Origin of the sequence: Ruania zhangjianzhongii (assembly GCF_008000995.1) — a bacterium.
Classification (GTDB): domain Bacteria; phylum Actinomycetota; class Actinomycetes; order Actinomycetales; family Beutenbergiaceae; genus Ruania; species Ruania zhangjianzhongii.
Genome location: NZ_CP042828.1, coordinates 1,943,733 through 2,000,408 on the forward strand (window position 1 = coordinate 1,943,733; position 56,676 = coordinate 2,000,408).

Consider the following 56,676-nt stretch of genomic DNA (forward strand, 5'->3'; position numbering starts at 1 on the left):
ATTCGGGTGGCGTCCCAGCCGAGCAGCTTGGGCACGGTGGCGATGTTCTCCGCGATGGTCATGTGCGGGAACAGGCCGATCTGCTGGATCACGTAGCCGATCCGGCGGCGCAGCCGGTCGGCGTTCGTGGTGGTGACGTCCTCGCCGCCGAGCAGGATCCGCCCAGCCGTGGGTTCGATGATCCGGTTGATCATCTTCATCGTGGTGGTCTTTCCGCAGCCGGAGGGTCCGACGAGCACCACGATTTCGCCACGGTGGATATCCAGGTCGAGGGCATCGACGGCGTTGCGCTGCTGCCCGGGGTAGCGCTTGGTGAGGCCTTCCAGGCGGATCATCACGTCATCGCCGGCGGCGGGTGTCTGCGTCATCGGATTCCTTGGGACGTGGTGAGGCGGCGGGCGGTGTAGAACAGCAGGTCGAAAAGGACCGCGAGGATGATCACGCCGAGCGTGCCGGCGAGCACCAGGTGCACCGCGACCGGGGTGCCCACCCGGGCCAGGCCGGTGAAGATGAGGTTGCCGTAGCCGGGGCCGTTGACGATGGCGCCGATGGCGCAGATGCCCAGCAGCACCAGAGTGGTCACGCGGATTCCGGTGATGATCACCGGCCAGGCCAGGGGGAGCTCGATCTGCCGCAGCCGCTGCCACCGGGTCAGGCCCATGCCCTTCGCGGACTCGATCACCGCCGGGTCCACACTGTTCAGGCCGGTGACCGTGTTCCGCACGATCGGCATCAGCCCGTACATCGTCAGGGCCACGATCACCGGCCGGGCGCCCAGCCCGAGCGGGCCGAGCAGCAGGATGAACAGGGCGAACGAGGGCACGGTGAGCATCGCACCGGTAGTGGCCAGGACCAGGTCCCGGGCGCGCTGGCGCTGGTAGGTGAGCACGCCGAGGGCGATCCCGAGCACGGAGGCGAAGAGCACGGAGATGGCCACCACACCGGCGTGCCCCAGGCCGAGCTCGAGCATGTCGTCGCTGCGGTTGACCAGGAAGTCGAGAAACTCCATCGTGTCCTCCTTCCGGGGTGGGTCGTCCTGGGCTCCTACAGGTGAGTGGGCATGCGCCGCGAGTCTAGTGGCTGACCCGTGCTGCCACCGTTCGAGCGTATTGCTCGGCGTGGGCGTAGGCGTCCCGAGCCAGTGCCCGCCACAGCTGCACCGCCAGCCTGGGCCGGGCCTGCTCCAGGGTCTCGATCGTCTCCGCGTCCAGCAGCATCAGCTCGACCGGGCCATCGGCCTTCGCGGTGGTCTCCTGTCGGTCCTCCTCACCCAGGGCGAGGTCGCCGAACGTCATCCCTGCGGTGAGGGTGGCCACCGGTACTCGGTTCCCGCCGGCGTCGGTAGCGATGGTCAGGATCCGCCCGGTCAGGATGAAGAACACCCCGCCGAAGCGTTGCCCGACCCGGCGGATCACGTCACCGTCGGCGTAGCTGCGCAGGTGCATCAGCGCGGTCAGGGCGGTGATGTCCTCGGCCTCCAGCAGGGACAGGGCGGGTGAGTCCATCACCGGTACCCGAGCCCGCTGAGAGTCGGGAGTGCCGTACCGGAGGAGGAGCTGGTTCTCGCAGTGCGCGATCGCCAGCTCCCGGGAGTCGAAGGTTGCCACGGTCTCGGCGGACAGGGCGGGGGTGAGCAGCTCGTCCGGGTCCACGAGGATCAGTCGCCGCCCCTCTGCGGCGAACTGCTCGGCGATCCTTCTCAGCATGTCCAGCGCCACCCGGCTCACCTCGTCCAGGCGGTGCACATCGAGAACAACGAACTCGACGTCGTCAGCCAGGCCACTGAGCTCGCGCACCACGGACTCGGTGCCGGCGAAGTACAGGTCCCCGGCCAGCTCGATCACCACGGCGCGATGACCGTGTTCGGCGAGGATCTCGCTCGCCTCTTCGGTGCGGCGCGTCTTGGAGGGTTCGCGGTCGATGGTGTGGTGGGAGCGGATCGCGGAGCGCCCGGCCCGGGCGGCGCGGACGAAGTGCATCTCCATGTCCCGGGACACCCGCCGGCAGGTGGCCACACCGCGCACACTGTTGCCGTGCGGGTCCAGCGGCGGGGAGTACACCGCCAGCCCGGCCTGGCCCGGGAGCACGGCGATCACCCCGCCACCGACCCCGGACTTGGCCGGCATCCCCACGTTCGAGACCCAGTCGCCGGCATCGTCGTACATGCCAGCGGTCATCATCACCGACAGCACCCGCTCGACGGCCTCGATGCTCAGTGCTTCGGCCCCGGTCTCCGGGTTGGTGCCACCGTTGGCGAGGGTCGCGGCGATCATCGCCAGATCACGGCAGGTGACCTGGACGGTGCACTGGCGCAGGTAGGTCTCCAGAGCGGCAGTGGGGCGGCTCTCGATGATGCCCACCGAGCTGAGCAGGTAGGCCAGGGCGTGGTTGCGGTCGCTGTTGCGCAGCTCGGACTGATAGGCGCGGGTGCTGCGGCGCAACCGGCGCCCGGCGAACGCCGCGTAGGTCTCGTCGATGCGCTGGATCGCTGATCGCCCGCCGGAGCCCTTGATCATCGAGACCACGGCCAGCGCCCCGGCGTTGATCATCGCGTTCGCCGGTCGTCCGGTCTCCGGGTCGAGGGAGATCTCGTTGAACGGGTCGCCCGAGGGTTCGACGTCGATCTTTGCGTCCACGGACTCGATGCCGAGGTCGGCCAGCACCAGACCGTAGCTCAGCGGTTTGGACAAGGACTGGAGGGAGAACTCCTTGCTGGTGGTGCCCACCTGGTAGACGTAGCCGTCCACGGTGGCCAGGGCGATGCCGAAGTCGTCCGGGTCCACCGCACCGCGGGCCCCGATGCGATAGGGCGTACCCTCGCGCAGCTGCGCGATCTGGTCGTGCAGCTGGTGCAGGTAGGCGGTGATCGGAGACTCCATGAGGTGAGCCTAATCACCTCAGTGGCTCTCTACAGGCGGGTGTGCGCGCCGATGCCGTGGTAGGTGCGGTCGTGGTAGACCAGCGGCCGCTCGGCCCGGTCGATCTGGGCTTCCAGAGCGTGCAACGTGACCAGGTGGCTCTCCCCAGTGCGGACCCGATCGACCACCCGCGCGCGCAGCCACGCGGCGGCATCGGTCAGCAGCGGTTCCCCGCCGGGTAGCCGCTCGGCAGCCACCCCGGCGAACCGGTCCGTGCCGCGCCGGGCGAACTGGGCGGACAGGTGCGCACTGGCCGCATCCAAGAAGTGCACCAGCACGGTGTCCGCCTGCCGCAGCGCCTGCCAGGACGAGGAGCTCGAGGCGATGGCGAACGCGAGCATCGGGGGAGTGGCCGAGACTGAGATCACGCTGGTCGCAGTGAACCCGACGGGGCCGTGCTCCGCGGCCAGCGTGATCACCGCGACGCCGGCCGGGTGCTGGCGGAATACGCGCTTGAAGTCCTCACCGGCCAGCTGGTCGCCCGGTGCGCCGGCAGTCTCGGGCGCTGTGCCACCCCGGGCACTGTCGGACTCACTCAGTGCACTCACACCGCCACGCTAACCCGGGCCCGGCGGGCCTTGGCACGGGTGGTGGCGCATCTCACTTCGTGGGCGCGGATCGACACCTACTGATTGTTGACACGTCATCCATCGTGTCCGTAGAGTGTTGGTGTAGGTCTTGAGCGTCAATCAGATGGCCCCGGCCGGTTGACCGGCAACCCTCCACATGCGGTGGGGTGCCCCGGGTGACGACCTGGCCCCGTTCCTCTCCGGCGGGGCAAGCGCAGCACCGCCAGCGTTGCGGTACGAGTAGAAGGAACAGCACAGCCATCATGAACCAGGCCCAGCAATACGTGCCCGTCCTGCACGCCGCTACCTGCCTCATGTGCTGTTGCTCCATGCCGGCCTGAGCCGAACCTCATCCGGTGCCCCGGGCGTCTCGCCCCTCGGCCCCACCCCTGGTTCGCGCGTCGCACAAGGCTGACGGAGTGACACCGTCGGCGTGCCTCAGCGCAGCTGGGCCTTCCGCTCCTCTGGTTGCAAGGAACTCCCATGGCTTTCACGCGCTCACACCTGTCCGAGACCCGCACCGACTCCGTCGCTACGGAACCGGCGCCCGCCGCCCAGCCTCGAGCCGCTCGGCTCGCCCGCTCGCGCCAGCAGACCTCGCTGATCGCGCTCGACCTGTCCGGTGCCGGTGCGCCGCGGGAATGGCGCCGTGCCGCCGACTCCGACGCCGAGTCCTTCATCATGGGCCGGTTGGCCGGTCTAGCTTCGTTGGCCGATAACGGCGGCGTGGACCTGATCACCCTGGACGAGACCTTCCACGCTGCCGGTCTGCGCCGTCGCGATGACTGGCTCGACGGTGCGGTGGCCGCCTCCCGACTGTCCCGGCACACCACCGCAGCCACCCTGGTGGCTGCGGTGCCGCTCGGGCGTTCTCGCGCCGATCACGTGGCCGGGGCGATCGCCAGCGTGCACCGGGCCAGTGCCGGCCGTGCCGGGTGGCAGCTGGAGACCGGCGGGGGGCTCGCCCCCCGCGCGGTGGATTCGGTGATCAGTGCCTGGGGGGAGCGTTCGGCCCGCCCGCAGGTGGTGGTTCCGGTGCGAGATGCCGTCGACGGCGAGCTGGCGGCCGCCCGAGCAGATGTCGCCCGGCTCTCTGTGGCCACGTTCGAGGAGGCGCACGCCGCACGGACTGCGATCCGTCAGGCGGCCGCAGACTGGGGCCGGGACCCCGATGAGATCCGGGTTCTGGTGGACGTGCAGACCGTGGTCTCTGCCGACCGGCCGAGCGCGCGAGCCCGGTGGGACCTGCTCACCTCGTTGGAGACGCTGCCGCGGGCGGTCCCACTGCGTTCGCTGGGCACTGCTGCGGACCTGGCCGACCTGTGGAGCTCCTGGGTGCACCGCGGCGGCGCCGACGGGTTCACCGTGATCCCAGCCTCGGTGCCCACCGATGTGGCCGCGCTGGTGCACGAGGTGGTTCCGGCCCTGCAGGCGCGGGGGCTGCGCAAACCGCGCCGAGCGGCGGTGGACCGCCCGGCGACCACCCGCCGCACCGCCGCCCGGGCGACGGCGCGCGCCCGGGTCTGAAGCCGGCCCCGGGGGCCCGGTCTCCGGCGGTGCGCAAGCCGGCCTGAGACGGCCCGGCGGTCGAGGCGATCCGCGGCCTATCCTGGGAGGATGAGCGTGCAGACCGATCAGCGCCCGGGCACCGACGAGGGCGAGGAGCAACAGGCCCAGGCCGGCGTGCAGGAACTGGCTGTCCAGGCTCGGGCCGCCGCCCGTGCACTGCGCAGCGCCACCACTGCCACCAAGAACACCGCGCTGGAACGGATCGCCGACGCGCTCGTGGCCGCGGCACCGCAGATCATCGCCGCGAACGCGATCGACACCCAGCGTGAGTCCGACGCCGGGATGAGCCCGGGCCTGGTGGACCGGCTCCGGCTGGACGAGGCCCGCATCGCCGGTATCGCCCAGGCCGTGCGCGAGCTCGCCGCACTCCCGGACCCGGTCGGGGAGGTGGTCCGCGGCCAAAGTCTGCCGAACGGCCTGACCGTGCGCCAGACCCGGGTACCGATGGGTGTGGTCGGGATGATCTACGAGGCTCGCCCGAACGTGACCGTGGATGCCGCGGGACTGGCGTTGAAGAGCGGTAACGCCGTGCTGCTGCGGGGTGGATCGGCGGCGCAGGAGTCAAACGCCGTGATCGTGGCAGTGCTCCGCGAGGCGCTGGAATCCACCGGTCTGCCCGCCGCTGCGGTGGCGACCGTCGATCCCTACGGGCGCGCTGGCGCGCGGGCGCTGATGCGCGCTCGCGGACTGGTGGATGTGCTCGTTCCACGTGGCGGGTCCGGGCTGATCCAGACCGTGGTGCGGGAGTCGATGGTGCCCGTGATCGAGACAGGGGTGGGCAACTGCCACCTGTACGTGGATGCCGCTGCGGACCTGGAGCAGGCCTTGCCGATCCTGATCAACGCAAAGACGCAGCGGGTCGGCGTCTGCAACACCATCGAGACCCTGTTGGTGCACGAGCAGGTGGCGGCCGAGTTCCTGCCCTCTGCATTGGCCGCGTTGACCGCCGCGGGGGTGCACATCCACGGCGATGAGGCGACCGCAGCGCTCCTTCGGGCCGATGCCACGTTCTCTCCGGCTACCGACGAGGACTGGGGCACCGAGTACCTCAGCCTGGATCTGGCGGTACGCGTGGTGCCAGACCTGGACGAGGCGCTGGAGCACATCCGCACCTGGTCCTCCGGGCACACCGAGGCGATCTGCACCACCGACCTGCGCGCGGTGCAGCGGTTCACCACCGAGCTGGACTCTGCCGCCCTGATGGTGAACGCCTCCACACGATTCACCGACGGCGGCCAGCTCGGCCTGGGCGCCGAGCTCGGCATCTCCACGCAGAAGCTGCATGCTCGGGGCCCGATGGGTCTGGCCGAGCTGACCACCACCACCTGGATCGTGCAGGGCGACGGGCACGTGCGCCCCTGATCGCTCATTCGCCGACGGCTGCCGACGATCTTCGAGCCCAGGCGATCGCTTGAGTACCGATTTGCAGGTGGAGTACCGGAAATTCGGTACTCCACCTGCAAATCGGTACTCAAGCGGTTCGGGGTTGGACTGCCCGGCTGCGCGAGTCGGCTCCGGCAGGGAGACTGGGCAGCAGCAGACCATCGCCGACAGGGAGGGGACTCGCCGATGGCACGACCGGTCCGGTCCGCCAGGCAGCGCAGACTGCCCACCCCGCCGGCGCTGGTGCTGCTTCTCGGACTGCTGTGGGCGCTTGCTGGATGTTCCTCGCCCGGCACAGAGGGGGAGAGCGCCTCTTCTGGCACCGAGCAGACCACCGGCGCGGAGCAGACCACCGGAACCGATGCGGCCACTGGCAGCGATCAGGACGAGCTGAGCATCGCGGTGGTGGGTGACTCGATCACGCAGGCCTCGGCCACAACGTTCGCCCCAGGTGAACTGAGCGAGGACTCCTGGGTGAGTTACGCCGTCGGCGATCCGATCGAGCTGGCCGGCGGCTGGGCGCGCTGGGGCGCGACGACGGCCGAGATGGCCGCCCATGCCGGCCCGGTGGACGCGGACGTCCTGGTGATCCTGGCCGGCACCAACGACCTGGCGGTGGGTACGGAGACCGGCCAGGTCGCCGCCGATCTGCAGCGGATCGCGGACACGGTGGGTGCCGACCAGGTGCTGCTGTGCGGTGTGCCGCCGATCGATGCCCGGCCGGAGGTGGTGCCGCCGTTCAACGAATTCCTGACCGAGACGGCTGAGGCGAACGGCTGGGCCTGGGTGGACCCGGCGGCGGGCATCCGCACCGACGGGACGTTCGCACCGGGGATGAGTGTGGACGGCGTCCACCCCACCCAGGCGGGTGCCACCCAGATCGGCACTGAGGTGCGGGAAGTGTTGCTGGCCGAGTTCGGTTCGCCGGGCTGAGCAGCCCAGTGACCGATCCGCGGATGTGTGCGTGGCCACGCCGCTGGTGCCCGGCGGACATGCGACACTAGGAGGGGTGCACTGCCGGTGACCAGCATGGTCGCAGCGGTGCTCAGGCAGACTAGACAGATGGACATGAGAGGACGACGCCGATGAGCAGCTCCTTGCTGACCGTTGCCGCCGAGAGCGGCGAGCATGCTGCGCAGGGACTTTCGCCGATCGGGTTCGGTGTGGTGACGTTCGCGATCCTGGTGTCCCTGCTGTTGGCGACGCTGGCGCTGCGGAGCTTGAGCACACGGCACCGCAAGCGCTGAGATGGCCGGGAGACTGAGCCGGCTCAGTTGGTCACTTCCGCCACTCTCCGCAATGAGGTCACGCGATGATCAGTTCTGAGCGCACGCCCACCCGGGTGGGCATCATGGGCGGTACCTTCGATCCGATCCACCACGGCCACCTGGTGGCTGCGAGTGAGGTGGCGGACGAGTTCGACCTGGATGAGGTGGTGTTCGTGCCGACCGGTGCGCAGCCATTCAAGCTGGATCGGCCGGTGACCCTGGCCGAGCACCGCTATCTGATGGCTGTGGTCGCCACGGCATCGAATCCACGGTTCGGGGTGTCCCGCGTGGACATCGACCGGCCCGGCGTGACCTACACGATCGATACGCTGCGGGACCTGCAGGGGGAGTACCCGAACGCCGAGTTGTTCTTCATCACCGGGGCGGACGCCCTCGGGCAGATCCTGTCCTGGAAGGACGTGGACGAGCTGTGGCAGCTGGCGCACTTCGTCGGCGTGACCCGGCCCGGGCACCGGCTGGACACCGAGAACCTGCCCAGCGGGGAGTACTCGCTGCATGAGATCCCGGCGATGGCGATCTCCTCCACCGACTGCCGGGAGCGGGTGCGCGCCGGTAAACCGGTGTGGTACCTGGTACCGGACGGTGTGGTGCAGTACATCGGCAAGCACGGGTTGTACAAGGACCCGGCGACCTTCCACCAAGGTCCCAAGGAGGTGCAGGTGTGACACAGCAGCCACCGACGCCGCCGAGCGGGGAGCGACGTCGCCGGCGGGATGCTGAGCGCAAGGCCGCGCAGGCAACCGGAGAACATGAGCTGAACCAGCCGATGTCGCGGCGGGAACGGCGAGCCCTCGACGAGGCGCTGGCCAGTGGCGCGCTCGAGCTGACCCCGGACGGCGAGTACGCGCCTACCGGTGAGCTGCCGGTGACCACGACCGGGCAGCACGTGCTCTCCGGGTTGGACAGCGGGCGCTCCGCTGACTCGGCCAGCTCCGGCGCGGAAGCGAGTGTTGTCGAGGCCAGCGAGGCGTCGGCGCAGCCCGCGGGCGATGCTGAGCCCCCGCGGGTGGCTGAGCCCTCACCGGCGGCCGAAGTGCCGGAGCGGCACAGCTGGCGCGATACCGCGCAGGAGGTGGACGCGTTGCGTCCGCCGCCCACGATGGACAAGATGCCCGACGGCGGAGCCTCCGGGGATGGGGATACCTTGCCCGGCGCTGGGGGTGCTGCTGGTAGCGCCGCTTCTGCTCGTAGCGCAGGTTCTGCCGATAGCTCCGGCTCAGGGGCGTCTGAGCAGGCTGGTGCGTCGGCTGGTTCTGCAGAATCCGCTGACGATCCGGCCGATGCCGATGCCGATGCCGATGCCGATGCCGATTCTGACACCGACACCGACTCCGACACCGACACCGGCATCGGGCAGGTCTCCCGTCGTTCGCTGCGCGCGCGGCAGGCGGACACCGGTGCCAGCGCCCCGGAGCGGCCCAGCGAGCGCACGGCGACCGGCCGCCGCCCGGCGATCCGCCCGCCGGCCAGCGCGCAAGGCACCCGCACAGTGGACGCCACCGGGGAGCTGACCTCGATCCAACGCGCTATCCGGGACATCAACGCTGCACCGGAGGAACTGGGTCACCTCCCGGCGGTGGAGAACGTGGCCGCAGACGAGGCGCCCGCTGACTCCGATGACGTCGTGGCTGCTAGCCCGGTGTCGGCTGGGAGTCCTCAGACGCCCGTGGCCGCTTCCGGTGAGACCTCGAGCGGGGCCAGTCCCGCGGAACCGGAGGAGACCGCTTCCGCTGAAGCGTCGAGCGGGGCCAGTCGCGCGGAGCCGGAGGGGACCGCTTCCGCTGAAACCTCGAGCGCCGACAGCCCGGTCACGAGCGCCACCTCCGCCGGTTCGTCCGATGAGGACGACGCGGACGACGCGGACGCCGAGGACGAGGAGGAAGTCGACGACTCGTTCGACATGAGCCCGCGCTGGCCCAGCCTCGCCGCGGTGGCCGCTGCTGAGGGTGCCACCACCGAGAGCTCCGCCGGAGAGGATGTCGCACCTGAGCCGGCCGCCGACGCAAGTGACGATCCGGCCGCCGATGATCCGGCTGCCGCCGGTGCGAGTCCGGCGGAGGCCAGGGTCGCTCAGAGCTCAGGGAGTTCCCCGGAGCAGACCGAGAGTGCGGAGGATGCCGCCGCCGACGAGTCGGACGATGCCGAGGAGGACGCCGACGACGAGCGGCACACGCCGCGCGTGCTCCAGGTGTTGTACTGGTTGGTTCTCGTGCTCGCTGGCCTGGTGCTCGGCCTGCTGGTCTGGCGGATGGCGACCGGGGACCTGTTCGGCGATGACGATGCCCTCGCGCTCGCCGGCACCCTCCTGCCGCTGCGTCAGTAGACTGCTGTTCGACCGACCCCAAGGAGACCTGTGCCCGCCGATGACCGTTCCCGTCACCTGGCCGTGGTGGCCGCTCGTGCCGCCGCCGACCTGAAGGCCCGGGAGGTGATCGCCCTCGACGTGTCCGAACGGCTCGTGCTCACCGATGTGTTCGTGGTGACCTCCGGCTCCACCGAACGTCAGGTACGCGCGATCGTGGACACCGTCGAGGAAGCGATGCACGCCGAAGGCGTCAAAGCCCTCCGCCGCGAAGGTGTGACCGAAGGGCGTTGGGTGCTGCTGGACTACGGCGACATCGTGGTACACGTCCAGCACGACGAGGACCGCGTGTTCTACGCACTGGAACGGCTGTGGAAGGACTGCCCGGTGGTGGAACTCCCGGAGGATGCCCGCGGCGCAAGCGGGGAGAGCGGCGAGAGTACGGCCGAGGCGTGAGCGCCTCGACGGTACTGCTGTGGCGGCACGGGCAGACCGACTACAACGCCGGCGGCAAGCTGCAAGGGCAGGTGGACATCGCTCTGAACGAGATCGGACGCGCGCAGGCCGCCGCCGCGGCCGAGGTGCTGATGAGGGTACAGCCGGTACGTATCGTCAGCTCGGACCTGAGCCGGGCGCACGCTACCGCCCAGTCGCTGGCCGAGCGGGTCGGTATTGACGTGCACCTGGACGAGCGGCTGCGCGAGCGCGGGTTCGGGGAGTGGGAAGGCCTCACGCATCCGGAAATCGCCGAGCGGTGGCCGGAGCAGTTCCAGGTCTGGACCGGTGGCGGTCACCCGGACGGGGTCGGCGCCGAGACCCGCGGTGGCACGGGGCAGCGACTCGCCGCGGCAGTGCGCGAGCAGGCCGCAGCCATGGACGGCGGTGTGTTGGTGGTCACGTCCCACGGAGCGGCGATCAGCTCGGGCATCACTAGCCTGCTCGGTCTGGATGCCGAGGATTGGCGCGGAATCACGGGCCTGGGCAACTGTCACTGGTCCGTCCTGCGGGAGAATCCGGGGTCTGAACCGGACTGGCGCCTGACGGCGCACAACGTTGGGCTGGAAGGTCCTGATTTCACACACGGGCCGAGCATCCGCTAACCTGTATCCGGCCCGCGAGGGTCGCCCGACTCGGGGCTATGGCGCAGTTGGTAGCGCGCTTCCATGGCATGGAAGAGGTCGGGGGTTCGAATCCCCCTAGCTCCACGTTTGTGAAGTCTCGGGACATCGTTCGCTGGTGTCTCGGGACATGGTTCACGTGGCAGGGCCCTGGTTTTTTCCGGGGTCCTGTTTCTTTTTCTGGTAGCCGCGGGTGAGGTCGATGGTGAACTCGGCCAGGGTGGTGTTGGTCTCGAGGTCGGCGACGAGGACGTTGTCGTGGTCGATGAGGAGTCGGACGGCGCGGCCGTTGTGGGCTCGTCCGAGGCCGAGGTGGCGCATCTTGCCGGCGTGGCGCAGGGAGATCTTGCCGTGTTGGTCGACGCGGTCGGTGCGCACGGTGTATCCACCGGGGCCGAGTGGGGTGTGGGAGCGGCTTTAGGGGTGGCGGCGTAGGCCTCGGTTGGGGTCTGGCGGTTCAGCGCCCGGTGGGGTCGTGCGGTGTTGTACCAGGTGTGGAAGGTGTGGAGTTGGCTTTGCAGGGCTGGGATGTCGGGTGCTGGGGGTTGGGCGCTTAGCCAGCGTTTGAGGGTCTGGTGGAAGCGTTCGATCTTGCCCTGGGTCTGGGGGTGGTTCGGGGCGCCGTTGAGCTGGCGGACGCCGTGGTCTTGCAGGGTGCGTTCGAAGGAGTTGAGGGTCTTGATGGTGCGCCGGCCCTGGGCGAAGCGGGTGGTGAAGACCATGCCGTTGTCGGTGAGCATCGCGGCGGGGGCGCCGTAGGTGTTGGTCAGGTCGAGGAAGGTCGCGGTGACCAGGGGGCCGGTGACGGGGGTGAGTGCGCGGGTGGTGAGTAGGAGGCGGGAGTGGTCATCGAGGAAGTTGAGGATCTCGGTGTCGGTGCCGTCGGCGAGGGGCCAGTGGGTGAAGTCTGCTTGCCACATTTGGTTGGGCTGGTCGGCGGCGAACATGTGCCAGGAGGAGCGGGGGCGTTTGCGGGGTTGGGGGGTGACCAGGGCATGGTCGCTCAGGATGCGGTGGATGGTGGCGCGTGATGGGCAGGGTAGTCCTTCGCGTTCTAGGCGCATGGAGATCGTCATCGCGCCGGCGTCCTGGCCGGTGGTGGACAGTTCATGGCGCAGTTCCACGATGCGGGCCAGGACGTGGGCGGGTGTGGCGTGAGGGCTGTGGTGGGGCCTGCGGGAGCCGGGGTCGAGGGCGTCCAGGCCTCCTTCGCGGTAGCGGGCCAGGAGGATCTGCACCCAGCGACGGGAGACGCCGTAGCGGCGTGCAACCTCGGCAGGTCGTAGCCCGCTGTCGATGATGGACAGCACGATCACGCGGTTCTTCGCCATCGCTCATTGTGTGAACGATGTCCCGAGACATCACCAGACCCCGGCCGCGAAGGATGTCGCGAGACAGATGCGAACTATGTCGTGAGACCAGACACCCCTAGCTCCACGTTTGTGAAGTCTCGGGACATGGTTCACGTGGCAGGGCCCTGGTTTTTTCCGGGGTCCTGTTTCTTTTTCTGGTAGCCGCGGGTGAGGTCGATGGTGAACTCGGCCAGGGTGGTGTTGGTGTCGAGGTCGGCGACGAGGACGTTGTCGTGGTCGACGAGCAGGAGCAGCCGGGCCTCACCATCGAGACCCGGCAGGGCCGGTCGATATGAGTCAGCAGAGGCCTCAGATCAAGGACGCAAGCATTGCAACTAGCACCAGGAGAAGTAAGCCCACGTAGGTCCACGCGTGTGCTCCGTCACGGATGCGGGGTGGTCGACGACGCAAGGCCACAATGACAGGAACGGCGCCAAGAAGGAGAAGCGCCGCAGCGCCGAGGTCTACGATCCCGACCGCGAACACGGCTCCGTGGATGTCCGCTGTGTGTTGGGCGGCGAGGAATACGAGACTGGCCGGAACGCTGATCGTGAGTGTAAGCGGATTCGCCAGTGCTGTGGCCTGTCCCATAGGGAGGCCGGAGCGGCGTAGAACCGGGACGGTCATGACGGATCCGCCGACTCCGAGGAATGCGGCAACGGCTCCGATCGGTGTGCCTAGTACGGTCGGGATCGCGATCCGTGTGGAGGCGCCTTTCGCGTGGCCGGCGGGGCGGAGGAACCCCGGTCGAGCGAGGACATCAACGATGGTGAGCGTGAGGTAGAGAACGAAACCCCATGAGGTGATCTCAGCGGGGACGGCCAGCGCGAGTATCGCGCCGAGTAGTCCGCCGAGAGCGAGCAGGAAAAGGAGAGGTAACCGGCCGCGCAATCGTGCGAGTGTCGAACGGTGCGTGGACGAGGTGGCCACGGACGCGTTGATCACCATAACGACTGCCGAAGTCGCCACCGCGACTGTGCCCGCTGCGCCACCGGCCGCGGCATCAGCCCACACGATGACAGGTACGGTGACGAACCCGCCTCCGAAGCCGAACAGCACGGTCGTCAAGCCGGTCAGGATGCCGATGAGAATGAGCGCGAGGACTGTCACTCACCCCATTCCAGCCCGCCCCGCGCCTACAGGCATTCGACTGCCGGGCAGATATCATCGAGTTTCAGCCAGTAGTCTGTTGATGTGCGGAATGTGAAGCTCGCAGAGGTGGATGCTCTACCGGCCGCAGTGCTGCCGATCGCGACTGTCTATCCACCGGACCACCTGCTGATTTGGCATGAGCACCGCCGCGCGCAGTTCCTCTGCGCGGCGACCGGGACGATGCAGGTTGAGACCGATGAAGGCGCTTGGACGGTGCCGACCGAGCGCGCAGTACTGATCCCGCCACACACGCGACACCAGGTGCAGATGCTCGGTGTGGAGACCAACAGCCTCTATATCGACCCCGCAGCTGTCCCCGAGTGGCCGAACGCCTGTCGCGTGGTCGAGGTCGGAGCTTTACTACATGAACTGCTGCGGACTGCAGTCGACATCGACCCTCGAGGCGAGATCGGCGAGCGCGACAGCACGGTGCTCACTCTGATCCTGCACGAATTGTCCCGACTCGCCGAAGTTCCCCTGCACGTGCCGATCCCGCCCGAGGAGCCGTTTGGTCGCTTGTGCCGCCAGTACCTCGCGGTTCCGGACCTCGCTGTTGGGAACTCCCAATGGGCGCGCGAAGCTGGGATGAGCGAGCGGACGCTGACCCGCAAATTCCGCGACGAGATCGGGATGAGCCCTGCAGCCTGGCGGTCCCGAGCCAGACTCCTCGCCGCCATCCCGCTCCTGCGTCACCAGAGCGTCACTGACGTGGCCGCCCGACTCGGCTACGCGACGCCCGCAGCGTTCTCCTACGCCTTCACTCGTGCTTTCCATGTCGCTCCATCGCGACTCAGCCGCTAAATTGCAGGTGAATGCTTGCCGCCGACTGAAGAGGCGGAGACTTGTCCGGCTGGTCCGCGATCCAAATGTGAGCCAAACCAGAAAGTCAGAGGGCACGGTCGGGCTGGTCCTGTTCGAGATCGAAGTCGTCGAACCCCTGACCGGCGTCCCCGGCCTGCCGGCGCTGGCTCCGTGCTGGTCGCGCTGGTGATCGGCCCAGCAACCACCTAGCCACCACGCCCGAGCGCGTGTGCTTCCCGAGCGACGGCTCCCGCGTCGGATCGTGCGCCGGCCTCGACGACCACCGTCGCGGAAGATAGCGCCGCGAGCAGGCGGCCGCGGGCGATGAAGCGTGCCGGGTCGGGGTCGATCCGGGTGGCATCTCGCTCGTCAGCAGCCCGACCTCGACGACACCTTGCAGCAACTCGCTGTGCCCGTGGGGATAGGGACGATCCAGGCCTCCCGCCAGGACCGCGATCGTCACCTGGATCGAGCGCACTTACCACCGCCGTCGGCGCCAGGACGCTCTCGGCCGGTTGACCCCCATCGAGTACGAGACCATCATGACCGCACCAGCCACCCGGGATCGGTCAGCCCGCCCGGATGCCTCGGCCTCACCAGCTTCGTCGGCGCGCTCGGTCAAGCAGCCTCACGAGCGTCGGATGCACCTTTGAAGGAACAACTGGGTAGAGTTAAGGGCGTCTGATGTGGTGCCCAGCGCACTGGCAGACCTCACACTCCAGCCCGCTCGCGCGTCTACGGTGTGATGACGATGAACGAGCCGTTCGAGAAAGCCGTCCAGCGGCACGGCGCCACCGTGCTCCGGGTCTGCCGTGCCGTGCTCGGAGCCGGGCCGGATGCCGACGACGCGTGGTCGGAGACCTTCCTCGCGGCCCTGCGCAGCTGGCCCGACCTGGACGAGGCCACGAACGTCGATGCGTGGCTGGTGCGGGTGGCCAAGCGCAAGGCCGTGGACATCGCCCGCAAGCGGGCACGGCATGCGGTCCCGACCGGTGAGTTGCCCGAGCAGCCGTCCCGGGCCGGGATCCCGGGAGCTGGTGACCACGAGCTGTGGCAGGCCGTCGCGGCCCTGCCCGAACGGCAACGGCTCGCGCTCGCCTACCACTACCTCGGCGGGCTCGCGCACGCCGAGACCGCCGAGCTGATCGGCGGGAGCGCCGCAGCCGTACGCCGAGCCGCCGCCGATGGCATCAAGGCCTTGAGACAGCAGCCGTCGTTCGACGAACCCAGGAGAGGAGCAGACCGATGACCGAGAAGACCGAGAGCGGCCCCGGCCGCGAGGAACGACCCGGCGAGGGCGGTCCGGAGCGCCTGTTTCCCGTCTCCGCGACCGAGCTGGACCGGCTGCACATCCGCCTCGTCGAGCGCGCGCAGGACGAGGAGCTGCTCGACGTCGCCTACCGCACGATCGACTCCCCGGTCGGGCCGCTGTTGCTGGCGGCGACGGCGAAGGGGCTGGTCCGGGTGGCCTACCAGCGCGAGGGGTTCGAGGCGGTGCTGGACACACTCGCCACCAGGGTCAGCCCTCGGGTGCTGGAGTCCCCGGCGCGACTCGATCCGGTCGCCACCGAGCTGGAGGAGTACTTCACCGGTACCCGGCACAGCTTCGACCTGGCGCTGGACCACACGCTGTCCACCGGCTTCCGGCAGCTCGTGCAGCGTCACCTGCCGCAGATCGGGTACGGCCACACCCAGACCTACCAGCAGGTCGCCGCCCTGGTCGGTAATCCGAGGGCGGTCCGCGCCGTCGGGAGCGCCTGTGCGACGAACCCGCTCCCGGTGGTGGTGCCCTGCCACCGCGTGCTGCGCACCGACGGCAGCCTGGGTGGCTACATCGGCGGACTGGCAGCGAAGACGGCGTTGCTCGACCTGGAACGAGCCGCCTAAGCACAGGCGGATCCGGCCCCGGGCGGATCCGGCTATCGACGCGATAGCCAGAACAGGGGTTCCGAGAACGCGGTGCTGCCGGGAGAGTGGCAGGCAGTGAGCAGGACGCCTTCTACTGAGGAGTACAGCCCGTGACCGCCAGGACGTTCACTGTGAACGAGCGCACCTACACCATGCCGGACGCCCCGGTCGTGGTCATCTGCATCGACGGCAGCGAACCCGAGTATCACCTGGAGGCGATCAAGGCCGGCAGGATGCCGTGGCTGGCCAAGACCCTGGACGCTTCCGGCTCCTCCTGGGAGGCGCACTGCGCGATGCCCGCGCTGACCAACCCGAACAACCTGTCCATCGCCACCGGTCACCCGCCGGCGGTGCACGGCATCAGCGGCAACTACATCTTCGACACCGAGACCGGTGAGGAGGTGCTGATGAACGACTCGCGCTTCCTGCGGGTCCCGACGATCTTCGGCGCCGCCAACGATGCCGGTCTGGACGTGGTCGTGGTGACCGCGAAGGACAAGCTGCGCCAGCTGCTCGGCGCCGGCGTCGTCGAGTCAGGGCCCAGCCTGGAGGGCACCGGCGAGTTCGTGGCCCCGCGCCGCACCGGCATCTGCTTCTCCGCGGAGAAGGCCGATCGCGCCACGCTGGCCGAGAACGGCATCGAGAATGTGCTCGACCTGGTCGGTCGCCCGCTGCCGAGCGTCTACTCCGCCGACCTGAGCGTGTTCGCGCTGGCGGCCGGCGTCGAAATCCTCGAGACCCGCGGTGCGGACCTGATGTACCTCTCGCTGACCGACTACATCCAGCACAAGCACGCCCCCGGCACCCAGGCCGCCAACGACCTGTACGCCGAGATCGACCGCTACGCCGCTGCGCTGGACGCGCTGGGTGCCGTGGTGGTGCTCACCGCCGACCACGGGATGAGCGCCAAGACCGATGCGTCCGGGGCTGCGAACGTGCTGTTCGTCGAGGAGGAGGTGCGCCGCATCCTCGACAGCACCGACGTCGAACCCGGTACGGACGACCTGCGGGTGATCCTGCCGATCACCGACCCCTACACCGTGCACCACGGTGCGCTCGGCTCGTTCGCGAGCGTCTACCTGCCCGAGGGGGCCGATCGGGACGCCACCATCGCCGCTCTGCGGGAGATCCCTGGCGTGGAGAGCGCCCTCTCCCGCGAGCAGGCGGCCGAGACCTATGCCCTGCCCGCCGACCGGATCGGCGACATCGTGGTGCTCGGGACAGCAGCGACCGCCGTCGGCCGGTACGCCGCCTGGCACGATCTCTCCGGCCTGGACGCACCCCTGCGCTCCCACGGTGGGCTCGGTGAGCTGCAGATCCCGTTCCTGATCAATCGCCGACTGCCCCGACCGGAGCAGCTGAGCGTGCCGTTCGGCCAACCGGCGTACGTGCACAACTACGACGCGTTCTGGGTCGCGACTTCCCTTCTCACCCAGCACACGGCAGCTCCGGCCGCGTGACCGCCGGTCCGGCCTCGAGCGCCGGGCCCGATGAAGACAGGTGACGACGATGTCCAGTACTACGCAACGCCCTGCCCAGCTGCAGGAGGTCGGCGAACGCGGGTACTCCCGCTGGAAGTGGCGAGTGCTCATCGGGGCGATGCTCTGCTACCTCTTCTTCTATACCGGCCGGCAGACGTTCGGGTTCGCCATCCCGGGCATCGAGGAGGAGTTCGGCGTCGACAAGGCCGCCCTGGGCTGGGTCAGTGCGGCGATGCTTTGGTGCTACGCCGCCGGGCAGGCGATCAACGGCAACCTCGCCGACAAGTTCGGCGGCCGCAAGCTGATGACCCTCGGCGCCATCCTGTCCACCATCCTGAACTGGGCGACCAGCTTGTCCATCGGGGTCAAGTCCCTCGGGCTGTTCTGGGGTCTGAACGGTTACGTGCAGGCGATGGGCTGGCCCTCCGGTGGCAGGGTCATCTCCAACTGGTGGGGGCCGCACGAGCGCGGTCGGGCGTTCGGGTTCTACACCCTTGCCGCGGGGATGGCCTCAGTGCTCGCCTTCGTGAGCTCGACCGTGATCGTGGAGATCCTCGACCTCGTCTGGCGGTGGATCTTCCGCCTGCCCGTACTGCTGATGTTGGTCGGTGGGATCACGTTCTACCTCCTTGCTCGAGACAACCCGCACGCGGCCCGGATCAAGCCTCCGCCGTCCTACGCTGACCAGGCCGAGAAGTCCGAGACCGGGACCACCCAGGCGAAGACCGGGCGCTCCCTCGACCGGTACAAGGCCGTGCTGCGCAACCCGAAGATCATCATCACCGGGTTGGCGATCGGCTTTCAGAACTCTGCCCGCTACGGTCTGCTGATCTGGGTCCCGGTCTACTTCCTCGGCACGAACTGGGAGGAAGCAGGCGCCCAGGGGGCCATCAACCCGGCTTGGATCTCGGTGGCGCTGCCGGTCGGGATGGCCGTCGGTGCGCTGGTCAACGGACAGCTCTCCGACCGGGTGTTCGGCTCCCGCCGGGACCGGCCGATCATGATCTTCATGGCACTCGGTGCCGTCTGCGCGATGACGATGTTCCTCGCCCCGCTGGGCACGGTGGCCGGCATCGCCGTGCTGTTCCTGACCGGCTTCTTCGTCTACGGCCCGCAGTCCTCCTTCTGGGCCCTGTGCCCGGACCTGGCCGGGAAGCGGCTGGCCGGGACGGCCACCGGGATCGTGAACTTCTTCGCCTACCTGTTCGCCGGTATCGGCGAGCCGGTGATCGGAGCCGTGATGGACCACACCGGCAATACTGGCCTGGTGTTCCCGATCGTTGCCGGTGCCTGTGTGGCCAGTGCGCTGATGGCCTCGTTGATCCGACGCTGAGGAAAGGCAAAGGACTGCTATGACGCCCAGGACTACGGCCACCACTCCCACCACCGAGGGATCTGACCTCGCGCAGAGCGGCACCGCGGCCATCTGGTCGGGTACTGCGGACCGGTTCGCGATCGAGCCAGTGCCCCTGCCCGAGCTCGCATCCGGTGAGGTGCTGGTCCGCACCGAGCTCGCCACCATCTGCGGTAGCGACCTGCACACCATCAACGGCGACCGGGACACCCCACTGCCCACTGTGCTCGGGCACGAGGCGATCGGACACGTGCTGGCCACCGGCGGGGGCGTGCTGGCTGCGGACGGGCGGCCGGTCACTGCCGGGGACCGGATCACCTGGACGATCGGCACCTCCTGCGGTCTGTGCCGCCGCTGCCGGCGCGGCATCGGTCAGAAGTGCGAGCAGGTGCGCAAGTACGGCCACGAGGCGATGGACGAGCACTGGCAGTTCAACGGCGGGTTCGCCAGCCTGGTGCACCTGATTGCCGGAACCGGGCTGGTGCACCTGTCCGAGGAGGTCCCCGCAGCAGTGGCTACACCGGCGAACTGCGCGACGGCAACAGTGACCTGCGCGGCCCGGCGGGTGGACCTGGCCAGCGACGATGTCGTCGTCGTGCTCGGCTGCGGCATGCTCGGACTGACGGCGATCGCCTACGCGAAGGATGCTGGGTGCGAGACGGTGATCGCCTCCGACATCGATCCGGAGCGGCTGAAGCTGGCCAGCACTGTGGGCGCCTCCCACACCGTGGCTCCCGACGAGCTGGCAGCCACCACCGCAGCACACGGCGCCGACGTCGTCATCGAGCTGTCCGGCAACAGCCACGCCGTGCAGTCCGCGTTCGACCTGATCGGCCTCGGCGGCCGGATCGCGCTGGTCGGGTCGGTCTCACCCGCCCCGGAGATCAGCTTCGAGCCGAGCGGCTACGTGAGGAACCTGACCACGGTGGTGGGCAGCCACAACTACCGGGTCGACGATCTGGTGGAGGCGGTCGCGTTCCTGGAGCGCACGCCCGCCCAAGCCACCTTGGCCGGTCTGGTCTCGGTGCCCTACCCCCTGGCCGAGATCGAGACCGCGGTCGAGGCTGCCAACAGCGGCGCCGCACCGCGGGTCGCCGTGGCCCCGAACTGACCCGCCCTGAACCTCTGAGGAGTACCCCGTGACCCAGCTGGACCTGACCCAGCCCCTGGACTTCGCCGTCGAGGACCATCACGTGCAGAACTACGTGGCCGGCCACTGGACGCCGAGCAGCACCGGCCAGACCCGGCCGAACCTCAACCCCGCCGACACCCGGGACGTGATCGGGGAGTTCACCGAGTCCGGGGCGGCCGACGCCCGGGCCGCCATCGACGCCGCCGAGGCGGCGCAGGCGGACTGGGACGCGCTCGGTCCGATCGGGCGGGCCACTGTGCTCACCCGGGCTGCCCGGCTGATCGAGGAACGGATCGACGCGTTCGCCGCAGCGATCACCCGGGAGCAGGGCAAGCGGTTGTCGGAGGCGCGTGGTGAGGTCACCCGCGGGCTGGCGATCCTGGAGTTCCACATCGGTGAGGCCCGGCGGATGAACGGGGAGACCACGGCCGCCGAGGAGCCGCGGACGATGGTGCTCACCTTCCGCCGTCCGATCGGCGTCGTCGGCCTGATCACGCCGTGGAACTTCCCGCTGACCATCCCGATCTGGAAGGTCGCACCCGCGCTGCTGTCCGGCTGCACCGCTGTGCTGAAACCGTCCCCGCTCACGCCGCTGACCGCGGCACTGCTGGTGCAGGCGTTCGCCGACGCCGGAGTCCCCACCGGGGTGCTGAACCTGATCCAGGGCGACCGGGAGGCGGGGGAGGCGCTGGTGGCCGATCCGCGTGTGGCCGGGATCTCCTTCACCGGGTCGCTCCCGGTCGGTTCGGCGATCAACCGGGCCGGTGCCGGGCGGCTGATGCGCACCCAGCTGGAGCTGGGCGGCAAGAACGCGCTGATCGTGTTGGCAGACGCCGACCTCGATGCGGCCGTGGAGGCGATCATCCACGGTGCCTACGGCCAGTCCGGCCAGCGGTGCTCGGCCACCAGCCGGGTGATCGTGGACCGTGCGGTGCACGCGGAGCTGATGGCTCGGCTCACCCCGCGGGTGGAGTCGATGGTGATCGGGCCCGGCAACCAGTCGGATGCGGACATCGGACCGGTGGTCAACGACGAGCGCCACCGGGCCTGCCTGGCCGCGATCGAGGGTGCGATCGCCGCCGGGGCCACCCTTGCCGCGGGCGGTGGTGCCGCCGAGCTGGACCAGACCGGCTACTACATCCGGGCCACGCTGCTGGACGATGTGGCCTGGGACTCCGAGCTGGCCCAGGAAGAGGTCTTCGGACCGGTGCTCTCGGTGATCACCTGCGACGGGTACCAGGACGCGATGCGGATCTCCAACTCGGTGAAGTACGGCATGTCCGGCACGATCTTCACCCAGAACCCCTCACTGATGTTCCAGGCACTGCAGGACTTCGAGGCGGGGATGCTGCACGTCAACCGGCCCGGGGTGGGCGCCTACTCGCACCTGCCGCACATGGGTGCCAAGGCCTCCCAGCTCGGCGCGCCAGAGTGCTCACCCGAGGTGTGGAACTTCTACACCGACCTGCGCTCGGCCTGTATCCGCTACTGACGGCTCGGCTCGGCTCGGCTCGGCCAGGAGCCGGCCGGGCTCAGTACGGCCAGGAGCGCACCGCACGCAGCTGGGCGACGAACGCCTCCTCCGGCGGTGTCAGGGCATGGTCGGCGCGGCGCACCAGCGAGATCGATCGTCCGGGCGGAGGCGGGTCCACCTGCAGTGCGATCAGCAGGCCCGCCTCGCGCTCGCGGCGCACGATGTGCTCCGAGAGCAGCGCGATGCCCAGTCCTTCGGCTGCCGCCTCCTTCAGTGTCTCCGGGCCCCACAGCTCCCACCGGTCCGCCGACTCCAGACCCCAGGACCGCAGGATGTCCTCCTGCAGCCGCCGGGTGGCCGACCCCTTCTCCCGGAGCAGGAATCGTTGACCGGCGAGGTCACCGGGGGAGAGGGCCCGGCTGGCCAGCGCGGAGCCGGCCGCACCGACCAGCACCATCTCCTCCCGGAACAGTGGTTCCGCCTCGAGCGGTTCCTGCGGCTGGTCGATGCACAGCCCGAGGGCCACCTCACCGCGCATCAGCCACTGCTCCACCACCGCCTCGTTGCCCACTCGGATCTGGCACTCCACCTTCGGTGCGCGCTCGGTGAACTCCGCGACCAGCCGGGGCAGCAGGTAGGTGCCGATCGTCGTCGTACCGGCCACCACGAGCCGGCCCGCCTCCAGCCCCTGGAAGCGGGCCACGGCGTGCTCCAGCGACCCGAGCAGGTCGAAGATCTGCCGGGCGTGCTCGACGACGACGTCCCCCGCCGGCGTGGTCCGGGCACCGTGCGTGGTGCGTTCCACCAGCGGTACACCGAGCGAGCCCTCCAGGTTGCGCACGTGGTTCGAGACGGACGGTTGGCTCATGTAGAGGCTGCGGGCGGCGCCGGAGAATCCTCCGGCCTCCACCACGGCGACCAGCACCTCGAGCTGGTTCAGGCTGACCATGCCCCCATCCTGGCCTACTGCAGGGAGCGGTGGTTTCAGCGTCGGCCGGCGCAGGGCACGCAGGTGCGGGCGGCGGGCCGGGCCAGCAGCCGGTCCTGCGGGATCGGCTCACCGCAGCGCTCACAACGGCCGTAGCTGCCCTCCGCGATGCGCGCGAGGGCGAGCTCCAGCTCGGCGAGCTCTCGTTCGGCGCCGGCCAGCATCGAGCTGGCCTGGGAGCGTTCGAAGGCGATCGTCGATCCTTCCGGATCGTGTTCGTCGTCGGTCGCGCTCGACCGCGTCGCCTCGAGGATCGAGGAGACGTTCCCGGTGAGGGACTCGATCAGAGCTGCGGTGCGTTCCCGGTCGGCCACCAGCCGCCGGTGCAGCTCACCACCCGGTTGTGCGCTCACAGGGTTGATCCTATTCCTCGTGCGGTGCGCAGCGGCTGGAGGTGCCGGGCTGCCTACGATGAGGCGGTGAGCCTGGACCAGTGCGCGGCGCCTACGCCCGCAGAGCGAGTGAGTACGCCGAGCTGCTCGGCTCGATTGAGGCCACGGCGCCCGCCGACCGGGAGCTCATCGGCAGTTGGGCCGCGCGGGTGAGGGGACCGATCGTGGACCTGGGCTGCGGTCCGGGGCACTGGACCGACTTCCTGCACCGCGCAGGTGCGGAGGTGATCGGCCTCGACCCGGTCGAGGAGTTCGTGGTGCACGCCCGGCGCCGGTTCCCACACGTCACGTTCGGCCTCGGCGGCGCGGAGCGGCTCGACCTCCCGGACGCCGGCCTCGGTGGCATCCTGGCGTGGTACTGCCTGATCCACACCGATCCGCACCACCTCAACCCGATCCTGGCCGAGCTCGCCCGGGTGCTCCGGCCGGGCGGCAGCCTGTTGCTCGGATTCTTCGCGGGCGCGCAGCTTCGGCCGTTCGCGCACGCGGTCGCCACCGCCTACTTCTGGCCGGTCCCAGAGCTCACGGCTCGTCTCGAGGACGCCGGGTTCGTGGTCACCGAGAGCCATACCCGCACTGAGGCCGGGTCAGGCCCGCACGGCGGGATCCTCGCCACCCGCACGGGCGATCACACACTCGTAGGGCGCCATTGTCGGCCCGCGGCCGTTCCCGGGGGAGCCGAGCACGGTCTCGGCCGTCGGCAGCCCACGGGGTCGCCGCACGGTCCGGTCGGTGAGGTTCACCTCGATCAGCCAGGTAGCGCCGTCGACGGCGGTGCGTAGCCACCCGAAATAGGTCCGGGACCGAGGTGCGAGAGGTCGGAAGGCGCCCCGGGTGAGCGCCGGTTCGGCGCGGCGCAACCGGATCAGCTCCCGGTGGAAGGCCAGCACCGAGTCCGGTGCCGCCTCCTGTTCGGCCACGGTGAATCCGGTGGAGTCCTCGCGTCCGTGCTGCCACGGTGTGCCGGTGCTGAACCCGGTTGCCGGTCCGGGCTGCCAACGCATCGGCACCCGGGCATGGTCACGGGCCCCGGGCAGGACCTGTGCGAGTGCCGCGGCGTCGCTCAGGTCATCGGCGCGGAGCTCGTCGAGCCGGTTCAGCGACTCCACGTCCTGCAGGTCCGCCACCTGCAGATCCTGGTTGACGGCGGCGATCTCCTGGCCCTGGAACAGGAACGGGGTGCCGGGAAGGGTGAGCTGGATCGTGGCCAGTGCCTTCGCCAACGCCGAGCGCAGCTGGGGGTCCCGGTCCTTGCCGCCGAGCACCTTGGACAGCATCCGAGGGTTGTCGTGGTTGTCGAAGAACAGCGCGATCGCATCACCTGGGCCCACCCGGGCCAGGTAGTCCAGGTAGTACGCCTTCAGGTAGCCGAGGTCGTAGCGGTAGTCGTCCCAGCGGACCTGCCGCGGGCCGTCCAGCACATCGAAGTTGAACACCAGGTCCAGCTCCTCGCGGCGCGCGTTGCTGAGCAGACGCGCCATCTCCACCCCCACGCCTGGCGTCTCGCCGACCATCACGCCCACCTCGTCCGGCGGCAGCGCTGCGCCGAGCGAACCGTCCGCACGTCGCTCCCGCACGGTGGAGGCTGGTGGCGGGTCGCCAGGAGCGCGGGTGAATCCCTCGACTCGCAGCTCGTGCAGGTGCCGGTGCAGCCGCGGGCCGAAGAAGTAGTGCTCGATCCCGGGGAAGCCCATCAGTTTTCCGATCGCCTCGTTACCGTCGGGCAGACCGGGCCGTTTGGAGATGTAGTTGATCACGTCCAGCCGGAAGCCGTCGATCCCGCGGGCCCGCCACCAGCGCACGATCTCGGCGACCTCGGCCCGCACCTGGGGGTTCTCCCAGTTCAGGTCCATCTGACCGGGTGCGAACAGGTGCAGCGCCCACCGCCTCGCCTCGGGGATCCAGCGCCAGGCGCTGCCGCCGAAGAACGAGGCCCAGTTGTTCGGCGGCGGGCCGCTGCCGTCCTCCCCGGGCGAGCCGGGCAGCAGGTGGTAGTAGGCCCCGTACGGGCCCTCCGGGTCCGCCACGGCCGCGCGGAACCACGGGTGCTCAGCGGAGGTGTGGTTGACCACCAGGTCAAGGAGGATCCGCATCCCACGCTCGTGGCAGCCGGCGATCAACTCGTCGAGGTCCGCCAGCGTGCCCATCTCGGCCAGCACCGCGCGGTAGTCCCGCACGTCGTAGCCCATGTCCTCGTTCGGGGAGTCGAAGATCGGGGAGAGCCACACGCAGTCCACGCCGAGGCCGGCCAGATGGTCCAGCCGGGCGAGCAGCCCCCGCAGGTCACCGATGCCGTCCCCGTCGGAGTCCGCGAACGAGCGCGGGTAGACCTGGTAGAACACGGCGTGGCGCCACCACAGCGACTCCCGGTGCGCCCTGGGCCCGGCGACCTGTTCGAGCACGGTGGCTGCGCCGTCGCCGTGATCGGCGAGCACCGTGAGCAACGAGGGCACGAACTCCGAACCCAGCACCGGCCGGACGAGACGGGCGAGCGCGCCCAGCGGCAGGTTCGCCGCCACCGGGTTGCGCACCCAGAACGAGGATCGGCCCAGCTGCAGCAGCACCTTGTCGATCGCGTCCCGGCCGACCGGGTGGGCGTAGACGTCCTTCAGCCGGGTGCGGGCATCAGCCTTCATCGCCACCTCCTGCGGGTATCGGTTGCCCCTCGGCGTCGCCCTGCTCGCCCAGTGCTGCCTCCCGGGTGCGGAGCTCGGCCACGATCGAGGCATAGGTGGCTTCGTCCAGCCGGTAGCGGCGGGCGAGGATCAGCCAGCTCAGTACCACCAGCAGCATCGGCAGCACCATCATCGCCACCTTGAAGGCGGCCGCACCACCGGCGGTGATGTCCGCCGCACCCTCGGCGTCATTGATGCCGGACAGGATCAGGGTGGCACCCACGGCTCCGCTGCCCAGGGCGCTGGCGGCCTTGTAGATGAACGGTTGCAGGGAGAAGGTGACCGACTCGTTGCGCCGACCCAGCTTCCACTGCCCGTACTCCACCGAGTCGGCGATGAACATCAGCATCAGCAGCTGGATGAATGCCTGCCCGCTGAACAGCAGCACCCCGGCGAGGCCCACCAGCACCATCGTGGAGCCGGCCACCAGGAACACCGTGTACCCGGCCACGCACAACCCGGTGGCCAGCAGGTGCACCCGGCGCCGGCTCAGCCGCGCCGAGACCAGCGGGAACACCAGCAGCCCGGTGATCTGCGTGATGCCCAGGATCGCGGCGAACACCGAGTACATCCCGGACTGGCCGTAGATATAGGTGAAGTAGTACAGGCCCAGGCTGGTGGTGATCGTGTACCCGGTCATGAACGCCACCATCGCCAGCGTCACCCAGAGCAGCTGGTCGTTGCCCACGATCACCCGGAGCAGCTCCCGCAGCGGGGTGTGCGCCGCGGCCCGGCCGCTGACTCGCTGCCTGGTGGTCAGCAGGGTGATCGCCTGGAACGCCAGCATCACCACCACTCCCGCCGCAGCGAGGGTGAACCAGGCCCGCTGGGCGGACCCGAGCACGTCGGTGAGCGCCTCGGTGACCGGAACCAGCGCGACCACCAGGGCGAACACGCCGACGTTCGCGCACACCCTGGCCACCACCCCGATCCGCTCCCGTTCGGGCTGCCTGCGGGACAGCGAGGGCAGCATCCCCCAGTAGGAGATGTCGTTCACCGTGTAGGCGACCTCCCAGAGCAGATAGACCCCGATGAACACCACCACGAACGCCGGACCGGTCAGGCCCCAGTCGGAGAACATCAGCAGGGTGGCACCCGCCCAGGCGAGCGCGCCGCCGGCGATCCAGGGTTTGAACTTCCCCCACCGGGTGCGGGTGTTGTCCACCACGTAACCCATCACCGGATCGTTCACTGCGTCGAACAGGCGCATCACCACCAGCACCACGGTGATGGCACCCAGGGTCGCGTTCGAGACCTGGACCACCTCGGTGAGGTAGACCAGCAGGAACATCGTCACCAGCGTGGCGACCATGTCCCGCCCGAGGGTGCCCAGCCCGAAGCCCCAGATGTTGCGCCGGCGCATCGGCGGTTCGGCGGCGACGCCGGGGGAGAAGGTCACGCTCGCAGTCTGCCAGCACCGGTCGGTTCTCGTGGCCGCGTCGGTAGACTCGGGTGCGCCATGCACCACCTTCCCACCGGGGCACCGGACCGTTTGCTCGATGCCGGCGCAGTGGCTGTCCTTCAGAAGCCCTCGGCCAGGCGATCTCGCTGGTGGTGGCTGGTGGCGGTGGTGGCCGTGTTGTTGCTGGTTCTGCCGATGCTGATGTACGTCTTCGCCGAGGGTAAGCACTCCCTCGGTGGCAACCGCCTGGACCACCTCCTCGGCCGGACCGAGCAGGTCACCGCCCAGGTGGACTCGGTGCAGACCGTTGGCTACTGCGGCAGAAAGTCGCAGTCGCGGGAGCAGTTCCGTATCGAGCTGAGCTGGAGCGCCGGTCCGCCGCCCGGGCACAGCGCCTACCTGATCTGCAACAGTGCGCCGGTGGTGGGGCAGAGCATCCCCGCCTGGGTGGACTCGGGCGGCTATGTGCAGCTCGAGTCACCCACCGAGGTGCGGCTCGGGATGGGCGCGATCGGCCTCGGTCTGGGCCTGCTGACAGTGGGCACAGGGGCCGCGATGCTGGTGCCGGCCCGTCGGCAGCGGCAGCGGCTGCTGGCCGCCGCCGACACACCGCTGCTGCCGCCCGTTCCCGTGATCGCCGGGCGCAATGCCAGCAGGAGACGGGGCTTCGGCTTCCGCCCAGCGCCGCAGTCGGCGGGGCTGGCGCCACCGATGTGGGCGATCGCGATCCTGTACGCAGCCCCGGGCCATTCGCCGAAGATCACCAGCACCCGGCAGGTGAAGGGGGCATGGCACTTTCGGGCCGGCCTCGTGCTCGAGTCGGGCCGCCAGCTGGGCGTGTTGGAACGGGGGCAGGAACGCTGTTGGGTGGAGGCGCGGCCGCTGCGCTGACCACCGGGGTTGTCGTGCTCCTCGAGCTGGGAGACTGCCACTATGACGACGGCTGAGGGGTGGATGGAGCGTCGTCAGGTCCCGCTGTATCTGGTCGCGCTCGCAGCAGGTGCTGGCCTCGGTCTGCTGGTGCCAGGGGTCACCCGTGTGTGGGAAGTGGCGATCAACCCGGTACTCGCGCTGCTGATGTACCTCACCTTCCTCGGCGTCCCGTTCCGCGCCATCACGACGGCGGTGCGAGACCGGCGCTTCCTGGTCACCGCCGTCGTGGTCAACTTCGCGGTGGTGCCCGTCCTGGTCTTTGGTCTCACCCGGTTCGTCGCGCACGAGCAGGCCGTCGTGGTGGGCATGGCGTTCGTGCTGCTGTGCCCCTGCGTGGATTACGTGATCGTGTTCACCGGGCTGGCCGGCGGCGCCCAGGACCGGCTGCTGGCGGCCACACCGGTACTGATGCTCGGGCAGATGCTGCTGCTGCCTGGCTACCTGTGGCTGTTCGTGGGCGGTGAGGCAGTGGCAGCGGTGGACCTGGGACCGTTCGTCACGGCGTTCGCGGTGATCATCGTGCTCCCGCTGGCAGCCGCAGCCCTGACCCAGCGCGCCGCAGTGCGGACCCGGTGGGCCGCGGCGGCGCAGGAGCGAGCGCTGTCCGGGATGGTTCCGGTGATGATGCTGACCCTCGGCATCGTGGTCGCCTCGCAGATCGGCGGCGTCGGGGCCCGTCTCGGCGTGCTCGTGGTTCCTGCGCTGGTGTACGTGCTCTTCGCGGCGCTGATGGTGCCGATCGGGATCGCGGCCGGAAGGATCGCTCAGCTGGACCTACCCGCGCGCCGGGCAGTGGTGTTCACCGGCGCCACCCGGAACTCTCTGGTGGTGCTGCCGCTCGTGCTCGCCCTGCCGGCTGGCTACGAGCTCGCCCCGCTGGTGGTGGTCACCCAGACCCTGGTGGAGCTGGTGGCCATGGTGGTGTTCGTGCGGCTGGTGCCGCGACTGGTTCCAGCGGACGGGCCGCTGGCGTCGCGCTGACCGGCGCTGCCCGGGCCGAGCCACCGCGGCTACTTGCGCCGGATGTACACCTGTTTGCGGGTGCGCGCCACCACGGTGCCGTCGGTAGCGGTGATGTCGTTGCTGAACCAGTGCAGCACCTTCTGCCCGCCCTCGGCAGCGGAGCGCAGCTCGTCGATGGTGTCCTGGCTGAGGGTGAACTCCGCAGTCACCGCGGTGCGGCCCGGCGCGAGGAACTCGATCTCGGCGCTGCGGTCCCACACCGTGTAGCCGGGCCCGAGGTTCTGTGCCACCAGGATCGTCCAGAACGGGTCGGTCATCGCGAACATCGTGCCGCCGAACTGGGTGCCGAAGTAGTTCGACGTGAGCAGATGCTTGGCCAGCCGGACCTGGACGTGCCGAAAATCCTCGGACAGGCGACGTATCCGGATCCCGCTGAACAGGAACGGTGGCCACGCGTTCATCAGTAGCCGGAGCTGCCGAGGAGACCGGGCGAGGCGCGCCAGCGCATGCTGGGTTTGCGACATGTGACTGGCCCTCCCTCGCCTCGGCCTAGCGTACTGCGGCTCAGAGGTTGATCGTCACATTGCCCTCTTCGCGCAGCCCGGTGAGAATCTCCTCGGCTGCAGCGTTCTGCTGCTGGGTGACGGCCTGCTGGGCGAGCTGGTCACGCATCTCCTCGAAGGGAGGGACCTCTCCACCCTCGCCACCCTGTCCGGACTGCTCCATCTGCTCGACATAGCCCTCGTACTGCTGGCGCAACTCATCCTCGGAGGGTTCGCTGATGTCCGCTTCGGACTCGATGTAGCCGAGGACCTGGAACTGGTCGGCGGCCTCGGCGCGGACGTCCTCCTCGGTCATGCCCTGCTCCTCGAGCGCGGCCACGACCTCGTCCGCCGAGCCCATCCCGCTCTGTGCGGCGATGTCCTCGAGCGTGCTGTTGATGTCCTCCTCGGTCGGTTCGATACCGGCCTCGTCGGCTGCCTGGGTGAGCAGCCGGTTGTCCACCATCGTCTGGGCGACCTGCTGCTTCAGCTCGTCCTGGTTGACCTCCTCACCGCTCTGCTGCTGCATCATGGCGGCCTGCTGCAGCTGGCTCTCGTAGTCCGCGGCGAACTCGTCCCGGGTGATCTCCTCGCCGTTCACCTCGGCGACGACGTCCGGTACGTTCTCCAGATCGGCCTCGGGTGCCTGCATGCCGCCCTCGGAGGGAGCAGCCGCTGGATCGCTCGCGGCCTCGCTCGGCTGTTCGGAACCGCCGTTACCGGAACCGTCATCTCCCGAACTACATCCGGCCAGCGCCAGCAGTGTGGCCACGCCGACCGCTGTCAGGGGGCGCGTGATCTTCATGGTGTCTCCTCGCTCTAGGTGCGCGAACCGATGAGCCTAAGTGGCTAACCTGGGGACGCCTCTCACCTGGTGTTCAGGTAACGCCCAGGTTCGCTCGCGGGATGGCAACGGCTCAGGTCAGTGATCCTCGAGCGCCGCCACCAGTTTGAGTGTCGCCGAGGTGGCCGAGGGGCTGGACGTCGGCCCGACGGCGGCCAGGCTGGCGACCAGGGCCCCGATCTCGGCGACGTCCAGGACCACCGTCGCTCGCCGGGCCGTGACCGGCAGTGCGATTCCGCCGGAACGTCCTGGCCGAGAGCGGAACGGCACGCCTGCGTCCCGGAGTCGCTCCAGGTCGCGCTCCACGGTCCGCACCGACACCTGCAGCCGGTCGGCGAGCTGACCCGCCGTTCTCCACCCGCCGCCGGCCAGGGTCTCGATCAGTGCCTGCTGGCGCTCCACCCGACGCAGCGCCAGGTGCCCGTCCCGGGACCGGGCGGCCAGGTCGTCACGTGTCTGCATACCGGTATCCAATCACCGACACCAGCCTGGCGGGATATCCGCCTAACCTGCGAACTATGGATCACACCGACCAGACCAACGAGTTCTTCGACCGCTACGCCCGCGCCCTGCTCGCCCGGGACGCCGAGCAGATCGCCGACCTGTACGCGGTCCCGGCACTGATCGTCTCACCCGGCCAGTCGATCGCGGTGACCGACCGGAGCCAGACCCGGGACTTCTTCGCCGCAGGGATGGCCGGCTACGACGACGTCACCGATGCCGCGGCCGACGTCGCGGTGCTCGCGCAGACCGGGCACAGCGTGTGGGCGGACGTGACCTGGCGCTACGACGGCGACCCACGCGAGCGGTACCTGTACCAGCTCGTGGCCGTCGACCACGGCTGGCAGATCGCCGTGCTCACCCCGCTCGAGGCCTGAGCACCCCGGCCACCGCCGTCGATCTGGGCGGCTCTGGCACCCTACGTCTCCGGCGTGCTGCTCTCCTTGGCCGCGGTCCGGCGGTAGAAGGCGGCGAGCATCGCCCCGGACAGGTTGTGCCAGATGGAGAACACCGCACCCGGAAGCGCGGCGGCGGGGGAGAAGTACTGCGCGGCGAGCCCGGCCGCGAGACCGGAGTTCTGCATGCCGACCTCGATGGAGATGGTCCGGGCGGAACGGATCGGTTGGCGCAGCAGCCGGCCGGTGCCGTAGCCGAGCAGGTAGCCCAGACCGTTGTGCAGCACCACCGCCAGCAGCACGAGCAGGCCGGCGGAGACGATCTGCTCGGCGCTGTTGGCCACCACCGCGGCCACTACCAGCGAGATCGCGACCACCGAGACCCACGGCAGCACTGGCAGGATCCGGTCCACCAGGCGGGAGAGCAGCAGCCTGACCACCAGGCCGCCGATCACCGGCAGCAGCACGATCTTCACGATCGTCAATGCCATGTCCGCGGCGCTGACCGCCATGTACTGCCCCGCCAGCAACAGCGTGAGCAACGGAGTGAGTAGCGGTGCGAGCAGGGTGGAGATCGAGGTCATCGTCACCGACAGCGCGGTATCGGCCTTGGAGAGGTAGGTGATCACGTTCGAGCTGGTGCCACCGGGGGCGCAGCCCACCAGAATCACCCCGGCCGCGAGCTCGGCGGGCAGCTGCAGCGCGAACGCGATGCCGAAGCCGACCAGCGGCATGATCGCGAACTGGGCCACCACGCCGATCAGCACCGGCAGCGGCCGGCGGGCCACCAGCGCGAAGTCCGGGATGGTCAGCGTCAGCCCCATCCCGAACATGATGATCCCGAGTAGCACGTTCACCCACGGCAGCAGCACCAGGGACGGGCCCGGAGCGAGGAAGCCGATTGCGGCTGCGGCCAGCACCAGCAGCGGGAACACGGTCACCGCCACCCGGGCGGAGCGGTCCTCCCGCCCCGCGGACTCGGCGGGATCTGACGACGACGTGGAGCGTGCCATAGAGGTCAACGTACTGCCTGGCGCCCGCCGCAGACACTGAACAGGCGGGAGGTCTGGCGACGGACCGCTCACCGGCCGCCGTACCGGCCCGACCAGTCTGGCGGGACGGAGGAAATTCGAGTGCGTCCACAGGGTGCAGGGGCCATAGTCTGAACCGTCGCTACGAGCACCGAGGAGACCTCATCGTTCCGTTCACGTTCACCACGCCGATCGAGACCGAGCGGCTGCGGCTGCGGCTGTTCACCCCGGAGGACGCGCCCGCCGTGCACGCCTACCTGTCCCGCGAGGATGTCTGTCAGTACCTGCTGCACTCCCCTCGCACGCTCGAGCAGGTGCAGACCAAGCTCGCCGACTACGCCCAGCGCACGCAGCTGGTGAAGGATCAGGACTTCCTGCAGCTCGCCGTCGAGCACCAGGAGAGCCAGTCGGTGATCGGCGAGATGGTGGTGGCGTTGCGCAGCACGGCGAACCAGACCGCCGAGCTCGGCTGGGTCTACCACCCGGACCAGCACGGAAACGGGTATGCGAGCGAGGCGGCCCGCGCGCTGCTGGCCCTGGGCTTCGAGACGATCGGTCTGCACCGGATCATCGCCGAGCTGGCACCGGAGAACACCAGCTCGGTGCGGCTGTGCACTCGGCTCGGGATGCGCAAGGAGGCGCACTTCGTACGGGACCTCCTGGTGGACGGCGAATGGGAGGACACCGGGGTGTTCGCCCTGCTGCGCGAGGAGTGGAATGCGGCCCGGCCCGGCCCGTCGATGTGACAAGGTGTCGGTGTGAACCTGCCGCACGATGACATCGACCCCGACGGCCTGCTCGAGTACTCAGTGGTCTTCACCGACCTGTCCCTGAACCACATGTCAAAGCGGTTCGTCGGGGTGATGCAGGAGACCATCGACATCCTGCTCGGCACCTACCAGGCGCACAGCGTGGCGGTAGTGCCGGGCGGCGGCAGCTATGCGATGGAGGCCGTCGCCCGCCAGCTCGCCACCGGTCGGCGTGCCCTGGTGCTGCGCAACGGGCTGTTCTCCTACCGCTGGTCGCAGATCCTGGAGATGGGCTCGATCTCCTCCGAGACCACGGTGCTGTCCGCCCGGCCAGTCGAGGACCGGCACCAGGCGCCCTGGCAGCCGGCACCGGTGGCGGAGGTGGTGGCAACGATCCGGGCCGAGCGCCCGGAGGTGGTGTTCGCCCCACACGTGGAGACCGCTGCCGGCGTAGTCCTGCCGGAGGACTACCTGCGCGCAGTGGCTGAGGCCACGCACGACGGCGGAGGGCTGTTCGTGCTGGACTGCGTCGCCTCGGGTGCGCTGTGGGTGGATATGCGCGATCTGGGTGTGGATGTGCTGATCACCGCGCCGCAGAAGGGCTGGAGTGGCTCGCCCGGCGCAGGGTTCGTGATGTTCAGCGAGGCCGGCCATGCCGCCGTGGGTGAGACCACCTCCACCAGCTTCGCCGCCGACCTGAAGAAGTGGCTCTGGATCGCCGAGGAGTACCGCGCCGGCCGCGCCCCGTACCACGCGACCATGCCCACGGACACCCTGACCCACAATGTGGCGCTGATGCGCCAGACCACCGAGCGCGGACTGGAGGCGCTGCGCGCCGCGCAGACCGAGCTCGGGACGCGGGTGCGCGAGCTGCTCGCTGCCCGCGGGCTACCGTCAGTGGCGGCGGACGGGTTCGCCGCGCCCACGGTGGTGGTGGTGCATACCGACGACCCGGGTCTGCGCAGCGGCGCCACGTTCAAGGAAGCAGGGCTGCAGGTCGCGGCCGGAGTTCCGTTGCAGTGTGGGGAGGGGGAGGACTTCTCCACCTTCCGGATCGGCCTGTTCGGACTGGACAAGCTCGGCGACGTCGACGGGACCGTGGCGCGGCTGGAAGCGGCGTTGGACCAGATCGGGGTCTGAGTCGGACTCGCATCCAGGTCGTGACGTCAGCCCCCTGTTGCGGCATCCACCTGGAGGCTTACCTGCTGATGCGGAGGCGGACCACGTCCGTGCGATTCAGGGTCACGCCGTAGGCCAGCACCTCGCCGCGGCCGCTCGTCGTGATCTGCGTTGCCCGGAGTACAGGGGCGCCCACCTCGATCCCGAGCGCCTCGGCATACTGTTCGTCCACCGAGACTGCTTCGAAGTCCGTCTGGGTATGCGCCACGATCCCCGGGATGTGTGCGTTCAGGGTGGCGTACAGATCGGATTCGATGCTGAGCATGGGGGAGGGGTCCAGATGAACGTCCCTGACCGTCGGTGGCATGTACTCAGCCATGATGGCGCTCGGCGTGCTGTCCACCGCGAAGGAGCGCTCCACCTGCCAGCCTCGCGTTCCCTTCGGTAGCCCTAGTGCCGCGGAGGCAGGCTCTGGCAGGTCACGCTCGACGCAGGTGGCCGAGGCGAGGGTGACCGCGTGCCCGCTCGCCTCGACCCGGTCTCGATAGGAGCGAATCGTGGCCATGCTTAGCCGTGCAGAATCCTGTGGTGGAGCGACGAATGTGCCGCTGCCCCAACGCCGTTCTACCAAGCCCTCCGCGGCCAGTGTTCCGAGCGCTTCGCGGATCGTGCTTCGGCTGACCTTGAGCTCAGCGGCTAGTTGTTGCTCGTTGGGGAGCTTGGCGTCCGCAGGGTACGCACGTTCGATCTGTGTGCGTAGCCGAGCGATGGTTGCGGCCACAGCGGTACGCGGTCTACTCATTCTTGGTCGTCCTGTCGAGTGGTAGTGGGCTGGCGTAGACCTACCACACCTGCGCCAGAACCCGCAGTGAGTTTCCGCCGAGGACCTTGCGGATGTCCTCATCGGAGTACCCGTTCTTCACCAGCCAACCAGCAATGTTCGGGAAGTTCTCCGCCGGGTTCTCCAGGCCGGAGACGTACTCGACCTTCTCGTACTCGACGATCTCGTCGGCCTGCTGGGCGTAGTTGCTGGCGTAGGCCCGGTGAACGGCGACGTGGTCGCCGAACATGGTGTCCGGACCGAAGGTGACATGGTCGATGCCGACCAGATCCACGCAATAGGTGAAGTGGTCCATCACCGACTCGAGGGAGTGCCGGGGGTGAGCGTCGGAGAGCGTGGTGTGCGGTGCGGCTTCCAGACCGATCACTCCACCTGCTTCGGCGCAGGCGACGATCACCTCATCGGGCTTCATCCGAGGGATCGGCCAGACCGAGCGGGCACCGGCGTGTGTGATCATCACCGGCACCTGCGAGTGTTCGATCACGTCCAGGCAGGTCTGGTCCCCGGAGTGCGAGATGTCGATCAGCATGCCGAGTTTGTTCATCCGGTCCACTGCACGTCGACCGAAGTTGGTCAGGCCGCCATCGTTGCGTTCGGAGAGCCCGGAACCGAGCATGTTCGCCTGGGAGTAGGCGATGCCCATCTGCCGTACGCCGAAACCGTAGAGCATATCGATCCGGTCGAGTTCGTTCTCGATCATCGAGGCACACTCGAGACCGGCGATGAGGGCGATCTTGCCGTCCCGCTTTGCGGTGAGGATGTCATCGACCGTGAGCGCATGCCTGACCAGACTCTGCTTCGCGAGGTCCGCGAGGCGGAAGCCCAGGGCATAGATCATGTCGTCCCACTTCCAGCCGTGCTGGCTGGTGATGCAGGAGGCCCCGGCCATGAAGTTGTCGATCACCGCTGTCAGGCCGGAGTGGGCGAGGCCTTCATAGCCGGTGCGTTGCCGTCCGGTCTGGTTGTACTGGCGGATCTGCCCGCCGTCCTCTGGCAGCACGATCGCATGCTCATGCAGGGAGAAGACGATCTCCTCGTCCAGGATGCGGTCGACGCGTGCTTGCTGCTGATCGTCCAACTGGAGGTCATGGGCGGGCACTCGGTCGAGCTGCTTGGCCAGCTCGAACGGCTGATAGTCCTTGTCGGCCTCCAGGTAGCTGTAGGCCCGGTAGCCGTCGTACTCGTGGGTGCGGCGAAGCATTCGTGTCCTTTCAGGACGTCGTGAGGGTGAGCGGAAAGTGACAGGCGACTGTGCGGTTCGCAGCGTCGTCGTCGAGGTGGCGTAGGGCAGGCTCTGCGGAGGCGCACAGGTCCTCGGCCCGCCAGCAGCGGGTACGGAACCGGCACCCGCTGGGTGGATTCACCGGGCTCGGCGGGTCGCCGGGCAGCAGCCGCCTCTCCTGCCGCTGAGTCGGGTCAGGGATCGGCGCCGCCGAGACCAGAGCATCGGTGTACGGGTGCTGGGGCTGGTCGTAGACGCTGGTCGCGTCACCTAACTCGGCCATCCGGCCCAGATACATCACCCCGATCCGGTCGGAGATGTGCCGGACCACCGAGAGATCATGAGCGATGAATACGTAGGCCAGCCCGAGTTCTCGTTGCAGTCGCCGGAACAGATTCACCACCTGCGCCTGGATGGAGACATCTAGTGCGCTGACTGGCTCGTCGCAGACGATCACCTCCGGATCAAGGGCGAGCGCACGGGCGATGCCGATCCGCTGGCGCTGCCCGCCGGAGAACTGGAACGGATAGCGGTCCAGGTGCTCCGGGTTCAGGCCGACGAGCTCGCAGAGCTCCTGAATCCGGGATTCCCGTTGCCGCCGGGGCAGCAGGTCGGAATGGATCTCGAACGGCTGCAGCAATGTCTCGCGGATGGTGCGCCGAGGGTTGAGCGACGAGTAGGGATCCTGCAGCACGATCTGGATCTTGCGGTGCAGATCAGCCCCGCGATGGGCGTGCACGTCCCGCCCGCGATAGCGAACCGTGCCGGAGGTCGGTCGCTCTAGTCCGACGATGGTCCGTGCGAGCGTGGACTTGCCGCAGCCGGACTCGCCGACGATGCCCAAGGTTTCGCCACGGCGCAGGTCGAAGCTCACCCCATCCAACGCCCGCACCATCGGCCGGTTCGGTCTCGGGAGACCACCGCGCATCGGGAAATGCCGGGTCAGTTCGTCCACCGAGAGGACGATCTCAGGCGACTCCATGGAACACCTCCTCACGGCGATGGCACGCACTCAGCCGGGGTCCGTCGTCGACGGTGAGCATCTCCGGGCGGTTGGTCGCACACTTGTCGATAGCGGCATCGCAGCGCGGCTGGAAGGCGCAGCCTGACGCCAGCCGCAGCAGATTGGGCGGTGCGCCCGGGATAGCCCACAGGTCGTCCGACCGGCTCTCCGGCCGTGGCATGGATTGCAGCAGGCCCCGGGTGTACGGATGCGCCGGGGCGGCGAAGACTTCCGGAACTGTGGCAGCCTCGACCCGGCGTCCGGCGTACATGGCACAGATCTCGTCGGCCACCTCGGCGACGACGCCAAGATCATGGGTAATCAGGATCAGGCCCATGCCGCTGTCCTGTTGTAGTTGCAGCAGGAGCTCCATGATCTGCGCCTGGACGGTCACGTCCAGAGCAGTGGTCGGCTCGTCCGCGATCAGTACCTGCGGGTCCAGGGCGATCGCCATCGCAATCATGATCCGCTGCCGCATACCGCCGGAGAACTGGTGGGGATAGTCCTTCGCCCGCTCCCGTGGTGCTGGGATGCGCACCCGGTCCATCAGCTCGATCGCCTGCTCCCAGGCAGCCTTACGCCGCATGCCGCGGCGTACCCGCAGCAGCTCAGCCAACTGCGAGCCGACCGTGTACACCGGGTTCAAAGCTGACAATGCATCCTGGAAGACCATGGCCAGGCTCTCGCCGTTGACCTTCCGGCGATGCTCAGCGTCCACGGTGAGCAGGTCTGTCCCGTCGAAGACGACCGTGCCACCGGTGATCTGGGCTGGGGGAGTGTCCAGCAGTCCCATGATGGCCTGTGCGGTGACCGACTTCCCCGAACCGGACTCACCGAGCACCGCCAGCGTCCGTCCGGCGTGCACGTCCAGCTCGATGCCCTGTACCGCGGGCACCACGCCGTCTCGGGTGTGGAACTCCACCGACAGGTCTCGCACTGATAGCAATGGCTGCGCGGTCATGAGGGTCCGATCCCAGCCCGGCGCAGGAAGTCCCGGACGGTTGACTGGAACAGTTCCGGCTCCTCCAGTTGCGGGGAGTGTCCGGACTGCTCGAAAACCACCAGCTCAGCACCATCGACGCCGTCGGCGATGACCTGCGATGCGGCGACCGGGGTGCGCCAGTCGTGCCGTCCGACGGTCACCAGCGTCGGCACGCTGATCTCCCGCAGCCGTGGCACGAGGTTGTAGGTGGGCATGTTCTGGCCGAAAGCGGCGTTGTGGGTGGCGTAGTGATAGCTGGTGCTACCTGCCTTGCGCTCAGTGGCGGCCGGGTCATAGCTGTAGTCGTACAGCGGCAGGATTCCGCGCCAGTAGCGTTCGAACTCCTCGTTGCTGGTGAAGTTGCCGGTGCCGATGCGCTCGATCACCCACTCCTCGATCTGCACCCGGTCGGTGGCGCGAGCGCGTTCGACCGCGAGGTAGTCGAAATCGGTGTTGGCGGCAGTGTCGCGGAGCACGAGGGCTGCCACCTGGTCCTGGTGCGCCAGGGTGTACTCCATGGCGAGGAACCCACCGTAGGAGCCACCAGCGATAACGATCTGGCCCAGGTCGAACCGCTCGCGCAAGGCCTCGATGTCGGCCACCCACTGCTCGTGGGTGAACGGAGCTGTCTCGCTGGAGGCGCCGGAGCCACGGGCGTCGAAGGTGACGATCCGGAAGGAGTCGGCGAACGGGCCGAACGAGCGCACCGGCTCGGCTCGGGAACCCAGGCCCGGTGCGCCATGGTGCACGACCATCGCGGGGGCATCGTCTGGCCCGAGGACTTCGACGACCAGCCGGGCGCCGTTGATCTGTTCGGTGTAGGTGCGGCTCGGCATCAGGCAATCACATTCTCTTCTAGGGAGCGCGGGTAGGCGGTCAACCGACGTGGGGCGCCTTCGGTGACCAGGACAGAGTCCGAGATCCGGTAGCCGCCGTGACCGGGTACGTAGACACCGGGCTCGCAAGACAGGAACATCCCAGGTGCGAGCACAGTGTCGTCGCCATCGTCCAGCCACGGGCCCTCATGGTTCTGTAAGCCGATCCCGTGCCCCTGCCGGTGCCGGATGTGCTCGCCCAGTCCACCGTCGCGGATCACGTCTAGGCAGATCTGGTTCGCCTCGGCGCAGGTGCGCCCGGCCCGCATCGCGTCGGTACCGACGCGCTGGGCCGTGGCGGTCACCTCGAAGTAGCGGCGCTGCTGATCGGACGGCTCGCCGAGGATGAACGTGCGTTCGGACTCCACGAACCGACTCGCCGCGGCGGCACCGAGGGACAGGATGAGGGTGTCGCCGGCCTGCAGGCGGCGAGAGCTCGGTAGACCATGCGGTCGGGCAGCGTTCGGGCCCGCGTACACCAGGCCACCGGCCAGTTTGGTGGTGAAGATGACGTGGTCGAACCGGCGATACATCTCCTCGGTGCCGAAAGTGATGACATGTCTGGCGATCTCCCCCTCAGTGGGCAGAGTCTGCTCGCGGCGCCACGCGTCCTCGATCAGCGCCCGCCCCGCGCGGAGCATGTCATCACAGACCTCGGCGGCCTGCTCGTGGAAGTAGATCTCCTCAGGATGTTTGATGGCGCGCATCGCAGCGATCCCGGTGAACGGCTCGAAGGTCGAACCGTGGAGCAGCTGTTGCCAACTGTCCAGGGTCGCCACCGAGACCCCAGTGGTGTAACCGATTCTGGCTCCGGCCAGCCCTCGGACGGTGAGCGCTTCGGCAAGATGCTGCTCGGCACTGACCACTCCGGGGAACTCCGGATAGGCCACCAGGTCGATATCGACTTGCTGGGCCGCGGCGTACTCCACATCCAGGTGCGGCACCACGCAGAAGTCTCCACCAGGCGTCGTCCCGAACCACAGGTAGACCGGACGTTCGGTCACGGCGTAGAAGAAGCCCATCAGATAGGCGACGTCAGCGGGGTGGGTGACCAGAACGCCGTCGATCTCGGCAGCATCCAGACGCTGACGCAGATCAGCGCGGACTCGCTGGTAGAACTCGGTCGGAAGGCGCACGGTCAGACTCCCTTGGTGCGCGGGTCGCGCGAGTCGTTATAGCGGATGCCGGCGATCGTGGCGGAGAGCACCAGCAGCAGGATGGCCAGCGACGGGAACAGCGTTTGCCACCAGGCGGTGGCGATCACTCCGGAGCGCTGGGCGTTCAGCAGCACCCGACCCCACGACCAGGTGCTGGGATCACCGAGGCCGAGGAAGCTCAACCCGGCCTCAGAGATCACTGCACGGGCCGCGGTGAGGAGGACGCTGACCACGATCAGCGGTGTGACCGCGGGCAACAGTTCGTGCGCCATGATCCGGATCGGACCTGCACCGAGGACTCGCGCGCCGTCGATGTACGGCATCCCCGCCACCACCAGAGCATTCGACCGGATCAGACGCGCGACCTCCGCCCAGGAAAGCACCCCGATCACGACGATCAAGGTGCTGACGCTCGGCCCGGCCAGTGCCGTCACCAGGATCATCAACGGCAACATCGGCAGGGAGAGCATCACGTCCGTGGCGGTGGTGACCAGGGGGTCGAGGAACTTGACGTAGGCGCCGAGCAGACCCATTGCCGTCCCGATCACGATCGCGATCAGGGATGCAGCGATACCGACGGTGATCGAGATCCTCGCGCCCCAGACCACCTGGGCGAACACGTCCTGGCCGAGGTCGTCGGTGCCGAACCAGTGTGCACCGGACGGTGGCTGCAGGATGTCGGTGCCCAGTCCGCTGGGGTTGGGCACCAGCAACGGGCCGAAGATGGCAGTCAGTACCAGAGTGCCCAGCACGGCGGCGGGCAACCAACCCCCGGGTCGACTCCAGAAGCCGTGTCGGTTGCGCCTGCCCCGCCGTGGCTCAGGTGTTTCGGTGGTGAGTGTGTCGATGGTCGCGCTCATGTGCGGATCCTCGGGTTCAAGAACATGGCCACCATGTCGGTGATGAGGTTCGCGACGACCACGGTCACCGCGAGCAGCACAAAGGCTCCTTGCAGGACCGGGTAGTCGAGTTGCTGCACGGACTCGAAGATCAGCCGTCCGACACCTGGATAGGCGAAGATCGTCTCGGTGAGCACTGCGCCACCCACCAGCGTGCCCAGCTGCAGACCCATCAGAGTCAGCGCCGGAAGGATGGCGTTGCGCAGAGCGTGCCGCCAGACAATCCGCCTCGGCGGTAGCCCTCGGGACTTGGCGCTCTTGATGTAGTCCTCGCCGAGCACCTCGAGCATGTTGGTCCGCAGCGTGAGCGCATAAGGCCCGATCTGCACCAGCATCAATGACAGGAGGGGGAGGGCCAGATGATGGAACAGGCTGCCGTATGCCGCAAGACCTCGGGTGCTCCGGTCGATCGCGCCACCGATGGGAAAGAGGTCCAGGTTCGCGGCGAAGACCACGAGTAACAGGATCGCCAGGCTCGGGACGAAAATCGCATTGCTCGTGGTGCCGAGGAACTGCACCACCTTGTCGATCTTCTTGCCCCGCCCGACGGCTGCGTACACGCCGAGCGGAATGCCGGCCAGTACGGTGAGCACGAACGCGGAACCGGCCAGGAGCAGTGTCCAGGGCAAGCGTTCCAGGAGGATTTCTGTCACCGGTGCGAGTTGCCGGAACGAGACCCCCAGGTTTCCGGTGACCAGTTGGCTCAGATAGAGGCCGTACTGCACGTGCAGCGGCTTGTCCAGGCCGTACCGCTCCCGCAGGGCATCCTGCATCTCGGGGGTCATGTCCCCCTCGACGACGAGAAGGGTGGGGTCCGCGGGCAGCAGCCGGAGCAGGAAGAAGGTGATCGTGACGGCGATCCAGATCGTCAGGACCGCACGGAGCACCTTCTTCGCGGCATAGGAAGTCACCGGAGCGCACCACCCTTCTCGTCGTTCACCAGTCCGTCGCCGTTACTGCGCTGCGGTCACTTGCGACAGGGAGTAGCCAGTGACCATTCCGAGCAGGTCGCTGGGCGAGGGCTGGAACCCGGTGAACCTGTCTGAGCGGTAGGCGAAGTGGAAGTCCTCCACGTACAGCGGGGTCAGGAGTGCCTGATCGTGCACGTAGGCATCGATCGCCTGGATGCGCTCCACGAACTGATCGTGGTCGACGGTGGTGGCGGCCACGTTGACCAGTTCGTCCAGCTCCGGGTCCTCGACCAGGTTGTAGTTGATCCCACCCGGGTTCGAGGAGAGGTAGGTGCTGCGGAGCTGGTCCATCGGGTTGTCGAACACTCCCCACTGGGACAGGTCGATCTGGTAGTCACCCTCACGGGTGCGTGCCAAGAAGGTGTTCCGCTCGATGCACGCCAACTCCAGCTGGATTCCAGCCTCCGCCGCGTCGTCACGGATGACCTCAGCCACCCGCGTCAGGTTGGCGTTGCTCTGGTCGCACACCATCTCGAAGGTGAGATCATCGAAGAACCCGTCACCGTCGGAGTCGGTGTATCCGCTGTCTTCCAGGAGGTCACGGGCTGCCTCCGGGTCGAACGGGTAGCGCTCCAGTTCCGGGTTATCGAACTCCGCGAACACCGGGGAGATCGGACCCACCATCTCCTGACCGTGCCCCTGCAGCACTGTGGCGATGATGGCCTCGGTGTCGACCACCATCGACAGTGCCTGGCGTACCTCCTGCTCGGCGAGCAACTCGTCGGTCACGTTGTAGGTGAGGTGCGCGAAACCGAGTGAGGCGACAGTCTCGATGCCAATGTTCGGGTCGGACTCCAGGCCGGACAGCGCAGAGGCGGGCGTGGGTGACGCCATCAGATCGATGTCACCGTTCTGCAGGGCCAGGATCATCGTGTTCACGTCCGGGTAGACGACGTACTCCACCGTCTCGACGGCGGCGCCGCCCTCAGGGGCGTACGGGTAGTTCTCGTTCGCGCGCATCGTGTAGCTCTGGCCTGCGTCAGCGGACTCGAGGATGTAGGCCCCGGCGCCGACCCAGTCGGAGTCGTTGGCAAACGTGGTGACGTCCTCTTCGGCGAAGATGTGCTCGGGGGCGATCGACATCCAGAAGCCGACTCCCTCGGCGAACGGTGCGTACGGTTCACTCAGCCTGAAGATCACCGTGTGGTCATCAGGAGCCTCGATGGACTCGACCCAGGTGAGCTTGGCAGCGACGTTGCCGAGCTGATGCTCCATCGTCGCCTCCGCGCTGTACACCACGTCCGCAGAAGTGACCGGCTCGCCGTCGCTCCAGACGAAATCGTCTCGGAGGGTGAAGATCACGGTGCGACCGTCGTCCTCGTATTCATAGCCACTCGCGAGCTCCGGAACCTTCTCCGCATTTTCGTCGATGCGAAGCAGGTGGGGATACATGGCATTCAAGATCCAGTTGTCCGTCTTGGACAACGACTGGAGGGGGTTGAAGTTCGCGACATCGGTGGTGGTACCGATGCGCATTGTCAGGGACTCGCCATCGCCGGCGGCCTCGTTCTCGGGGGTGCCTTCGTTGAGAGCGCACCCGGAGAGCATCAGCGCTGCTACGGCTGCGATCGCGGCGGCGCCGTTGCGCAGCCGTGAGGTTGTGTTCTTCACCAGACTTCCTTCAGTACTCGGAGGATGTTGGTGCCGACGACTTTGTGGATGTCGTCATCGGACCAGTCGTGCTTGACCAGCCAGCCGATGATGTTTGTGAAGTTCTCGGCTGGATTCTCCACACCTGCGACATAGGGGACGCGGGGGTGGCTGACGTGCCCGTGGGCACGTCCGATCGTGAGCTGACTCGAGAACGAGTCGTGCAGGCCGACGTGGTCACCGAAGTTGGTGTCCGGGCCGAAGGCCACGTGATCGATTCCGACCAGATCCACGCAGTACTGGAAATGGTCCATGACCGACTCCAGCGAGTGCTCGGGATGGTCGGGGGAGAGGGTGGTGTGCGGTGCGGCCTCGATACCGATGACCCCGCCACGGTCGGCGCAGGCTTTGATGACCTCGTCCGGCTTCATCCGGTTCGTGGGCCAGAGGCCGCGCGCGCCGGCGTGCGTGATGAAGATCGGTACCGCCGACGCATGGACGGTGTCCAGGCTGGTCCGATCAGAGGAATGCGAGATGTCGATCGCGATCCCGAGCTTGTTCATCCGCTCGACCGCACGGTGACCGAACGCGGTGAGCCCGCCGTCAACCTCCTCGGCGAGACCGGTGCCGAGCTGGTTCGCCATCGAATAGGCGATGCCCATCTGGCGCACGCCCAACCCGTACAGGACGTCCAGTCGGTCCAGTTCGTTCTCGATGGCAGTAGCGGCCTCGAGACCGGCCACGCAGGCGATCTTGCCTTCCTGCTTTGCGCGCTTCACGTCCTCGACGGTGCGGGCGAGAAAGACGAAGTCTTGTTTCGCGATGTCAGCGAAGCGCAGGCCGAGGTCGTAGAGGACGTCGTTCCATTTCCAGCCGTTCGCGCTGGTGACGGTGTTCGTCCCGTTCATGAAGTTGTCGAAGTAGGCCGACATACCGGATCTTGCTAGCCCGGCGAAGCCGAGCACGTTGCGACCGGTGCTGTTGTACTCCCGGAGCTGATGCGGGTCGGTGGTGAGCACCTTGGGGTGCTCATGCAGCGAGATGACGTGAGCGTCGGAGATGATCGAGCGCACCCGAGCCTGCTGTTCCTCGTCCAGGCCCAGGTCGTACCCCGGCACTCGGTCGAGATCGGGGGCGACGTCGAAAACGCGATAGTCGACGTGCGGCTCCAGGTAGTCGAAGGACTGATATCCCGTGTAGTTCGGGTGGGGCTCTTGCGGCATTGCTCTCCAGTGGTCGGACCTCTGACCATGCAACCTAGACGAGTTCGACGCATGACACAAGGCTGTCCGATGGTCGAGATGCGGTAGGCGCAGGGCTGTGGTGACACCGCTGTCCTGATCGAGCGGGCGGAATCACTGACCACGCAGGGCCGCCGTGGTCGGCGATGGCCCGGCCGTTTGCGGTCGACTATGGGAAGCCCTGGCGCCAGGGTCGGGTCGCGCATATCCGAACGCTGGTCGTCTGGTCCCTGCCGTCGTCAATAGGCTGACCCGATGTCACTCGGTCGCGGATTCGGCGTGCTCTGGGGCGCGAACGCCCTGTCGAACCTGTCCGACGGCCTCGCCTTCGTGTCAATGCCCCTGCTCGCGGCCTCGATGACCGACGATCCCCGCCTGGTCGCGGGACTGGCTACCCTCTACGCCCTGGTCCGCCTGCTGGTCGCGCTACCGATCGGCGTCTGGGTGGACCGGGTCAACCGCCGCACCCTGATCGTCGCCGCCAATCTGATGCGTGGTCTCGCCCTGCTGGGGCTGGCGCTGACCATCCACTTCGGCGTGTCCACGCTGGTGCTGCTGTACGCGACGATGGCGGTGGTCGGGACCCTGGAGAGCCTGGCCGACAACGCTGCGGTGGCTATCTTGCCTTCTCTGGTCGACCGCGAACGACTCGACTCCGCGAACGGGCGCATTGCGGCTGCGCAACTCGTCGCCGACGAGTTCGCCGGCCCTCCACTCGGCGGCTTCCTCTTCGCGTTGGCGGCGGCTGCGCCGGTCTTCGCGATGGGTGGGCTGTGGGCCGTTGCCGGTCTGGTCGCCCTCGCATTGCCGATCCGGCGCTCGTCCGGGTCGCCCACAGCCGCGACCACCCCTCGACCCTCGATCTACGGCGAGGCACGCGAGGGGATCGCCTGGCTGGCGCGCGACCGCATCGTAGGCAGTCTGGCGCTCATCGGAGCACTCGCCAGCGTCGGCTACATGCTGCCCTTCTCGATCCTCGTTCTGTTCGCCCAGGAGTCTCTCGGGCTCAACGGCACCGGCTACGGACTGCTGCTCGCCGTCTCTGCCCTCGGTGGACTGCTCGGCTCGTTCCTCGCGCCCCGCCTCCGCAAGCGCCTCGGCTACCGGTGGACGATCGCGGCCAGTCTGCTGCTCGGGGCGCTGACTCTCGGCGGTCTCGCCCTGACGACCCACCCGATCGTCGCCGGTGTGCTGCTGGCGCTGTACATCCTGCACGCTGTGGTCTGGAACATCTGCTCACTCTCGCTGCGGCAGCAACTCGTCCCCGATGACCTGCTCGGACGGGTCGGCGGCGCCGCGCGCGTTCTCGGGCTCGTGGGACTGGCCGCCGGCTCCGCGCTCGGCGGGCTCCTGGGCGCGATTGACCTGGCGACTCCGGTCGCCATCGGAGCGGCAGTATTCGTGGCCTGCTGCCTCGTCGCGGCGGTCACGCTGCGGGGCGAGCTGACACCCGACACCTAGGCCAGAGTCGGGACTAGCGACGCCGACGCCAAGGCGAGGTAGGTGAACGGTGCGGCATCGACGGATTGCGGCTACTACCGCTGGGCGAGCCGCGCGGTCAAGCCTGCGGCGGCCCGTCCTCCCGGTCCACCGCTCCGACGAGCTGCTGCAACTTCGCCCGTGGCACGCCGGCGTCGGTGACCAAGAGCTCGGCCAGCCCGGTGATGTAGAGCATCATGTCGTCCACTTCGCCCTCGAGCTCTTCGATCCGGCGGTGCGCCTCGGCCAGTGCAGCGTCCTGGTCGGTGGAGCGCTGCTGGTTCCTGCTCCGCATCGCATCGATCCGTCCGCGGAGGTGGCCCACGTTCGCCTGGACATCCTCGATGTCCATGTGGTTGCCGATGTCGCCTAGCAGGAGTGTGCGTCCCCAACCCATCGCTGTTTCTCCCTTTCGCTGATCGGTAGCGGTTCCACCGTCGGAGCCGTCCTCACTATCGCAGGTGCCCCTCTTGCTCGCTCCGCTGCCGAGGTGTTACGGTCCTGGAATCGATTCCACTGGAATCGTTTCCAGTACAGATGACGGTACCGCTGCGGCTGCCGTCAACGACGTTCGGGAGGTGCAGTGATGGGCAAGGTGACGCTTGCCGATGTTGCCCGCCGGGCCGGTGTCTCGCTCGCATCCACGTCGCGGGCGCTGAACGGCCAGGTGGCCAGTGCTGCCACGGTGGAGAAGGTGCACCGGGCTGCGGCCGAGCTCGGCTACATCCCGGATTCCTCCGCCCGTAGCCTGCGCACCCGCCGCACCGGCCAGCTGGCCTTCGCCGTCGCCGACATCGGCAACCCGGTGTACGTGGAGATGATGCGCGAGATCGAGTCGGTCGTTGCCGCCGAGGGCTACCGGCTGGTGGTCTCCCGCACCGGTGACGCCGACGCCACTCTGGATCTGGTCCGGGATCTGAACCGCGGCTACGTCGACGGACTCATCCTTTCCCCGCTGCGAGTGGCCCCCGCCCTGGTCGAGGCGCTCGAGCAGTCCGCCGTGCCGACCGTGGTGGTCGGCCGACTGCCCGAGGACGCCCGGGTGGATACGGTGATGGCCGACTCCGAAGGCGGTGTCGCCCTCGCCGTCGATCACCTGGTGCGTACCGGCGCCCGCCGGATCGCGTTCCTGAACGGCCCCGCGGAGACCACTCCCGGACGGGCCCGTGCGACCGGGTTCCGGGCGGCCACCGCCGATCGGCCAGAGGTGGTCACCGGGGAGTTCCACGCAGAGGACTTCACCATCGACGCCGGATATGCGGCCGCCACGCAGATGTTCAGCGCCGAGACCGCCGAGTGGGATGCCGTGATCGCGGTGAACGACCTGGTCGGTATCGGCACCCTGCACGCGGCCCACGAGAGCGGTCTCGCCGTTCCGGAGGACGTCGCCGTGGTGGGGATGGACAACACCTCGCTCGCCGATGTCTGCCACCCCGGGCTGACCAGCGTCGATCTCGGCTCGGTCGCCCGCGGGCGCAAAGCAGCTCAGCTGCTGCTCGCCCGGATGGACGACCCCGCACTGGCGGCACGCGCCGTGCGAGTACCTCCCTTCCTGCAGGAGCGTGGCTCCACGGTGAGTGCCCAGACCAGCCCACACACGAACGACCTGGCCGAACGGAGGGCACGGTGACCGCGACCGCCACCACCCACGCTGCGCCGTCGCCGGCTGCCGGCCGGAACGGCAAGACGCGTGGACCCCGGCAGCGTGCGGAGCGACGCGAGGCGATCGCCCTCGTCATCCCCGCGCTGCTGCCGATCATCGTATTCTCGGTGATCCCGCTGCTCGCCGGTGTGATGCTCGGCTTCACCGACGCCACCCTGGCGCGCAACGCCGACATCAACTTCGTCGGTGTGGACAACTTCGTCGAGCTGGCCGGCGACGCGAGGTTCTGGAGCTCGTTCGGCATCGGCATGGTCTGGGCCACGTCGGTAGCCGTGCTCACCGGGGCGTTCGCCCTTGGACTGGCTTCGCTGCTGAACTCACGGCTCCGGTTCAAGTCGCTCACCCGGATCATCGTGCTCATCCCGTGGGCGATGCCCCCGGTGGTGACCGGGATCCTCTGGCGGATGATCTACGACGTCAACTCCGGACCGCTGAACGCGGCGCTCGGCTGGTTCGGCCTCGGCCCGATCAACTTTCTCGGCGACTTCTCCACCGCTCTGCCGGCCGTGATCGTGGTCGGGATCTGGTCCGGGCTACCGCAGACCACGGTGCTGCTGCTCGCCGGGATGCAGTCCATCCCCGCGGAGCTGCACGAGGCAGCCGCGATGGACGGTGCGAACGGGTTCCGCCGGTTCTGGCACGTCACCCTGCCCGGGCTGCGGTCGGTCCTGATCGCGATCACCAGCATCGACTTCATCTGGAACTTCAACGACTTCGGGATCATCTACGTCCTCACCGAGGGCGGGCCGGGCGGCCGGACGATGACCCCGCCGCTGTTCACCTATCTGGAAGCGTTCCGCAACCGTGAGATCGGGTACGCCTCGGCGATGGGTGACGTGCTGGTGATCGCGGTGCTGCTGATCCTGTCCATCTACATCGTTGCCCAGTTCCGGCAGCAGAAGGTGGGGCGGTGATGAACAGCAGTCCTCTGGTGCGCGCGGTGCAGTACGTGCTGCTCGGCGTCTTCCTGCTCTTTCTCGGTTTCCCGGTGCTGTGGATCCTCTCCGCGTCGTTCAAGTCCTCGGCCGAGCTGAACTCGCTCTCGGCCAACCTGATCCCGCAGGAGTGGGTGTTCACGAACTTCTCCGAGGCGATGGAGCGGCAGAACCTGCTCGTCTCTGCGGGGAACTCCCTGCTGGTGGCGGTGTGCACGATGGTGATCGGGGTGGTCCTCACCCTGCCGATGGCCTACGCCCTGGCGCGGCTGCGCGGGAAGCTACGGGCGGCCGGCACGGTATGGATCCTGGCCACCCAGGTGTTCCCGCAGATCCTCATCATCATCCCGCTGTTCCTGGTGCTGCGAACCCTGGTGCTGAACGACACCCTGTTCGGTCTGATCCTCGTCTACGTCACCTTCACCCTGCCGTTCACGCTGTGGATGATGCAGGGGTACGTGGCCGCCATTCCGCGGGAGCTCGAGGACGCCGGGGCGATGGACGGGGCCGGCAGGTTCCGGGTGCTGGTGCACATCGTCTTCCCGCTGCTGCGCCCAGGGCTGATGGCCACGGCGATGTTCACGTTCGTCTCGGCGTGGAACGAGTTCTTCCTCGCCCTCGTGCTGCTGCAGAGTCCGGAGCTGTTCACGCTGCCGATCACCCTGCGCTCCTTCCTCGGTGCCGAGGGGCAGACCCAGCTGGGTCCGCTCGCTGCCGGTGCCCTGCTCGCGACCATCCCCTCGGTGATCGTGTTCTCCTTCCTCCAGAAAAAGCTCACCGGCGGGATGCTCGCCGGTGCCGTCAAGGGCTGACGCAGAAGCCGGCCCGGAAAGGTACTTGACATGAACAAGCGCGTACTCGGCGTCGTCGCCACCCTGGCGGCCGGCACCTTGGCCCTCACGGCCTGCCAGCAGGGCAGCGCCTCCGGCGGAGGCGGTGAGGACGCCGACGGTGTGGTCACCCTCCAGTTCCAGTCGCTCTCCGACCAGCCCGCCACCCAGGAGGCAGTCCAGTCCGCGGTGGACTCCTGGAACGAGGACAACCCGGAGGTGCAGGTACAGATCATCCAGGCCGGGTGGGACGGTGCCTACGACAAGCTGGTCACCCAGTTCACCGGCGGCACAGCACCGGACATCATCCACTTCGAGGCCGCCAGCATCGTGCCGTTCGCGATGGACGGCTACCTGGCCGACCTCTCCGGCGGGCTAAGCGAGGAGCGCACGTCCGACATCTCCGAGGGCGTGTGGGACTCGGTCACCGTGAACGACGAAGTGATCGCCTACCCCTCCACGATGCAGTCATACATGGTGTTCGCCAACGCCGACCTGCTCGAAGACGCCGGAGTGGAGATCCCCACCGGCGACTCGATGACCTGGGACCAGCTGGCCGAGATCGCCGAGGCCACCACCACTGAGGACACCTACGGCCTCGGGTGGGGCCTGGGCTCCCCGGCAGCCACCGTGATGACCCTCGCCCCGGGCTTCGGCGGCGACTTCTTCTCCGGCACCGGTGAGGACGTGCGGATCGACGTGTCCGACGCCGAGCTGGAGGTTCCCGAGCGGATCCACGAGATGGCCTACGACGACGAGTCCCTGGACCCGGTGAGCCTGACCCAGTCCGGTTCGGATGTGCTCGCCTCGTTCTACGGCGGCACTGTCGCGATGACCGTGCAGGGCTCCTTCCAGGCGGCGAACATGGCTACCGACGCTCCCGAGGACATGAACTGGGTGGCGCTGCCGCCGCTGGCCGGCTCCGAGGGCCCGTTGCAGGCCGCGAACCCGCAGACCTACTCGGTGAACGTGGACTCGCCGAACGTCGATGAGGCGATCGCGTTCCTGGACTACTTTGCCTCCCCGGAGACGATCGCGGCGATCGCGCAGGCGGATGCCCTGATCCCGGCCTCCGAGTCGGCTCAGGAGATCGTTGCCACCGAGACCGGCGGGGAGAACGGCTGGGACCAGATCCTGGCCAGCGCCGCCGGCTTCGAGGGGGCCCCGTTCCTGCAGGCGGACGGGTACGCGGAGTGGAAGGACACCGTGCTCAACTCGGCGCTGCAGCAGTACCTGGGTGATCAGATCAGCTCCGAGGAGCTCGCGCAGCAGCTCACTGACGGCTGGCAGAACTGACCCACCCCCGCCGGGAGGTACCCCCTTCGCTTTGCCGCATTCGGTCGCCTGCCGATGGGCCTGGGCGACAGAACGCGGCAAAACGAAGACAGGGCGACAGAACGCGGCAGAACGAGGTCGCGCGAGACGAGCATCAACAAGTGGAGGAACACAACGTGAGTTGGCTTCAGGACCGGGTGGCGGGTGTGCTCGCCGGCGCCGCTGTGGGAGATGCGCTCGGCGGCGCGACCGAGGGGTGGACCCCGGAGCAGATCGAGGAGCGGCATGGTGGCCGGGTCACCGGGGTCGTCGGCCCGTTCCTGCCCGACTGGCGTACTGCCCGCCCGATCGCCCCGTATCACAAGGGCGACGGACACGTCACCGATGACACCTTGATGACGCACGCGCTGGTGGAGGTGTATGGCACCAGGCGCAGCCATCTCACCGCCCACCACATGGCCAGCGACTTGGTGCCCTTGATGATCGGCGAACGCCGTTGGGTACCCGAGCTCGAGGACGAGGCACTCATCCTGCAGCGGGTGTTTCTCGCGGAGAAGTGGCTGGTGGCCAAGCTGCACTACGGCCACGCCGACCCGCGCGAGTCTGGCGTGGGCAACATCGTCAACTGCGGCGCGACGATGTACATGGCTCCGGTCGGCCTGGTGAACCTGGGTGACCCGGCAGCGGCCTACGCCGAGGCGATCGACCTGGCCGGAGCGCACCAGTCCTCCTACGGGCGCGAGGCTGCCGGCGTGTTCGCCGCTGCGGTGGCCGCTGCCTGTGCGCCCGGAGCGAGCGTGGCCGATGTGCTCACCGCCAGCCGAGCCCTGGCCAAGGACGGCACCGCCGCCGCGATCGAGGCGGTCCTGACCGCCGCCGAACAGTTCCGCGCCGCCGGTGGGTCCGACGATCCGCGCGAGCTGAACCGGATGCTCCGCGCGGCGGTAGCTCCCTATGACACCGTCGGGGAGACCTACCGGGCTCCGGCGATGGACGCCCGCCTGCCGTCCCGGACCAAGTCGATCGAGGAGCTGCCGGTGGCCCTGGGTCTGGTGGCGGCCCACGAGGGCGACCTGCGCGCCGCCGTGCTCGATGCGGTGAATTACGGCCGGGACTCGGACTCGATCGCCACGATGGCCGGCGCTATCTGCGGCGGCCTCGCCGGTCAGGCCGCCGTGCCTGCTGAGTGGCTCACCGAGGTGACCCACGCGAGCAAGCTGGACCTGGACGCCGTCGTGGCATCGATGACCGAGACGGTGCGGGTCGTGGCTGCCGACGATGCCCGCCGAGCTCAGGAGCGGGCCGGCCTGCTCGAGGCGGTGCTGGGGGCGACGGCGTGAGACTCACCTGGGCTCAGCCGGAGGACCTGGTGGCGCACGAGCTGGTGGCGCTGCGAGAGCAGGGTGCCGACGAATCGGCGCTCGCCGCGGCTGCAGACCGGTGGCAGGCGGGTGGCGGGTCGGTGCTCCCCGAGCGTGCCGGTGCCAGCGCGAACCCGGCGTCCCCGCAGCTGCGCGCCCTCGCTCGCGAGGTGCTCGCCGAGCTTGCCGCGCTGCAGCCGGTCAGTGCTGGCGAACCCGATGAGTGGAGCGCCATCGCGGCACTCCTCCCAGCCAAGAGCAGGCCGGCGACGGCGGAGCTCACCGGGGCGGCATCGCCGCACCTGGCGGAGATTGGCCGGGTGCGAGGTGCCTGGTGGGGTCGGTCCGTGGGCTGCCTGCTCGGCAAACCGGTGGAGAAGATCCCGCGGGAGGGGATCGAGGAGATCGCCCGCGCGACCGGAACCTGGCCGATCACCGGTTACTTCACCGCTGTCGGCCTGCCCGAGGAGACGGTGGCCCGGTGGCCGTGGAACCGCCGCTCCGCGCCGACCTCGCTGCGCGAGAACATCAACGGGATGCCCGAGGACGACGACCTCAACTTCCCACTGCTTGCCCTGGACCTGCTGGAGGTGCACGGCGCAGACCTGACCACGGCGGACGTTGCGCAGTCCTGGCTGGCGAACCTGCCCGCCGGCCGCGTGTTCACCGCGGAGCGGGCCGCGTACCGGAACCTGCTCGAGGCCCGCCCGGTGCCGGAGACCGCCACGCACCAGAACCCGTTCCGAGAGTGGATCGGTGCCCTGATCCGCACCGACGTCTACGGCTGGGCCCACCCGGGCAACCCGATCGCCGCGGCCGAGCTCGCCTGGCGAGACGCCCGGCTCAGTCACACCCGCAACGGCCTGTACGGGGCGATGTGGGCAGCCGCCCTGTGCTCGTCGGCGCTGGTGGCCAGATCGGTGGACGAGGTGCTGGACGCGGGGGAGTCGGTACTGCCCCCGGACTCTCGGCTGGCCGCCGCAGTCCAGGATGGCCGCCGGATCGGGCTCGCGCTGCGCGCCGGCTCGGTCACGGAGGCCGAGGCGCTGGACCACCTGCATGCGGGCTACGGCCACCTGCACTGGGTGCACACCCTCAACAACGCGGCGCTGATCGCTTGCGCGCTCGCCGCCGCCGGCCAGCCGCCCGCCCCCGCGGGCCAGCCGCCCACCCCCGCGGGTGACCTTTCCGTCGCGAGAACGCGATCTGGCGACGAGAATGTCACCCACCGGGAGGCGCCGCCGGTGGACTTCGGCCGTGGCATCCGGCTGGCGGTGGCCGCGGGCTGGGATACCGACTCGGCCGGCGCCACTGTCGGTTCCGTGCTCGGCGCCCTGGTCGGCCAGGACGGGATCGACCCGGCCTGGACCGCCCCGCTGCACGACCGGCTCGCCACGTCGCTACCGGGCGCCCCGGAACGTTCGCTGACCGAGCTCGCCGACCGCACCCGCGCCCTACCGGGGAGGATGGGCAGATGAACGTCGTAGTGGTCGGCAGCGTGAACACCGATGTGGTGGCCCGGGTGGCCCGCATCCCCAGCCCGGGGGAGACACTCCTCGGCTCGGACCTGGCCCGCTACGGCGGGGGTAAGGGGGCGAACCAGGCAGTTGCCGCGGCTCGGGCCGGCGGGGCGGATGTCGCGTTCGTCGGTGCCGTCGGCGAGGACCCCGACGCCGACGCCCGCCGCACCGCGCTGGAGGCCGACGGGATCGACACCACCGGACTGGTCACCGTGCCCGGTCCGACCGGCACCGCGCTGATCACCGTGGCCGATGATGGGGAGAACGCCATCGTGGTGGCCGCCGGCGCGAATGGCGCCCGTGAGCAGCTCTCCGCCGGTCAGCTCGAGGTCCTCGCCCGCGCCGAGGTGGTGATCACGCAGCTCGAGGTACCGATCCCGCTGGTACTGCAGGCCGGCCGGCGCCGCCCGAAGGGCAGCCTGTTCCTGCTGAACGCCGCCCCGTCCACGGCGATGACCGACCCGGCCACCGCCGCGGACCTGCTCGCCGTGACCGACGTGCTGGTGGTGAACGAGCACGAGCTCGCCGATATCGCCGGAGGCATCGGCACCGAGGCTGCGATCACTCAGGTCACCGGGCAGGTGCGGGTACTGATCGTCACCCTCGGTTCCGCCGGCGCCCTGGTCGCGGTCGGCACCGAGCGCCGCGAGGTGGCCGCGTTCGGTGTCACCGCGGTGGACACCACCGGCGCCGGGGACACCTTCTGCGGCGTGCTCGCCGCCCGGTTGGCTGGGGTCGCAGAGTCTGGCGCCGATCCCGATATCGACGTCATCGCCGAGGCTGCCCGGGTCGCCTCGGCAGCCGCCGCACTCGCGGTCGGCACCGCCGGTGCCCAGGAATCGGTCCCCACCGCAGCGGCTGTCGCCGCACAGCTTGCCCGTACCCCGCACGCCACGTCCGCAGGAGAGAACACAGCATGAGTGGTGGTTTCGACCCGCTCGTCCCCCGACCGATCGACCTGCCCACCGAGGTTCCGCTCGATGCGGACCTGACCGCCGGTGAGCTGGCGGAGACCTTCGACGAGGCGAAGATCTTCGCCGCACCCGGCAGCCTCGCCGATCCACCCGATGCGGCTACCCTGGACCAGTGGCGCAGCCAGCTGCGCTCCTGGCGGGCCGGTGCACACCGGCGTTACGGATCGCCGTCGCGCTATGACCGCCCCGAGGCGCAGTGGACCGCCCAATGCTTCACCGTGGCGCAGGTCTGGCTCTGGGACGAGTTGTTCTTCGACTTCGAGGCCCAGTGCTTCACCCCGCAACGGTTCCTCGCCGACGCTCAAGCGCGGTTCGGCGGTCTGGACGGGATCGTGCTCTGGCACGCCTATCCGATCATCGGCATCGATGACCGCAACCAGTGGGACTTCTACGACGTGCCCGGTCTGGCCGAGGCAGCCGCCACGCTCCATGCGGCTGGGGTGGCCGTCTTCGTGGACTACAACCCGTGGGACACCGGCACCCGCCGCGCCCAGGGCACCGACGCCGAGGAGCTCTCCGCGGTGGTGCGCCACCTGGACGCCGACGGGGTCTTCCTGGACACGATGAAGAAGGCTGACCCGGAGTTCGTCGCCGCCCTCGAGGCTGCGCGCCCGGGAATCGGCCTGGAAGGGGAGTCCAAGCTCGTCACCGAGCGGATCGGCGACCACGCCCTGTCCTGGGCGCAGTGGTTCGCCGACTCGGAGATCCCCGGAGTCCTGCGCGCGCGCTGGTTCGAACGCCGGCACATGCAGCACCACATCCGCCGCTGGAACCGGGACCACGGCGCCGAGTTGCGCTCCGCCTGGCTGAACGGCGTCGGGATGATGGTCTGGGAGGTCGTCTTCGGCGTGTGGGTCGGCTGGAACTCCCGTGACGCGGCCACCTTGCGCCGGATGCTGCCGGTGCAGCGCACCATGCACTCCTGGCTCACCTCCGGGGAATGGACTCCGCTGGCGGTGTGCGCGCCACCGGTGTTCGCCTCGGCGTTCGAGCTCGACGGCGTCACGCTGGTCACGCTGGTGAACACCAGCGGCGAGGACGTCACCTATCGCACGGCCGGCTCGGGCTCCTGGCTCGCCCTGCATGAGGGCGACGGCGTTGCCCACCCGGGAGCGGTCACCCTCACCGTGCCCGCTGGGGGCGTGGCCGCCGTCGTGCAGATCGCCGACGGCGTGACCTGCCCGGCTGAGGTCACTCACCTGGCCAAGGTGCTCGCCGGTGAGCCGGCAGTGCTCGATGCGTCCTTCCCGCACCGCCGGGCGCGGCGGCTGAGCCCGCCGCTCTGGTCCGGTCAGCAGGCCGACCCGGAGATCGTGGCGGGGTTGCATACCGGCGCCGTCGCAGTGCCCGCGGGAGAGCAGGTGCTCACCGTGCGGCACCGCCAGCGCGAGACCGGAATGTACGACGGCGCTCCGTACGTCGAGGAGTGGAAGCCGCTCCCGCCGCGGCTGCACGACCAGCGCACGCTGGAGCGCGCGGTGACGATCGGCGCCGGGGTGCACGTCGGTGCCCGCGAGGTCTC

At 68.7% G+C, this 56,676-nt stretch carries 54 protein-coding genes, 1 tRNA gene, 4 pseudogenes and 1 riboswitch (2 of these 60 running past the window's edge); of the genes and pseudogenes, 32 read left to right on the forward strand and 27 right to left on the reverse strand.

Annotated features, from left to right (window positions below; translation table 11 throughout):
- The 4 genes from FU260_RS09095 to FU260_RS09110 form a co-directional block, all read right to left on the reverse strand.
- Positions 1-368: the 5' portion of an ABC transporter ATP-binding protein gene (locus tag FU260_RS09095; protein WP_147916766.1), read on the reverse strand. The gene continues 820 nt to the left of window position 1, outside the view; 368 of the gene's 1,188 nt are visible here — the first part of the coding sequence; the start codon lies at positions 366-368; its stop codon lies beyond the left edge, outside the window.
- Complete coding sequence (locus FU260_RS09100) at positions 365-1,009, reverse strand: ABC transporter permease (RefSeq protein WP_147916767.1); 645 nt, start codon at positions 1,007-1,009, stop codon at positions 365-367. The genes FU260_RS09095 and FU260_RS09100 overlap by 4 nt, the downstream gene beginning before the upstream one ends.
- Positions 1,010-1,073: 64 nt before the next feature.
- Positions 1,074-2,879 carry a glutaminase A gene (glsA, locus tag FU260_RS09105; RefSeq protein ID WP_147916768.1) on the reverse strand — a complete coding sequence of 602 codons (1,806 nt, stop codon included), beginning with the start codon at positions 2,877-2,879 and terminating at the stop codon, positions 1,074-1,076.
- Between the two features lie 29 nt (positions 2,880-2,908).
- Entirely contained in the window at positions 2,909-3,466 is a 558-nt protein-coding gene (locus tag FU260_RS09110) for a flavin reductase family protein (protein ID WP_235912174.1), read from the reverse strand.
- 126 nt (positions 3,467-3,592) lie between these two features.
- Positions 3,593-3,708: riboswitch (SAM riboswitch) on the forward strand.
- Between the two features lie 262 nt (positions 3,709-3,970).
- On the opposite strand from FU260_RS09110, the gene FU260_RS09115 reads away from it, so the two are divergent.
- The 9 genes from FU260_RS09115 to FU260_RS09155 all read left to right on the forward strand — a co-directional run bounded on the left by FU260_RS09115 (position 3,971) and on the right by FU260_RS09155 (position 11,235).
- Positions 3,971-5,014 (forward strand): LLM class oxidoreductase, encoded by a 1,044-nt coding sequence (locus FU260_RS09115; protein WP_147916769.1) that lies wholly within the window; start codon positions 3,971-3,973, stop codon positions 5,012-5,014.
- Positions 5,015-5,104: 90 nt separating this feature from the next.
- On the forward strand, positions 5,105-6,418 hold the full coding sequence (locus FU260_RS09120) for a glutamate-5-semialdehyde dehydrogenase (protein WP_147916770.1): 1,314 nt from the start codon (positions 5,105-5,107) through the stop codon (positions 6,416-6,418).
- 207 nt (positions 6,419-6,625) lie between these two features.
- Complete coding sequence (locus FU260_RS09125; protein WP_147916771.1) at positions 6,626-7,372, forward strand: SGNH/GDSL hydrolase family protein; 747 nt, start codon at positions 6,626-6,628, stop codon at positions 7,370-7,372.
- A 152-nt stretch (positions 7,373-7,524) separates the two neighbouring features.
- Positions 7,525-7,686, forward strand: coding sequence for a hypothetical protein (locus FU260_RS23555; RefSeq protein ID WP_168211712.1), 162 nt, complete (start codon positions 7,525-7,527; stop codon positions 7,684-7,686).
- 65 nt (positions 7,687-7,751) lie between these two features.
- Positions 7,752-8,393 carry a nicotinate-nucleotide adenylyltransferase gene (gene nadD / locus FU260_RS09130; protein ID WP_147916772.1) on the forward strand — a complete coding sequence of 214 codons (642 nt, stop codon included), beginning with the start codon at positions 7,752-7,754 and terminating at the stop codon, positions 8,391-8,393.
- A complete protein-coding gene (locus FU260_RS23560) occupies positions 8,390-10,051 on the forward strand; it encodes a hypothetical protein (RefSeq protein WP_168211713.1) in 1,662 nt (553 codons plus the stop codon). The genes nadD and FU260_RS23560 overlap by 4 nt, the downstream gene beginning before the upstream one ends.
- A gap of 30 nt (positions 10,052-10,081) precedes the next feature.
- Positions 10,082-10,486, forward strand: coding sequence for a ribosome silencing factor (rsfS, locus tag FU260_RS09145; RefSeq protein WP_147916775.1), 405 nt, complete (start codon positions 10,082-10,084; stop codon positions 10,484-10,486).
- On the forward strand, positions 10,483-11,130 hold the full coding sequence (locus tag FU260_RS09150) for a histidine phosphatase family protein (protein WP_147916776.1): 648 nt from the start codon (positions 10,483-10,485) through the stop codon (positions 11,128-11,130). The genes rsfS and FU260_RS09150 overlap by 4 nt, the downstream gene beginning before the upstream one ends.
- Before the next feature lie 32 nt (positions 11,131-11,162).
- Positions 11,163-11,235 (forward strand) — tRNA-Ala (locus FU260_RS09155).
- A gap of 48 nt (positions 11,236-11,283) precedes the next feature.
- Here the strand turns inward: FU260_RS09155 and FU260_RS24120 are convergent.
- The 3 genes and pseudogenes from FU260_RS24120 to FU260_RS09165 all read right to left on the reverse strand — a co-directional run bounded on the left by FU260_RS24120 (position 11,284) and on the right by FU260_RS09165 (position 13,610).
- Positions 11,284-11,526 carry a hypothetical protein gene (locus FU260_RS24120; RefSeq protein WP_235912175.1) on the reverse strand — a complete coding sequence of 81 codons (243 nt, stop codon included), beginning with the start codon at positions 11,524-11,526 and terminating at the stop codon, positions 11,284-11,286.
- 113 nt (positions 11,527-11,639) lie between these two features.
- Positions 11,640-12,479, reverse strand: a pseudogene (locus tag FU260_RS09160) (DDE-type integrase/transposase/recombinase); the annotation flags it as partial.
- A gap of 330 nt (positions 12,480-12,809) precedes the next feature.
- Complete coding sequence (locus FU260_RS09165; protein ID WP_147916777.1) at positions 12,810-13,610, reverse strand: sulfite exporter TauE/SafE family protein; 801 nt, start codon at positions 13,608-13,610, stop codon at positions 12,810-12,812.
- A 93-nt stretch (positions 13,611-13,703) separates the two neighbouring features.
- On the opposite strand from FU260_RS09165, the gene FU260_RS09170 reads away from it, so the two are divergent.
- On the forward strand, positions 13,704-14,453 hold the full coding sequence (locus FU260_RS09170) for an AraC family transcriptional regulator (RefSeq protein WP_244951273.1): 750 nt from the start codon (positions 13,704-13,706) through the stop codon (positions 14,451-14,453).
- Between the two features lie 206 nt (positions 14,454-14,659).
- On the opposite strand, the pseudogene FU260_RS24690 reads toward FU260_RS09170, so the two are convergent.
- Positions 14,660-14,931 (reverse strand): annotated as a pseudogene (locus FU260_RS24690) (DNA-processing protein DprA).
- Here FU260_RS24690 and FU260_RS24600 point away from each other — a divergent pair.
- From FU260_RS24600 to FU260_RS09205, 7 genes and pseudogenes are all read left to right on the forward strand, one after another.
- Positions 14,885-15,013: pseudogene (locus FU260_RS24600) on the forward strand (IS3 family transposase); the annotation flags it as partial. The pseudogenes FU260_RS24690 and FU260_RS24600 sit on opposite strands and share 47 nt — an antisense overlap.
- A 191-nt stretch (positions 15,014-15,204) precedes the next feature.
- Positions 15,205-15,702, forward strand: a complete 498-nt coding sequence (locus FU260_RS09180; RefSeq protein WP_147916779.1) for an RNA polymerase sigma factor — start codon at positions 15,205-15,207, stop codon at positions 15,700-15,702.
- A complete protein-coding gene (locus FU260_RS09185; RefSeq protein ID WP_147916780.1) occupies positions 15,699-16,340 on the forward strand; it encodes a methylated-DNA--[protein]-cysteine S-methyltransferase in 642 nt (213 codons plus the stop codon). The genes FU260_RS09180 and FU260_RS09185 overlap by 4 nt, the downstream gene beginning before the upstream one ends.
- 131 nt (positions 16,341-16,471) lie before the next feature.
- On the forward strand, positions 16,472-17,821 hold the full coding sequence (gene phnA / locus FU260_RS09190; protein WP_147916781.1) for a phosphonoacetate hydrolase: 1,350 nt from the start codon (positions 16,472-16,474) through the stop codon (positions 17,819-17,821).
- Positions 17,822-17,870: 49 nt separating this feature from the next.
- A complete protein-coding gene (locus tag FU260_RS09195) occupies positions 17,871-19,175 on the forward strand; it encodes an MFS transporter (protein ID WP_147916782.1) in 1,305 nt (434 codons plus the stop codon).
- A gap of 19 nt (positions 19,176-19,194) precedes the next feature.
- Positions 19,195-20,307 (forward strand): zinc-binding dehydrogenase, encoded by a 1,113-nt coding sequence (locus FU260_RS09200; protein WP_147916783.1) that lies wholly within the window; start codon positions 19,195-19,197, stop codon positions 20,305-20,307.
- Between the two features lie 28 nt (positions 20,308-20,335).
- A complete protein-coding gene (locus FU260_RS09205) occupies positions 20,336-21,820 on the forward strand; it encodes an aldehyde dehydrogenase family protein (protein WP_210418229.1) in 1,485 nt (494 codons plus the stop codon).
- A 40-nt stretch (positions 21,821-21,860) separates the two neighbouring features.
- Here the strand turns inward: FU260_RS09205 and FU260_RS09210 are convergent, their stop codons facing one another.
- Entirely contained in the window at positions 21,861-22,751 is an 891-nt protein-coding gene (locus FU260_RS09210; RefSeq protein WP_147916784.1) for a LysR family transcriptional regulator, read from the reverse strand.
- Between the two features lie 35 nt (positions 22,752-22,786).
- Entirely contained in the window at positions 22,787-23,143 is a 357-nt protein-coding gene (locus FU260_RS09215) for a TraR/DksA family transcriptional regulator (RefSeq protein WP_147916785.1), read from the reverse strand.
- 203 nt (positions 23,144-23,346) lie between these two features.
- Between FU260_RS09215 and FU260_RS24125 the strand changes: the two are divergent.
- Positions 23,347-23,685, forward strand: a pseudogene (locus FU260_RS24125) (class I SAM-dependent methyltransferase); the annotation flags it as partial.
- A gap of 84 nt (positions 23,686-23,769) precedes the next feature.
- Here the strand turns inward: FU260_RS24125 and FU260_RS23805 are convergent.
- Together FU260_RS23805 and FU260_RS09230 are read right to left on the reverse strand one after the other, a co-directional pair.
- Positions 23,770-25,818 carry an alpha-glucosidase gene (locus tag FU260_RS23805; RefSeq protein ID WP_210418230.1) on the reverse strand — a complete coding sequence of 683 codons (2,049 nt, stop codon included), beginning with the start codon at positions 25,816-25,818 and terminating at the stop codon, positions 23,770-23,772.
- A complete protein-coding gene (locus FU260_RS09230) occupies positions 25,808-27,256 on the reverse strand; it encodes a glycoside-pentoside-hexuronide (GPH):cation symporter (RefSeq protein ID WP_210418231.1) in 1,449 nt (482 codons plus the stop codon). Before FU260_RS09230 ends, FU260_RS23805 begins: the two co-directional genes overlap by 11 nt.
- Before the next feature lie 60 nt (positions 27,257-27,316).
- On the opposite strand from FU260_RS09230, the gene FU260_RS09235 reads away from it, so the two are divergent.
- The gene (locus FU260_RS09235; protein ID WP_147916788.1) at positions 27,317-28,150 is read left to right on the forward strand and encodes a hypothetical protein; all 834 of its coding nucleotides are present in this window, start codon (positions 27,317-27,319) and stop codon (positions 28,148-28,150) included.
- A gap of 42 nt (positions 28,151-28,192) precedes the next feature.
- Positions 28,193-29,173, forward strand: a complete 981-nt coding sequence (locus tag FU260_RS09240) for an arsenic resistance protein (RefSeq protein ID WP_147916789.1) — start codon at positions 28,193-28,195, stop codon at positions 29,171-29,173.
- Between the two features lie 29 nt (positions 29,174-29,202).
- On the opposite strand, the gene FU260_RS09245 is transcribed toward FU260_RS09240, so the two are convergent.
- From FU260_RS09245 to FU260_RS09255, 3 genes are all read right to left on the reverse strand, one after another.
- A complete protein-coding gene (locus FU260_RS09245) occupies positions 29,203-29,679 on the reverse strand; it encodes a DUF4442 domain-containing protein (RefSeq protein ID WP_147916790.1) in 477 nt (158 codons plus the stop codon).
- A gap of 40 nt (positions 29,680-29,719) precedes the next feature.
- A complete protein-coding gene (locus tag FU260_RS09250; protein ID WP_147916791.1) occupies positions 29,720-30,502 on the reverse strand; it encodes a SurA N-terminal domain-containing protein in 783 nt (260 codons plus the stop codon).
- Positions 30,503-30,619: 117 nt separating this feature from the next.
- Entirely contained in the window at positions 30,620-31,003 is a 384-nt protein-coding gene (locus tag FU260_RS09255) for a helix-turn-helix transcriptional regulator (RefSeq protein ID WP_147916792.1), read from the reverse strand.
- Positions 31,004-31,059: 56 nt separating this feature from the next.
- Here FU260_RS09255 and FU260_RS09260 point away from each other — a divergent pair, with 56 nt between their 5' ends.
- On the forward strand, positions 31,060-31,419 hold the full coding sequence (locus FU260_RS09260; RefSeq protein WP_147916793.1) for a nuclear transport factor 2 family protein: 360 nt from the start codon (positions 31,060-31,062) through the stop codon (positions 31,417-31,419).
- 41 nt (positions 31,420-31,460) lie between these two features.
- Here FU260_RS09260 and FU260_RS09265 read toward each other — a convergent pair whose 3' ends face one another.
- Positions 31,461-32,450 (reverse strand): bile acid:sodium symporter family protein, encoded by a 990-nt coding sequence (locus FU260_RS09265; RefSeq protein ID WP_147916794.1) that lies wholly within the window; start codon positions 32,448-32,450, stop codon positions 31,461-31,463.
- Positions 32,451-32,680: 230 nt separating this feature from the next.
- Here FU260_RS09265 and FU260_RS09270 point away from each other — a divergent pair, with 230 nt between their 5' ends.
- Positions 32,681-33,214, forward strand: a complete 534-nt coding sequence (locus tag FU260_RS09270; RefSeq protein WP_268957771.1) for a GNAT family N-acetyltransferase — start codon at positions 32,681-32,683, stop codon at positions 33,212-33,214.
- A gap of 12 nt (positions 33,215-33,226) precedes the next feature.
- Positions 33,227-34,357, forward strand: a complete 1,131-nt coding sequence (locus FU260_RS09275) for an aminotransferase class V-fold PLP-dependent enzyme (RefSeq protein WP_147916796.1) — start codon at positions 33,227-33,229, stop codon at positions 34,355-34,357.
- Between the two features lie 58 nt (positions 34,358-34,415).
- On the opposite strand, the gene FU260_RS09280 is transcribed toward FU260_RS09275, so the two are convergent.
- Genes FU260_RS09280 through FU260_RS09325 form a run of 10 tightly spaced genes read right to left on the reverse strand, consistent with a single transcriptional unit; the run spans position 34,416 to position 45,099 of the window.
- Entirely contained in the window at positions 34,416-35,138 is a 723-nt protein-coding gene (locus tag FU260_RS09280; protein WP_168211714.1) for a GntR family transcriptional regulator, read from the reverse strand.
- Between the two features lie 40 nt (positions 35,139-35,178).
- Positions 35,179-36,378: a dipeptidase gene (locus FU260_RS09285; RefSeq protein ID WP_147916798.1), complete on the reverse strand. Its 1,200-nt coding sequence runs from the start codon at positions 36,376-36,378 to the stop codon at positions 35,179-35,181.
- A 10-nt stretch (positions 36,379-36,388) separates the two neighbouring features.
- Complete coding sequence (locus tag FU260_RS09290) at positions 36,389-37,381, reverse strand: ABC transporter ATP-binding protein (RefSeq protein ID WP_147916799.1); 993 nt, start codon at positions 37,379-37,381, stop codon at positions 36,389-36,391.
- Positions 37,368-38,339, reverse strand: coding sequence for an ABC transporter ATP-binding protein (locus tag FU260_RS09295; protein WP_328592988.1), 972 nt, complete (start codon positions 38,337-38,339; stop codon positions 37,368-37,370). Before FU260_RS09295 ends, FU260_RS09290 begins: the two co-directional genes overlap by 14 nt.
- 20 nt (positions 38,340-38,359) lie before the next feature.
- Positions 38,360-39,220, reverse strand: a complete 861-nt coding sequence (locus FU260_RS09300) for an alpha/beta fold hydrolase (RefSeq protein WP_147916801.1) — start codon at positions 39,218-39,220, stop codon at positions 38,360-38,362.
- On the reverse strand, positions 39,220-40,395 hold the full coding sequence (locus FU260_RS09305) for a M24 family metallopeptidase (RefSeq protein ID WP_147916802.1): 1,176 nt from the start codon (positions 40,393-40,395) through the stop codon (positions 39,220-39,222). The genes FU260_RS09300 and FU260_RS09305 overlap by 1 nt, the downstream gene beginning before the upstream one ends.
- A gap of 2 nt (positions 40,396-40,397) precedes the next feature.
- Positions 40,398-41,276, reverse strand: coding sequence for an ABC transporter permease (locus FU260_RS09310; RefSeq protein ID WP_147916803.1), 879 nt, complete (start codon positions 41,274-41,276; stop codon positions 40,398-40,400).
- Positions 41,273-42,226 (reverse strand): ABC transporter permease, encoded by a 954-nt coding sequence (locus FU260_RS09315; protein ID WP_147916804.1) that lies wholly within the window; start codon positions 42,224-42,226, stop codon positions 41,273-41,275. Before FU260_RS09315 ends, FU260_RS09310 begins: the two co-directional genes overlap by 4 nt.
- 42 nt (positions 42,227-42,268) lie before the next feature.
- Positions 42,269-43,897: an ABC transporter substrate-binding protein gene (locus FU260_RS09320; RefSeq protein ID WP_210418232.1), complete on the reverse strand. Its 1,629-nt coding sequence runs from the start codon at positions 43,895-43,897 to the stop codon at positions 42,269-42,271.
- Entirely contained in the window at positions 43,894-45,099 is a 1,206-nt protein-coding gene (locus FU260_RS09325; protein ID WP_147916805.1) for a dipeptidase, read from the reverse strand. Before FU260_RS09325 ends, FU260_RS09320 begins: the two co-directional genes overlap by 4 nt.
- Positions 45,100-45,372: 273 nt before the next feature.
- Here FU260_RS09325 and FU260_RS09330 point away from each other — a divergent pair, with 273 nt between their 5' ends.
- A complete protein-coding gene (locus FU260_RS09330) occupies positions 45,373-46,578 on the forward strand; it encodes an MFS transporter (RefSeq protein WP_147916806.1) in 1,206 nt (401 codons plus the stop codon).
- A 97-nt stretch (positions 46,579-46,675) separates the two neighbouring features.
- Here the strand turns inward: FU260_RS09330 and FU260_RS09335 are convergent, their stop codons facing one another.
- The gene (locus FU260_RS09335; RefSeq protein WP_147916807.1) at positions 46,676-46,993 is read right to left on the reverse strand and encodes a hypothetical protein; all 318 of its coding nucleotides are present in this window, start codon (positions 46,991-46,993) and stop codon (positions 46,676-46,678) included.
- 189 nt (positions 46,994-47,182) lie between these two features.
- On the opposite strand from FU260_RS09335, the gene FU260_RS09340 reads away from it, so the two are divergent.
- The 8 genes from FU260_RS09340 to FU260_RS09375 all read left to right on the forward strand — a co-directional run.
- Positions 47,183-48,226 carry a LacI family DNA-binding transcriptional regulator gene (locus tag FU260_RS09340; protein ID WP_147916808.1) on the forward strand — a complete coding sequence of 348 codons (1,044 nt, stop codon included), beginning with the start codon at positions 47,183-47,185 and terminating at the stop codon, positions 48,224-48,226.
- Positions 48,223-49,173 (forward strand): carbohydrate ABC transporter permease, encoded by a 951-nt coding sequence (locus FU260_RS09345; protein WP_235912177.1) that lies wholly within the window; start codon positions 48,223-48,225, stop codon positions 49,171-49,173. Before FU260_RS09340 ends, FU260_RS09345 begins: the two co-directional genes overlap by 4 nt.
- Entirely contained in the window at positions 49,173-50,006 is an 834-nt protein-coding gene (locus FU260_RS09350; protein WP_147916809.1) for a carbohydrate ABC transporter permease, read from the forward strand. Before FU260_RS09345 ends, FU260_RS09350 begins: the two co-directional genes overlap by 1 nt.
- A gap of 30 nt (positions 50,007-50,036) precedes the next feature.
- Positions 50,037-51,320, forward strand: a complete 1,284-nt coding sequence (locus FU260_RS09355; RefSeq protein WP_147916810.1) for an ABC transporter substrate-binding protein — start codon at positions 50,037-50,039, stop codon at positions 51,318-51,320.
- 155 nt (positions 51,321-51,475) lie between these two features.
- Positions 51,476-52,639 (forward strand): ADP-ribosylglycohydrolase family protein, encoded by a 1,164-nt coding sequence (locus FU260_RS09360; RefSeq protein WP_147916811.1) that lies wholly within the window; start codon positions 51,476-51,478, stop codon positions 52,637-52,639.
- Positions 52,636-54,138: an ADP-ribosylglycohydrolase family protein gene (locus FU260_RS09365; RefSeq protein WP_147916812.1), complete on the forward strand. Its 1,503-nt coding sequence runs from the start codon at positions 52,636-52,638 to the stop codon at positions 54,136-54,138. Before FU260_RS09360 ends, FU260_RS09365 begins: the two co-directional genes overlap by 4 nt.
- Positions 54,135-55,100, forward strand: coding sequence for a ribokinase (locus tag FU260_RS09370; protein ID WP_147916813.1), 966 nt, complete (start codon positions 54,135-54,137; stop codon positions 55,098-55,100). Before FU260_RS09365 ends, FU260_RS09370 begins: the two co-directional genes overlap by 4 nt.
- Positions 55,097-56,676, forward strand: the 5' portion of a protein-coding gene (locus tag FU260_RS09375) for an SUMF1/EgtB/PvdO family nonheme iron enzyme (RefSeq protein ID WP_147916814.1). The gene runs 454 nt beyond the window's last position; only the first 1,580 of its 2,034 coding nucleotides appear in the window; it begins with the start codon at positions 55,097-55,099; the stop codon falls past the right edge of the window. The genes FU260_RS09370 and FU260_RS09375 overlap by 4 nt, the downstream gene beginning before the upstream one ends.

Coding starts and splice junctions, on each gene's coding strand:
- FU260_RS09115 (WP_147916769.1), top strand. CDS start 3,971: ATGGCTTTCACGCGCTCACACCTGTCCGAGACCCGCACCGACTCCGTC.
- FU260_RS09260 (WP_147916793.1), top strand. CDS start 31,060: ATGGATCACACCGACCAGACCAACGAGTTCTTCGACCGCTACGCCCGC.
- FU260_RS09350 (WP_147916809.1), top strand. CDS start 49,173: ATGAACAGCAGTCCTCTGGTGCGCGCGGTGCAGTACGTGCTGCTCGGC.
- FU260_RS09280 (WP_168211714.1), bottom strand. CDS start 35,138: ATGAGTAGACCGCGTACCGCTGTGGCCGCAACCATCGCTCGGCTACGC.
- FU260_RS09335 (WP_147916807.1), bottom strand. CDS start 46,993: ATGGGTTGGGGACGCACACTCCTGCTAGGCGACATCGGCAACCACATG.
- FU260_RS09180 (WP_147916779.1), top strand. CDS start 15,205: ATGAACGAGCCGTTCGAGAAAGCCGTCCAGCGGCACGGCGCCACCGTG.
- FU260_RS09235 (WP_147916788.1), top strand. CDS start 27,317: ATGCACCACCTTCCCACCGGGGCACCGGACCGTTTGCTCGATGCCGGC.
- FU260_RS09210 (WP_147916784.1), bottom strand. CDS start 22,751: ATGGTCAGCCTGAACCAGCTCGAGGTGCTGGTCGCCGTGGTGGAGGCC.
- FU260_RS23805 (WP_210418230.1), bottom strand. CDS start 25,818: ATGAAGGCTGATGCCCGCACCCGGCTGAAGGACGTCTACGCCCACCCG.
- FU260_RS09100 (WP_147916767.1), bottom strand. CDS start 1,009: ATGGAGTTTCTCGACTTCCTGGTCAACCGCAGCGACGACATGCTCGAG.
- FU260_RS09240 (WP_147916789.1), top strand. CDS start 28,193: ATGACGACGGCTGAGGGGTGGATGGAGCGTCGTCAGGTCCCGCTGTAT.
- FU260_RS09325 (WP_147916805.1), bottom strand. CDS start 45,099: ATGCCGCAAGAGCCCCACCCGAACTACACGGGATATCAGTCCTTCGAC.
- FU260_RS09255 (WP_147916792.1), bottom strand. CDS start 31,003: ATGCAGACACGTGACGACCTGGCCGCCCGGTCCCGGGACGGGCACCTG.
- FU260_RS09195 (WP_147916782.1), top strand. CDS start 17,871: ATGTCCAGTACTACGCAACGCCCTGCCCAGCTGCAGGAGGTCGGCGAA.
- FU260_RS09340 (WP_147916808.1), top strand. CDS start 47,183: ATGGGCAAGGTGACGCTTGCCGATGTTGCCCGCCGGGCCGGTGTCTCG.
- FU260_RS09285 (WP_147916798.1), bottom strand. CDS start 36,378: ATGCTTCGCCGCACCCACGAGTACGACGGCTACCGGGCCTACAGCTAC.
- FU260_RS09310 (WP_147916803.1), bottom strand. CDS start 41,276: ATGAGCGCGACCATCGACACACTCACCACCGAAACACCTGAGCCACGG.
- FU260_RS09355 (WP_147916810.1), top strand. CDS start 50,037: ATGAACAAGCGCGTACTCGGCGTCGTCGCCACCCTGGCGGCCGGCACC.
- FU260_RS09200 (WP_147916783.1), top strand. CDS start 19,195: ATGACGCCCAGGACTACGGCCACCACTCCCACCACCGAGGGATCTGAC.
- FU260_RS09265 (WP_147916794.1), bottom strand. CDS start 32,450: ATGGCACGCTCCACGTCGTCGTCAGATCCCGCCGAGTCCGCGGGGCGG.
- FU260_RS09300 (WP_147916801.1), bottom strand. CDS start 39,220: ATGCCGAGCCGCACCTACACCGAACAGATCAACGGCGCCCGGCTGGTC.
- FU260_RS09250 (WP_147916791.1), bottom strand. CDS start 30,502: ATGAAGATCACGCGCCCCCTGACAGCGGTCGGCGTGGCCACACTGCTG.
- FU260_RS09290 (WP_147916799.1), bottom strand. CDS start 37,381: ATGGAGTCGCCTGAGATCGTCCTCTCGGTGGACGAACTGACCCGGCAT.
- FU260_RS09370 (WP_147916813.1), top strand. CDS start 54,135: ATGAACGTCGTAGTGGTCGGCAGCGTGAACACCGATGTGGTGGCCCGG.
- FU260_RS09120 (WP_147916770.1), top strand. CDS start 5,105: ATGAGCGTGCAGACCGATCAGCGCCCGGGCACCGACGAGGGCGAGGAG.
- glsA (WP_147916768.1), bottom strand. CDS start 2,879: ATGGAGTCTCCGATCACCGCCTACCTGCACCAGCTGCACGACCAGATC.
- FU260_RS23555 (WP_168211712.1), top strand. CDS start 7,525: ATGAGCAGCTCCTTGCTGACCGTTGCCGCCGAGAGCGGCGAGCATGCT.
- FU260_RS09245 (WP_147916790.1), bottom strand. CDS start 29,679: ATGTCGCAAACCCAGCATGCGCTGGCGCGCCTCGCCCGGTCTCCTCGG.
- FU260_RS09185 (WP_147916780.1), top strand. CDS start 15,699: ATGACCGAGAAGACCGAGAGCGGCCCCGGCCGCGAGGAACGACCCGGC.
- FU260_RS09125 (WP_147916771.1), top strand. CDS start 6,626: ATGGCACGACCGGTCCGGTCCGCCAGGCAGCGCAGACTGCCCACCCCG.
- nadD (WP_147916772.1), top strand. CDS start 7,752: ATGATCAGTTCTGAGCGCACGCCCACCCGGGTGGGCATCATGGGCGGT.
- FU260_RS09330 (WP_147916806.1), top strand. CDS start 45,373: ATGTCACTCGGTCGCGGATTCGGCGTGCTCTGGGGCGCGAACGCCCTG.